Origin of the sequence: Sphaerotilus natans, assembly GCF_900156335.1 — a bacterium.
GTDB classification, from domain to species: domain Bacteria; phylum Pseudomonadota; class Gammaproteobacteria; order Burkholderiales; family Burkholderiaceae_C; genus Sphaerotilus; species Sphaerotilus natans.
The window spans coordinates 181,293-236,394 of record NZ_FTMZ01000003.1; the positions used below are offsets into that span (position 1 = coordinate 181,293).

A 55,102-nucleotide genomic window follows, 5' to 3' on the forward strand; every position below is an offset into this window, starting at 1 on the left:
GCTCGGCGACGCCGCGGCGATGCCGGTGCGCGGCATGCTCAAGCATTTCCGCGACGAGTTTGCCCACCACATCGAACACAAGACCTGCAAGGTCCCGTCGTACATCTGATCTGATCGGGGCAGACGAACATGGTTGAAATCCAACTCGACGGCAAGAAGGTGGAAGTGCCCGAAGGCAGCATGGTGATGCATGCGGCCGAGAAGGCGGGCACGATGATTCCGCACTTCTGCTATCACAAGAAGCTCTCGATCGCGGCCAACTGCCGCATGTGCCTGGTGGACGTGGAGAAGGCTCCGAAGCCGATGCCCGCCTGCGCCACCCCGGTGACGCAGGGCATGATCGTGCGCACCAAGAGCGACAAGGCGATCAAGGCCCAGCAGTCGGTGATGGAGTTCCTCCTCATCAACCACCCGCTGGACTGCCCGATCTGCGACCAGGGCGGCGAATGCCAGCTCCAGGACATGGCGGTCGGCTACGGCAAGGGCGCCTCGCGCTACGAGGAAGAAAAGCGCGTGGTCTTCCACAAGGAGGTCGGCCCGCTGATCTCCATGGAGGAAATGAGCCGCTGCATCCAGTGCACCCGCTGCGTGCGCTTCGGCCAGGAGATCGCCGGCCAGATGGAGCTGGGCATGGTCAACCGGGGCGAGCACTCGGAGATCACCACCTTCGTCAACGGCACGGTCGACTCCGAGCTGTCGGGCAACATGATCGACATCTGCCCGGTCGGCGCGCTCACCAGCAAGCCCTTCCGCTACTCGGCCCGCACCTGGGAGCTGTCGCGTCGCAAGAGCGTCAGCCCGCACGACTCGACCGGCGCGAACCTGATCGTGCAGGTCAAGAACCACAAGGTGCTGCGTGTCGTGCCGCTGGAGAACGACAGCGTCAACGAGTGCTGGATCGCCGATCGCGACCGCTTCAGCTACGAGGCCCTGAACAGCGATGCCCGCCTGACCCAGCCGATGGTCAAGCAGGGCGGTCAGTGGAAGACCGTCGACTGGACGGTCGCGCTGGAATATGTCGCCAACGGCCTGAAGAACATCAAGTCGCAGCACGGTGCCGCCTCGATCGGCGCGCTGGCCTCGGCCACCAGCACCAGCGAGGAGCTCTTCCTGCTGGGCCAGCTGGTGCGCGGCCTGGGCAGCCAGAACATCGATCACCGTCTGCGCCAGAGCGACTTCCGCCTGGAGGCCGGCGCGGTGCGCTGGCTGGGCCTGCCGATCGCCGAGCTGTCGTCGGTCGACCGCGCGCTGGTCATCGGCTCCTTCCTGCGCAAGGACCATCCGCTGTTCGCGCAGCGTCTGCGCCAGGCGGCGCGCCATGGCGCGCAGGTCCTGCGCGTCGGTGCGCAGGCCGAGGACTGGGCGATGCCGGTCGGCGCCGAGATCGTCGCCGCGCCGTCGCAGTGGCTCTCCGTGCTGATCGAGGTCGCCGCCGCGGTGGCCACCGCCAAGGGCGTGACCGCGCCGCTGGCGGTGCAGCCGGGCGCTCAGGCCCAGGCCATCGCCGATGCGCTGCTGTCGGGCTCGAAGAGCGCGGTGCTGCTGGGTCAGGCGGCGTCCGCCCACCCGCAAGCCGCCGAGCTGCTGGCCATCGCCAACTGGATCGCTGCGCAGACCGGTGCGTCCTGCGGCTTCCTGGGTGACGCGGGTAACCAGGTCGGTGCCCAGCTGGTCGGCGCGCTGCCGGGGCAGGGCGGCCTGAACGCCGCCGAAATGCTGGCCAAGCCGCTCAAGGCCTACCTGCTGTTCAACACCGAGCCGGTGCTGGACGCCGCCAACGCCGCCCAGGCCGCCAAGGCGCTGGCCGCGGCCGAGATGGTCGTCGCCTTCAGCCCCTTCCAGGCCAATGTCGAGTTCGCCGACGTGATCCTGCCGATCGCGCCGTTCACCGAGACCGGTGGCAGCTTCGTCAACGCCGAGGGCCGCGTGCAGTCCTTCCACGGCGTGGTGCGTCCGCTGGGTGAGACCCGTCCGGGCTGGAAGGTGCTGCGTGTGCTGGGCAACCTGCTGGGCCTGAACGCCTTCACGCAGGAATCGGTCGAGGACGTGCGCGCCGCCGCTGGCCTGAACGATGCCGCCAAGGTGTCGGCGCGCCTGTCCAACGCCAGCAGCGCCACCCCGCAGCTGGCGGCCTCCGCGCCCGCCGGTCTGCAGCGTCTGGCCAACGTGCCGCTCTACGCCACCGATTCGGTCGTGCGTCGTGCGCCTTCGCTGCAAGCCACCGCCGATGCCGCGGCGCCGCTGCTGGCCATCGGGTCCGCGCTGGCCGCCAAGCTGGGCGTGCAGGCCGGTGCCAAGGTCCGCGTCAAGCAGGGCGAGGCCGCCGTCGTGCTGCCGGTCGCCATCGACGCGACGCTGGCCGCCGACACCGTGCGTGTCAGCGCCGGTGTTCCTGAAACCGCCGCGCTCGGTGCCGTCTTCGGCACCGTGAGCCTCGAGCGCGCCTGAGTCGCCGTCGCAGAAAAGAGCTGATGATGCTGGATACCCTGCAAACCACCGGCGCCGCGACCCTGGGAGGTGCGTGGCCCGTCGTCTGGACCCTGCTGAAGATCGTCGCGGTGCTGCTGCCGCTGCTGGGCTGCGTGGCCTACCTGACGCTGTGGGAGCGCAAGGCCATCGGTCGCACCCAGGTGCGTCCGGGCCCGAACCGCGTCGGTCCGATGGGTCTGCTGACCCCGATCGCCGACGCGGTCAAGCTGATCTTCAAGGAGATCATCGCCCCGACCGCCGCGAACAAGGGCCTGTTCTTCCTCGGCCCGATCATGACCATCATGCCGGCGCTGGCCGCCTGGGCGGTCGTGCCCTTCGGTCCTGAGGTGGCGCTAGCCAATGTCAATGCCGGCCTGCTGTTCCTGATGGCGATCACCTCGCTCGAGGTCTACGGCGTCATCATCGCCGGCTGGGCCTCGAACTCGAAGTACGCCTTCCTGGGCGCGATGCGTGCGTCGGCGCAGATGGTCAGCTATGAAATCGCGATGGGCTTCTGCTTCGTCGTGGTGCTGATGGTCGCCGGAAGCCTGAACATGAGCGACATCGTCGTCAGCCAGACCCAGGGCCAGTTCGCCGACATGGGCCTGAACTTCCTGTCCTGGAACTGGCTGCCGCTGCTGCCGATCTTCGTCATCTACTTCATCTCGGGCTTGGCCGAGACCAACCGCCACCCGTTCGACGTGGTGGAAGGCGAGGCGGAAATCGTCGCCGGTCACATGATCGAGTACTCGGGCATGTCGTTCGCGATGTTCTTCCTGGCCGAGTACGCCAACATGATCCTGGTGTCGATGCTGGCCGTCCTGATGTTCCTGGGTGGCTGGGATGCTCCGCTGAGCTTCCTGTCGTTCATCCCGGGCTGGATCTGGCTGGGCATCAAGACCTTTGTGGTGGTCACGATGTTCCTGTGGGTGCGTGCGACTTTCCCGCGCTACCGCTACGACCAGATCATGCGTCTGGGCTGGAAGATCTTCATTCCGCTCACGCTGGTGTGGCTGGTGGTGGTGGGTCTGTGGATCCAGTCGCCCTGGAACATCTGGAAATAAATCGAGCCAGCAAGGAAGCACACCGTGTCTGCTGTCAAGGATTTCGTCTCCAGCTTCATGCTGCTGGAGCTGCTCAAGGGAATGAAGCTGACGGGCCGTCACTTCTTCCAGAAGACGGTCACCGTCCAGTTCCCGGAAGAGAAGACGCCGCTGAGCCCGCGCTTCCGCGGCCTGCACGCGCTGCGCCGCTACGAGAACGGCGAAGAGCGCTGCATCGCCTGCAAGCTGTGCGAGGCGGTCTGCCCGGCGATGGCCATCACGATCGAGGCCGGCGAGCGCAAGGACGACGGCAGCCGCCGCACCACGCGCTACGACATCGATCTGACCAAGTGCATCTTCTGTGGCTTCTGCGAGGAAAGCTGCCCGGTCGACTCGATCGTCGAGACGCACATCTTCGAATACCACGGCGAAAAGCGCGGCGACCTGTACTTCACGAAGGACATGCTGCTGGCCGTCGGTGATCGGTACGAGAAAGAGATTGCAGCCAACAAGGAGGCGGACGCCAAGTACCGGTAAGCCTTTCCACCCAGACTTCGCTGGTGCCGTCATGGTGACGGTGCCGGGCAAGGCTGGGCCTGCGCCATCGAGTACCCGACATCGACATGGACACGACCACCGCGCTCTTCTACGTCTTCTCCGCCGTGCTGCTGTTCTCGGGCTTCCGGGTCATCACGGCCCGCAGCCCCGTGCATGCGGCGCTCTTCCTCGTGCTGGCCTTCTTCAGCGCCTCGTGCGTCTGGATGCTGCTGCATGCCGAGTTCCTGGCCATCTCCCTGGTCCTGGTGTATGTCGGCGCCGTCATGGTGCTGTTCCTGTTCGTCGTGATGATGCTTGACATCAATCTCGACCTGCTGCGCCAGGGTTTCTGGAAACATTTCCCGGTCGCCGGTCTGGTCGGCGTGATCATCGCGCTGGAAATGGCCTGGGTGCTGCAGCGCGGCTTCAACGTGCCGGATCCGAAGCCGATGCCGGGCGCCGAGACCGTGCCCAACACCAAGCTGCTGGGCATCGAGATCTACACCGACTACCTCTACCCGGTCCAGCTCGCCGCGGTGCTGCTGCTGGTGGCGATGATCGCCGCGGTGGCCCTGACGCTGCGTCGTCGCAAGGACGTGCGCGGCCAGAACCCGTCGGAGCAGGTCAAGGCGAAGAAGGCCGACCGCCTGCGCATCGTCAAGATGGACGCCGTGCGCGAGCTGCCCTCCCAGCCCGCCGCCGAGACGACCGCACCGGCCGCTGACGCCGCGAAAGGAAAGGCATGATCACCCTCGGACACTACCTGACGCTGGGCGCGATCCTGTTCGCGCTGTCGGTGATCGGCATCTTCCTGAACCGCAAGAACCTGATCGTGCTGCTGATGGCCATCGAGCTGATGCTGCTGTCGGTCAACCTGAACTTCGTCGCCTTCTCCCACTACCTGGGTGACATGGCGGGCCAGGTCTTCGTGTTCTTCATCCTGACGGTCGCTGCGGCCGAATCCGCGATCGGTCTGGCCATCCTGGTCGTGCTGTTCCGCAACCGTTCGACCATCAACGTCGACGAGCTCGATTCGCTGAAGGGCTGACGCCAAGGGGAAAACCAGAAAATGTCTCAGCTCTCGCAATCGACACTGCTGGCGGTTCCGCTGGCGCCCCTGGCGGGCGCCATCATCGCCGGCTTCTTCGGCAAGGCCGTGGGTCGCACGGGCTCGCATGTGGCCACCATTCTTGGCGTGCTGGTCGCGCTGATCCTGTCGGTGATGACGCTCATCGACGTGATCGGCGGCGCACGCTTCAACCAGACCATCTATGAGTGGATGGTGCTGGGTGACCTGAAGATGGAAGTCGGCTTCATGGTCGACGGCCTGACGGCGATGATGATGTGCGTGGTGACCTTCGTGTCGCTGATGGTCCACATCTACACCATCGGCTACATGGAAGAGGATCCGGGCTACCAGCGCTTCTTCAGCTACATCTCGCTGTTCACCTTCTCGATGCTCATGCTGGTCATGAGCAACAACTTCCTGCAGCTGTTCTTCGGCTGGGAAGCGGTGGGCCTGGTCTCCTACCTGCTGATCGGCTTCTGGTACAAGAAGCCGACGGCGATCTTCGCCAACATGAAGGCCTTCCTGGTCAACCGGGTCGGCGACTTCGGCTTCATCCTGGGCATCGGCCTGATCGCCGCCTACGCCGGCACGCTGAACTACACCGAGGCCTTCGCGAAGGCCGACGAGTACGCCAAGCTGGGCTTCGCCAATCCTTTCGGCGGTGAGCCGTGGATGCTGATCACCGTGACCTGCATCTGCCTGTTCATCGGCGCGATGGGCAAGTCGGCGCAGTTCCCGCTGCACGTCTGGCTGCCGGACTCGATGGAAGGCCCGACCCCGATCTCGGCGCTGATCCACGCCGCCACCATGGTGACGGCCGGCATCTTCATGGTGACCCGGATGTCGCCGCTGTTCGAGCTGTCGGACACCGCGCTGAACTTCATCCTGGTCATCGGCTCGATCACCGCGCTGTTCATGGGCTTCCTGGGCATCATCCAGAACGACATCAAGCGGGTGGTCGCCTACTCGACGCTGTCGCAGCTGGGCTACATGACGATCGCGCTGGGCGCCTCGGCCTACTCGGTCGCGGTGTTCCACCTGATGACGCACGCGTTCTTCAAGGCGCTGCTGTTCCTCGGTGCCGGCTCGGTCATCATCGGCATGCACCATGACCAGGACATCCGCAACATGGGCGGCCTGCGCAAGTACATGCCCATCACCTGGATCACCTCGCTGCTGGGCAGCCTGGCGCTGATCGGCACGCCGTTCTTCTCGGGTTTCTACTCGAAGGACTCGATCATCCTGGCCCTGGGCGCGAGCAACCTCGCCGCTGCACCGATCGCGCTGACCGCGGCGGTGGCGGGCGTCTTCGTGACCGCCTTCTACTCCTTCCGGATGTACTTCCTGGTCTTCCACGGCAAGGAGCACTTCCATCACAAGCCCTTCCCGGGCGAGCACGACCATCATGACGACGACGGCCATGGTCACGCGCACACGCCGCATGAGTCGCCCTGGGTGGTGACGGTGCCGCTGCTGCTGCTGGCGATCCCGTCGGTGGTGATCGGCTACCTGACGATCGAGCCGCTGCTGTTCGGCGACTTCCTGAAGGATGCCGTCCATGTCGACGCGGCCCGCCATCCGGCGATGGCCAACCTGGCCGAGCATTTCCACGGCGCGGCCGCCATGGCTGCCCACTCGCTGCACACGCTGCCGCTGTGGCTGGCGGTCGGTGGCGTGGTGACCGCCTATGTCTTCTACATGCTGGTGCCGGCGGTTCCTGCCTTCTTCGCCCGTGCGCTTGCGCCGCTGGTGACGCTGATGGAAAACAAGTACTACATGGACTGGATCAACGAGCACATCTTCGCTGCGGGTGCACGCCTGCTGGGTCGCGGCTTGTGGAAGGTGGGTGACGTGACCCTGATCGACGGCGCAGCCGTCAACGGGTCCGCTCGCCTGGTCGGCTGGATCGGCTCGCTGGTGCGACTCCTCCAGACCGGTTACATCTACCACTATGCACTGGTCATGCTTGTCGGCGTCTTCGCGCTGATGACGTGGTTCGTGTGGCTGCATCGCTGAGCGGAGGCACCTGAACATGGCATACCTCTCTCTTGCGATCTGGATCCCGATCGTCTTCGGGATCATCCTGCTGGCCGTCGGCCGCGATGATCAACCCGGCACCGCGCGCTGGATCGCGCTGGTCGGCTCGCTGGTCAGCTTCCTGGTCACGATCCCGGTGATCACCGGCTTCGACAACTCGACGGCTGCGATGCAGTTCGTCGAGAAGATCAGCTGGATTCCGCGCTTCAACGTCAACTACCACCTGGGCGTCGACGGCATCTCGATGTGGTTCGTCCCGCTGACCGCCTTCATCACCGTGCTGGTGGTGGGCGCCGGCTGGGAGGTCATCACCGACCGCGCGCACCAGTACATGGGCGCCTTCCTGATCATGTCCGGCCTGACGGTCGGCGTGTTCTCGGCGGTCGACGGCCTGCTGTTCTACGTCTTCTTCGAGGCGACCCTGATCCCGATGTACATCCTCATCGGCATCTGGGGCGGTCCGCGCCGCGTCTACGCCGCGATCAAGTTCTTCCTGTACACGCTGGCCGGCTCGCTGCTGATGCTGATCGCGCTGATCTACCTGTACTACAAGTCGGGTGGCAGCTTCGACATCCTGACGTGGCACAAGCTGCCGCTGCCGATGGACGTGCAGACGCTGATCTTCTTCGCCTTCTTGGCCGCCTTCGCGGTGAAGGTGCCGATGTGGCCGGTGCACACCTGGCTGCCGGATGCCCACGTCGAGGCGCCCACCGGCGGCTCGATGGTGCTGGCCGCGATCATGCTGAAGCTCGGCGCCTATGGCTTCCTGCGCTTCTCGCTGCCGATCGCCCCGGACGCCTCGCACGAGTGGTCTTGGCTGCTGATCACCATGTCGCTGATCGCCGTCATCTACATCGGTCTGGTGGCGATGGTGCAGAACGACATGAAGAAGCTGGTCGCCTACTCGTCGATCGCTCACATGGGCTTCGTCACGCTGGGCTTCTTCTTCTTCAGCGAGCTGGGCATTTCCGGCGGTCTGGTGCAGATGGTCTCGCACGGCTTCGTGTCGGGCGCGATGTTCTTCTCGATCGGCGTGCTGTACGACCGCGTGCACTCCCGCGAGATCGCCAGCTACGGCGGCGTGGTCAACACGATGCCCAAGTTCGCTGCCTTCGCGGTCTTCTTCGGCATGGCCAATGCCGGTCTGCCGGGCACGGCGGGCTTCATCGGCGAATGGATGGTCATCCTGGGTGCGGTGAAGTACAACTTCTGGATCGGTCTGCTGGCCGCCACCGCGCTGATCTTCGGCGCCGCCTACACGCTGTGGATGGTCAAGCGCGTCTACTTCGGTGATGTCGCCAACGACCATGTCCGCGAGCTGACCGACATCAATGTCCGCGAATTCGCGATTCTGGCGATCCTGGCCCTGTGCACGCTGGGCATGGGCCTGTATCCCAAGCCCTTCACCGACGTGATGCATGTGTCGGTGACCGAGCTGATCCGCCACGTCGGCGTCTCGAAACTGTGATCACGGAGCGCTGCACCCCATGACTGCAATGAACTGGCTCGCGGTGTATCCCGAGATCTTCCTGCTGGTGATGACCTGCGTGGTCGCGCTGGCCGACCTTTTCGTCACCGACCCGAAGCGCACGCCCACCCATGTGCTGACGCTGCTGACGCTGGCCGGCGTCGGCGCGATGCACTGGACCTACATCCAGGACGGCGAGACCCTCTATGCGATGAACCGCATGGTGGTGTCCGATCCGATGGGGCATCTGCTGGCCCTGTTCGCGGTGATCGCGATCGCGGTCACGCTGATCTATGCGCGCCCCTACGCCGAGAGCCGCGAGATGCTCAAGGGCGAGCTGTACTCGCTCAGCCTGTTCTCGCTGCTGGGCATCTCGGTGATGGTGTCGGCCAACAACCTGCTGGTCACCTACATCGGCCTGGAGCTGATGAGCCTGTCGCTGTACGCGCTGGTGGCGCTGCGCCGCGACCACGCCCAGTCGACCGAAGCCGCGATGAAGTACTTCGTGCTCGGCGCGCTGGCCTCCGGTTTCCTGCTCTACGGCATGTCGATGCTGTACGGCGCGACCGGCTCGCTGGACATCGGCACCATCTTCGACGTCATCGCCAAGGGCGAGGCCAACCGTCAGGTGCTGACCTTCGGTCTGGTGTTCATCGTCTCCGGTCTGGCCTTCAAGCTCGGCGCCGTGCCCTTCCACATGTGGGTGCCTGACGTCTACCAGGGTGCGCCGACCGCGGCCACGCTGCTGATCGCCGGTGCGCCGAAGATCGCCTCCTTCGGCATGGCGATGCGCCTGCTGGTCGACGGCATGATGGGCCTGGCCGCCGACTGGCAGCAGATGCTGGGCGTGCTGGCGGTGTGCTCGCTGCTGATCGGCAACCTGGCGGCGATCGCGCAGACCAACCTCAAGCGCATGCTGGCCTACTCGACCATCGCGCAGATGGGCTTCCTGCTGCTGGGCATGATCGCCGGCGTGGTCAACGGCAACACCCTGTCGGCCGCCAACGCCTACAGCTCGTCGCTGTTCTACATCCTGACCTACGTGGTCACGACGCTGGGCACCTTCGGTCTGATCATGCTGCTGGCGCGTCAGGGCTTCGAGGCCGAGGACATCGCCGACCTGGCCGGCCTGCACAAGCGCAGCCCGGTGCTGGCCGCGGTGATGGCGATCTTCCTGTTCTCGCTGGCTGGCGTGCCGCCGATGGTGGGCTTCCATGCCAAGCTGGCGGTGCTGCAGGCGCTGATCTCCACCAACGATCCGGTGCTGATCCAGCTGGCCATCTTCGGTGTGGTGATGTCGCTGATCGGCGCCTTCTACTACATCCGCGTCGTCAAGGTCATGTACTTCGACGAGCCGAAGGACAGCTCGACGATCGTCATCGCCGGCGGTCCGCGCACTGTGCTGTCGCTCAACGGCGCCGCGGTGCTGCTGCTGGGCATCATCCCGGGCGGCCTGATGACGCTGTGCTCGCAGGCCATCGTCAAGTCGCTGGCCGGCTGATCGTCGCTCAGTGCTGACCTGATGGAGTCGCTGGGGTGAGTTCCTCTGCCTCGATCTGGCTGGTGCTGCTGCTTGCAGCAGTGCTGGCCAACCTGCCGTTCGTCACCGAACGGCTTTTTGCATTGGGCCCGCTGCGCGCGCCGAAGGCCTTGGCCTGGCGTCTGCTGGAGCTGCTGCTGCATACCGGGATCGTCATCCTGGTCGGGCGGCTGCTGGAGTCGCGCGCCGGCCAGATGGTGCCGCAGGGCTGGCAGTTCTATGCCGTGCTGCTGTGCCTGATGCTGACGCTGGCCTTTCCCGGCTTCGTCTGGCGCTACCTGCGCCGTCAGCGCTGACACTTCCATGCTCCCTGAATTCGCCGATCTGCCCGAGGGCGACGACCACCTGCGCGAGCAGCGCCTGGACTCGACGCAGGCCCACTCGGGCCGCTTCCTGCAGGTGATGCATGACACGGTGCGCCTGCCCGACGGCTCGGTCTCCTACCGCGAGTACATCGTCCACCCGGGCGCGGTCATGGTGGTGCCGATCCTCGACGACGGCCGCCTGCTGCTCGAGCGCCAGTATCGCTATCCGCACCACCGCGCCTTCATCGAGTTTCCCGCGGGCAAGATCGATGCCGGCGAGGCCGGCATCACCTGCGGCGTGCGCGAGCTGCATGAGGAGACCGGCTGCAGCGCTGCCGAGTGGGCGCTGGCCGGCGAGCTGCGCAACGCGATCGCCTATTCCGACGAGCGCATCGAGATCTGGTTCGCACGCGGCCTGACGGTCGGCGAGCGCCGCCTCGACGAGGGCGAGTTCCTCGATGTCTTTGCCGCCAGCGAGCAGCAGCTCTCCGACTGGGTGCGCGACGGCGAGGTGACCGACGCCAAGACGATGATTGCGCTGCTGTGGATCCAGCAATGGCGCGCCGGCCGCTGGGCCTTGGACTGGCGGCCTGCCGAGGCCTGGAGCCGCGGCCGATAATTCCGGTCCATGAAAGTATTCGATCTGCAGTGCGAGGCCGGGCACGGCTTCGAGGGCTGGTTCGGCTCCGAGGAGGACTACCAGTCCCAGTGCGCGCGCGGCCTGCTGACCTGTCCGCTGTGCGGCAGCGCCGAGGTGGTGCGTCTGCCCTCGGCGCCGCGGCTGAACCTGTCGGCTGCGCGGGCCTCGGCGCCGGCCACACGTTCCGCCGCGCCCGTGCAGGTGCCGGCAGCCCGACCGGTCTCCCATCCCGCGCCGGCGGCCACGCCCGAGCGCCAGCAGGCCGAGGCGATCTTCCTGCAGGCGGTGCGCCATGTGCTGGCGCACACCGAGGATGTCGGTCCGCGCTTCGCCGAGGAGGCCCGGCGCATCCATCACGGCGATGCCGAGGCCCGCGGCATTCGCGGCCAGGCTACGCCCGAGGAGCGCCGCGAGCTGCGCGAGGAGGGCATCGAGGTGCTTGCGCTGCCGGTGCCCGAAGGCCTGGACGGTCCGCTGCAGTAGCCGCCGGCCCGGGCCGCTCGGCGCCTCGCTTCAGTCGGCCGGCAGCATCCGGTCCGGGTTCATCCGGCCCTCGGGGTCGAGCGCCTGCTTGATCGAGCGCATCAGCGCCAGCGCCACCGGCGACTTGCGCCGCTGCAGCTCGTCGCGCTTGAGCCGGCCGATGCCGTGCTCGGCCGAGATCGTGCCGCGGTGCGCCTGCACCGCGTCGTGCACCAGCGTGTTGACGGCATCCTCCTGCTCGGCCAGGAAGCGCTTCGGATCCTCGCCCTCGGGCGCCTGCACGTTGTAGTGCAGGTTGCCGTCGCCGAGGTGGCCGAAGGTGACCGGCCGCACGCCCGGCCAGCGCGTGCGCAGTGCCGCGTCCGTGCGGGCGACGAACTCGGGGATCGCCGACACCGGCAGCCCGATGTCGTGCTTGATGTTGAGCCCCTCGGCCGACTGCGCCGCCGACACCGACTCGCGCAGCTGCCACATCGCGCGCGACTGCGCCAGCGACTGCGCCACCGCCGCATCCTGGATCGTGCCCGCCGACAGCGCCCGCGCCAGCAGCGCCTCGAGCAGGCCCTGCGCATGGGCCTCGCCCTCGCTGTCGGAGAGCTCCATCAGCACCGTCCAGGCACAGGCCGGCAGTGGCTGCGGGATCTGCGGGAAATGCCGCGCCACCAGCGACAGCGCATGCCGGCCGATCACCTCGAAGCCGGTCAGCGCGTCGCCCGCCTGGCCGCGCGCCAGGCGCAGCAGCGCCACGCAGGCTTCCAGCGAGTCGCAGGCCGCCAGCGCGGTGCGGGTGGCCGCCGGCTGCGGCTGCAGCTTCATGACCGCCGCGGTGATCACGCCCAGCGTGCCCTCGCTGCCGATGTAGAGGTGGCGCAGGTCGTAGCCGGTGTTGTCCTTGCGCAGGCCGGAGAGGCCGTCCCAGATCTCGCCGGCGGGCGTGACCACCTCCAGCCCCAGGCAGAGCTCGCGGGCGTTGCCGTGGCGCAGTACCTGGGTGCCGCCGGCATTGGTCGCCAGATTGCCGCCGACGGTGCAGCTGCCCTCCGAGGCCAGGCTCAGGGGCAGCCACAGCCCTGAAGCCTCGGCGGCCTGCTGCGCGGCCTGCAGCACGCAGCCGGCCTCGACCGTCATCGTCAGGTTGGCCGGGTCGATCGCGCGCACCCGATCGAGCCGGCGCAGGCTCAGCAGCAGCTGCGTGCCGCTGGCGTCGGGCACCGAGGCGCCGACCAGGCCGGTGTTGCCGCCCTGCGGCACGACCGCGACGCGGTGCTCGGCGCACAGGCGCATCACCGCGGCGACCTCCTCGGTCGTGCCGGGCCGGGCCACCGCCAGCGCGCGGCCGGGCCAGCGCCGGCGCCAGTCCACTGTCCAGGCCGAGAGATCGCCCTCGCGCAGCACCTGCGCCGCGCCGATCCGCGCGGCCAGGCCTTCGAGGAACTGCGCGGTGTCTGTGCTCATGCGGCAGTCTCTGCGGGTTCTTGCGCAGCCAGCAGGCGGCCGGCCGCCAGCCGGGCCCGCACATGCCAGGCGCAGGCGCCGAACAGCAGCACCGACAGCACGATCTCGGTCAGGGCCAGCGCCGGGCCCCAGCCGCGTTCGCCCAGCACCCGCACGCCGCCCTCGGCCGCGTAGAGCCAGACCGCCAGGCTCAGCCAGCGGTAGGTGTAGAGCCGCATGCGCCACAGGCCGGGCAGGGCCAGCACCAGCGGCAGCACCTTGATCGCCAGCGTGCCGCGCCCGGTCGGGGCCAGCACCAGCTCCCACAGCAGCCCGAGCACGACCAGCGCCAGGCACAGCCCGAAGGTCAGCCAGCGGCTGCGCTGCACCGCAGGCGTGGGCGGGCGCGGCTGGCCGTCGACCGGATCGATCGGGTCGACCGGATGGGCGGCATTCGGGTGGGTGGAGGGGGCGGGAGCGTCGTTCATGTTGGCGGGGATCGTGGTCGTTCCCGGGCGGGCCGGGGGCTTTGGCATGATATCCGTCATGAATATTTCCCGATCGTTCTCCCGATCGCACTGGCCCTGGCGCGAGACCCTGCAGACCCTGCGCCAGCGCTTTCGCGAGGACCGGCTGGGCGTGGCCGCCGGCAGCCTGACCTTCACCACCACCGTCTCGCTGGTGCCGCTGCTGACGGTGGCCTTCGCGATCTTCACCGTCTTCCCGATGTTCGGCAGCCTGCGCAAGGCGCTGGAGCTGTACTTCCTGCAGAACCTGGTGCCCGACGCGATCGCGCGGCCGGTGCTGCAGCAGCTCACGCTGTTCGCCACCAAGGCCAGCCGGGTCGGTGCGGTGGGCCTGGTGGTGCTCTTCTTCACCGCGATCGCGATGCTGCTGACCATCGACCGCTCGCTCAACGCGATCTGGCGGGTGCGCCAGCCCCGGTCGCTGACCCGGCGGGTGCTGGTGTACTGGACCACTGCCACGCTCGGGCCGCTGATGCTGGGCTTCAGCCTGTCGCTGACCTCCTGGGCCCTGACCGCGTCGCGCGATGTGGTCGAGAGCCTGCCGGGCGGAGTGGCGCTGCTGCTGGGGCTGGCCGAACTGCTGCTGATGGCCCTGGGCGCAGCGATGCTGTTCCGCTTCGTGCCCAACACCCAGGTGCGCTGGGCCCATGCCTTGGCCGGCGGGACCTTCGTCGCGGTGGCCTTCGAGATCGCCAAGAAGCTGCTGGCCTGGTACTTGAGCCTGGTGCCGACCTACACCACGATCTACGGCGCCTTCGCGACCCTGCCGATCCTGCTGATCTGGATCTATCTGGGCTGGGTCATCGTGCTGCTTGGCGCGGTGGTGGCGGCCTACATGCCCAGCCTAGACCTGCGGGTGCGTCGGCGCGAGTACCGGCCGGGCTGGCGTTTCGTGCTCGCGCTGGAACTGCTGGGCGAGCTGGCGCAGGCGCGCCAGACGCCTGCGCGCGGCATGGCGCTGGCCGCGCTGTGCGAGCGCCTGCGCCTGGATCCGCTGCAGGCCGAGCCGGTGCTGGAGGTGCTGCAGCGCCTCGACTGGATCGGCCTGCTGGCCGAGGACGGCCAGGCGCGCCATGTGCTGCTCACCGAGCCGGTGACCACGCCCCTGGCGCCGCTGGTCGAGCGGCTGCTGCTGGCCGACGATCCGCTGCTGCTGCCGCTGCAGCAGCGCACCGGTCTGGCCGCGCTCACCCTGGCCGATGCCCTGGTCCGACCCGGGGCGCCTGACCGCCTGGAGCCGGAACATTCCGTGAACTGAAGTCCGGCAGCGCGGACCCGGACATGAGCCGGAGCAGCACCCGGACCCGGCAGGTTTTTGTGGTTTCAGCCGGGGAACCAGCGCCCTAGGCTTGCGCAGTCCTCGCAGCATGCCTGCGAGCATGATTCCTGTTGTTCCCCATTCCAGGCAGTTCGAGGGAAGGAAACCTGCATGCGCACCAATCTGCCGATCACCCAGCGGGAGTATCCCTTCCCGGCCGGGCAGGCACTGGTCTCCACGACCGATCTCCAGGGGCGGATCCTCTATTGCAATCCGGCCTTCATCGAGGTCAGCGGCTACACCCGTGAGGAGCTGCTCGGTCAGCCCCACAATATGATCCGTCACCCCGACATGCCGGAGGAGGCCTTCCGCGACATGTGGCAGACGATCGAGTCAGGGCAGCCCTGGTCCGGACTGGTGAAGAACCGGCGCAAGAACGGCGATCACTACTGGGTCATGGCCAATGTGACGCCGCTGCTCGATGGCGATCGGCCGGTGGGCTACATGTCGGTGCGCACCCTGCCGGACCGTCAGCAGGTGAGCGAGGCCGAGACCTTGTATGCCCGCATGCGCGAGGCGGCGAGCCGCGGCGGTGGCGGCGGGCCGCGCCTGCAGGCGGGCCGTCTGGCACCTCAGGGGGTGCTGGCCCGCGGGATGGACCGCCTGCAGGGCGACGGGCACTGGCGCACCCAGGCGCTGTGCCTGCTTGGCGTGGCCGGTGGCTGGGGCTGCGCGCAGCTGATGTCGATCTGGCCGGGGCGGCTTTCCACCACCGCTGCGGCTGCACTGCTGGCTGCCGGCTTGTCGGTCGGCGTGGCCGCACTGATTCGCCGTCAGAACCAGGAGCCGCTCAAGGATCTGCTGCGCTTTGCCAACCGGCTGGCCGCCGGCGATCTGACCGGGCAGCTGCGGGCAGGTCAGGCCGGGCTGAGCGGTCGGCTGGCGTGCGCGCTCAACCAGCTTTCGGTCAATCTGATGGCCATCGTCGGCGACACCCGTGCTGGTGTCGATCGGCTGCGGCACACCTCGCAGGATCTGGCGGGTGGCAACCGCGATCTGGCCGAGCGCACCGAGTCCCAGGCCTCCAGCCTGGAGCAGACCTCCGCGTCGATGGCCGAGATCACCGAGACGGTGCGCCACAGCGCCGACACCGCCCGCGATGTCGCCGACGTGGCGCGCCAGGCGGCCGACGTGACCGCGCGCAGCACCGAGGCGGTCAGGGAAGTCACCGTCACGGTCGAGGCGATCGCCGACGCCTCGCGACGCATCCGCGAGATCACTCAGGTGATCGACGGCATCGCGCTGCAGACCAATCTGCTGGCGCTCAATGCCGCGGTGGAGGCCGCGCGTGCTGGCGAGCAGGGGCGCGGCTTCGGTGTCGTGGCCGGCGAGGTGCGCCAGCTCGCGCAGCGCACCTCGGTGGCAGCCCGCGAGATCAAGGATCTGATCGAGGACGCGGGTCTGAAGGTCGAGGCCGGCTCCGAGCAGACCCGTCGGGCCTGCGGCACGATGGAGGAGGCCCAGGCGGCGGTGCAGCGCATGAGCGAGCTGGTGGCAGGCATCAGCGCCGGTGCCTCCGAGCAGCTCAACGGCATCTCCCAGATCAACGAGGCGGTCTCGCACATGGATCAGCTGACGCAGAAGAATGCGGCGCTGGTCGACGAGCTGTCCTCGGCGTCCGAGACGGTCACCGTGCAGGCCCAGGCGGTGACCGAGGCGGTGGCGGTGTTCCGGCTCGATGCGGCGGCGCCGGCGCTGGCCCACGCCAGCGATGCGGTCAGCCTGCGTCGGGAGATGAAGGCGCGTCGGCTGGCGACGGCCTGACAGGACGGAGCATCGTCTCGGCCTGCAGCACGGCCTGCAGCGCCGCGGCGAAGCCCTCGGGGTCGTCTTCCATCATCGCGTGGCCGGCCTGCGCCAGTGTGTGCGACCTGGCCTGCAGCGCATCCCTCAGCGCGGCGGTGCGTCGCACCGGGGTCATCTGGTCGAGTTCGCCGCAGATCAGGTGACATCGGGGCGGACGATCGGCCTGGGCCAGCCGGTGTGCGGCCGCCAGGGCCGCGTCGTAGCGATCACAGGCGGCCAGGTCCAGCTCCAGCAAGGTGCGTCGGCCTTCGGGCAGCAGTCGTGCATCGCAGCCGGCCAGCACCTGCTGCATGCGTGCCCGGCTGGCGGCCTGGCGCTCGGCGCGGCCGTCCGACGGGCCCGCATGCGACAGCGAGGCGATCAGCTCGATCGCCTGGAGCGGGGCATCGGCGGCCTGCTGCAGCAGGACCGGTGCCACCCGCATCGGGAACGCGGTGCCGACCAGCACCAGATCGCTGATCTGCGGATCTTGCGGCGCCCCGTCCTGCCGTGCCAGACGTGCGGCCACCTCCAGAGCGATCAGCGAGCCCATGCTGTGGCCGACCAGCACGACCTGCCCGAGCCCGGCCGATCGCAGCAGGGCCAGCACGGTGTCGGCCATCGCGCCGATGTCCGCGTCAGGCGGGCCCTCGCTGAGGCCGTGGCCGGGCAGGTCCGGCACCAGCACGCCCAGGCCCTGCGTCTGGCACCAGCGCGCCGCATGCGTCCAGACGCTGCGGTCGTTGAGCGCGCCATGCACGAACACGACACATTGCGAATCGGGGGTGGCGCCAGGCGTCTGGTCGGCATGCAGCTGGCGTCCGGCCAGCGTGAATCGCATCGGCATCACACAGGTCTCCTCGGGGTGAACTCGGGCGGGATGTGGGCTATATTGGCGCAACACCCGCGTTTCTTGCGTCCCGAATCCGACAACTCCAAGGACCTCCCCATGAAAGTCAGCGACATCCTGCGTGTCAAGGGAAACACGCTCTTCACCGTCACCCCGAACCAGCCGCTGGCCGAAGCCGTGGCCGTGATGGCCGAGCATGACATCGGCTCGCTGGTGGTCATGGAGCACGGCGATCTGGTCGGCATGCTCACCTTCCGCGAGGTCATCCAGGCGACCGTGCGCAACCAGGGCTCCATCGGCGCGATGACGGTGCGCGGCGTGATGGACGACCACCCGCTGACCTGCACGCCCGGCACCGAGATGGACGAGGTGCGTCGCATGATGCTCGAGCGCCATGCTCGCTACATGCCGGTCATGAGCGCCCGCACGCTGATGGGCGTGATCTCCTTCTACGACGTGGCCAAGGCGGTGGTCGACAGCCAGGACTTCGAGAACCGCATGCTCAAGGCCTACATCCGCGACTGGCCGGCCGAGGCCGGCAGCGACGAGGCCGCCTCGCGCACCTGAGGCACCTGATCGGCCTCGTCGTCATCCTCCGACGGCAGCACGACCGTCAGGTAATCGCCCAGCTCGCGAATGCGGCGCAGCACCTCGCCGCTTTCGTCCAGGCAAGGCACGGGGACCGGGTGCTCATAGTCGCCGCGCTGCAGCGCATCCAGCGCCTGCTGCGCCAGCAGCAGCGGCTTGGTCAGGGCGCGTCCATGCGACTGCACCAGCGCCAGCGCCACGCCGAGTGCGCCCAGCAGCAGTGCGCCAGCGAGCGGGCTGCCTGCCGGACCGGGCCACTGATGCGACACCAGCAGCGCCAGTGTGGCCAGACCCAGCGGCAGCAGGGCACACAGCAGCAGCCGGGTCCGGATCGACAGGGCGGGGCGGCGACGTCCGCGGGCGATGCGGTGGCCGCTGCGAGAGCGTGGGGCGAGACGGGGGTGCTTGTGCATGGTTGTTTCAGCTTGTAACTGATCTGACCATGCCATAAAAAAAGCACGGCGCCCTTAACGCACCGTGCTGTCAACGAGTCAGGATGACTCGAGGCTGGAACCGAAAGCGGTCACCCGGTCACATGTCGAGCATCGAGCCGGTCAGGCCCATGTCGGAGCTGCCCATCAGGGCCTCGATGTCGAGCAGGATGAGCATGCGCTCCTGCAGGCTGGCGATGCCGGTGATGTAGTGGGTGTCGACGCTGGCATCCATGTCCGGGGTGGGGCGCACTGCCTCGCCCGGCAGCTCCAGCACGTCCGAGACCGAATCCACCACCGCGCCGACGACGCGACCGTTGATGTTCAGCACGATCACGACGGTGAAGCTGTTGTACTCGGCCGAGTCGCAGCCGAACTTCAGCCGCAGATCGACGATCGGCACGATGACGCCGCGCAGATTGACCACGCCCTTGAAGCAGGGAGCGGCGTTGGCGATGCGGGTCGGGGCTTCGTAGGAGCGGATTTCCTGGACCTTGAGGATGTCGATGCCGTATTCCTCGTTGCCCAGGCGGAAGGTGAGGTACTCGCCGCGCAGGTGGGCCATGCTGCCGCCCTCGGCGCCAGCCTGGCCGCGCTGCTGGGACTTGCTCGAGGCGCCGGAAGGGGAGCGGGTCGCGGTGGGGGTGTCGAAAGCCGTGCTCATGGGAGGTCCCTGGTGACGATGGATGGATTTTCGGTATCGACGCGGCCGGGCAAGTCCTGAGCAACGGGGCATTCGCCGGACAATTCGCGCCGTCGCGGCCTGCGGGGTGGGGCGCCTACAATCGCCGCCATTTCCTCGAACTCTGAGCGCGTCCTGTGCGCGTCTTCCCACCATGTCCGGCAGCACCTTCGGCCTCCTGTTCCGCGTCACCAACTTCGGCGAGAGCCACGGCCCGGCGATCGGCTGCGTCATCGACGGCTGCCCGCCGGGGCTGGAGCTGTCCGAAGCCGACATCCAGCCCGATCTGGACCGCCGCCGTCCCGGCACCAGCCGCCACGTCACCCAGCGCAACGAGCCCGATGCGGTCGAGATCCTCTCCGGCGTCTACGAGGGCCGGACCACCGGCACGCCGATCTGCCTGCTGATCCGCAACACCGACCAGCGCAGCAAGGACTACGGCAACATCCTCGACACCTTCCGTCCTGGCCACGCCGACTACACCTACTGGCGCCGCTACGGCCTGCGTGATCCGCGCGGCGGCGGGCGCTCGTCGGCGCGGCTGACCGCGCCGATGGTGGCTGCCGGCGCCGTGGCCAAGAAGTGGCTGCAGCAGCGCCACGGCACCACCTTCGCCGGCTGGATGACCCAGCTCGGCGACGTGACGATCCCGTTCGAGGACGCGGCGCAGATCCCGGTCAACCCCTTCTTCGCGCCGGCAGGCGAGGCGAAGGTGGCCGAGCTGGAGGCCTACATGGACGCGCTGCGCAAGTCGGGCGACTCGGTCGGGGCGCGCCTCAAGGTCGTGGCGCGCGGCGTGCCGGTGGGCCTGGGCGAGCCGCTGTTCGACAAGCTCGATGCCGACATCGCGCACGCGATGATGGGCATCAACGCGGTCAAGGGCGTGGAGATCGGCGACGGCTTCGGCGTGGTCACGCAGCGCGGCAGCGAGCACGGCGACGAGATGCTGCCGGCGGGCTTCGCCAGCAACCATGCCGGCGGCGTGCTGGGCGGCCTCTCGACCGGCCAGGACCTGGAGGTCTCGATCGCGATCAAGCCGACCAGCTCGATCCGCCTGCCGAAGGCCTCGGTCAACCGCGCCGGCGAGCCGACCTCGGTGGAGACCTTCGGCCGCCACGACCCGTGCGTGGGCATCCGTGCCACGCCGATCGCCGAGGCGATGCTGGCGCTGGTGGTGATGGACCACGTGCTGCGTTGGCGCGCGCAGTGCGCGGATGTCGCGCTGCCGGTGCCGCCGCTGGCCGGCCGGATCGCGCCGCAGGCCTGAGATCGGCCTCGGCCGCGTTCAGCGCGGCAGCATTCGCTGGATCGTCTGCCGCAACGAGCTGCCGCGTCGCACCGCGATGCGGCCCTCGTGCAGGTCCAGCACCACGGTGCGCGGCACGAAGTCGCCGACATCGACCGCCTGCAGGTCGAAGCCGTGGCGGTCGATCAGCTCGCAGCCGATGGCGATGTTGCGCTCGCCGATGTTGAAGTTCGGGCCGTCCCGGCCCGGCATGGTGTCGGCGCCGCCGTAGAGATGGGTCTGGAAGTCGGCCGGGCGCGTGCTGCTACGCCCGATGGCCTGCAGCAGCAGGCCGATCGCCTCGTCGCCGAAGCGGGCGTCGGGCATGCCGCCACCGCGCTGCCGGCAGGGCAGCAGGTAATGGCACATCGCACCGATGCGGCGCTGTGGGTGCCACAGCACCAGCGCGACGCAGGAGCCCAGCAGCGTCTTCACCGTGCCGGCCTGGGTGCCGAAGTAGAGCTGGCCGGCCAGCAGGTTCAGTGCATGGCCATGGCGGGGCTGGACAAAGCCGATGGCCGGCTCATGATCGGGTACAGCCGCTTCAGTGAGGTGGCTGCGCATGCTGGCGATGCTCGCCGATCAGTCCGACCAGGCGCTGCGGATCGAGGATCGCGGCCAGATCGAGCTCGGGCGTGGCTTTCTGGCGGTGGCGCACCATGCTGCGCAGATGCGCCGCGTCGATGCGCGTTCCCAGCCGCGGCACCGGCTCGAGATCGCTTTCGGCGATGTTGATGACCTCCTGCACCGCGTCGACCAGCACGCCCAGCGTCTGCGTGCCGCTGTCGTCGGGCAGGCAGACGTCGACGATGACGATGCAGGTGCGCCGGCCGATGACGGTGGCGGGCAGGCCGAGCCGGGCGCCGAGGTCGATCACCGGCACGACGACGCCGCGCAGGTTCATCACGCCGCGCACGAAGGCCGGCATCAGCGGCAGCGGCGTCATGTGGCCGACCTCGAGGATCTCTCGCACCAGGTCGATGCGCACCGCGCAGGGCTCCAGGCCGAGCGCGAAGCACAGGAACTGGTGCAGCGGCGATCCGTCGTCCTCCCGGACCAGCTGGCTGTGACCTCGGGAGGTGGACGCGAGCGATGAGGCGATCATGGCGGGCAGGCGCGCGGGCCGGGTTCAGAAATTCAGAAATGACCGAAGCCGGCCTCGACGGCCATGGCCGCGCGGCCGCGCGAGCTGCTGCCTGCCGGCAGGCTGCGGGCGCGGCGGCTGCCTTCGTCGAAGCCGCCCGACGACCGCGCCGCGCCGATGCGGGCCGGCGCGGCGTGGCCGAAGCCGCCGTCGTCCTGCGCCAGGCGGAAGAAGGCGATCATTTCCTGCAGCTGCGCGGCCTGGCCCGAGAGTTCCTCGGCGGTGGCCGACAGCTCCTCGGAGGCCGAGGCGTTCTGCTGCGTCGCGCCGTTGAGGTGGCTCATCGCGGTGGTGATCTGGTTGACGCCCGCGGCCTGTTCGCCCGAGGCGGCCGAGATCTCCTGCACCAGCTCGGAGGTCCGGTTGATCGTCGGCACCATCTGCGTCAGCACGTTGCCGGCCTGCTCGGCCATCTGCACGCTCGAGCCGGCGAGCTGGCCGATCTCCTGCGCAGCGACCTGGCTGCGCTCGGCGAGCTTGCGCACCTCGGCGGCGACCACCGCGAAGCCCTTGCCGTGTTCGCCGGCGCGTGCAGCCTCGATCGCGGCGTTCAGTGCAAGCAGATTGGTCTGATAGGCGATGTCGTCGATGATCGAGATCTTCGAGGCGATCGACTTCATCGCCTCGACGGTGCGGGTGACCGCCGAGCCGCCGGTCACCGCCTCGCTGGCGGCCTTGGAGGCCATGCCGTCGGTGATGTTGGCGTTCTCCGAGTTCTGCTTGACCGAGGCGGCCATTTCCTGCAGCGAGGCGGTCGTCTCCTCGACGCTGGCGGCCTGCTCCGAGGCCGACTGCGACAGCGTCTGCGAGGTGCTCGAGACCTGGCTGGCGGCGGCGGTCAGCGCGTCGGCGGCGGCCATCACGTCGCTGATCGTGCGCGAGAGCTTGGTCATCGTGTTGTTGACCGCGTCCTTCAGCTCGGCGAAGGAGCCGGCGTAGTGGCCCTGCACCGGCCGGGTCATGTCGCCGGCTTCCATGCAGGCCATGACCTGCTGGACCTCCTGGATCGGCTCGACGATGGAGTCCATCGTGTTGTTGATGCCCTCGATGATGCGGCGGAAGTCGCCGGCATGGCGCGTGGCGTCGGCCCGCACGTCGAGCCGGCCCTCGGCGGCCGCATCGGCCAGAGTTCGGGTGTCCTCGCCCAGCGCCTTCAGGTTGCTGCGCACCTGCTCGATGGTTCGGTTGATGAAGGCCTTCTTGCCGGGCAGCCGCACCATCGGCGCGTCGAAGTTGCCGTCGCCGAAGGCCTGGATGCAGGCCATGGCCTGCTTCTTGACCGTGATGTGCGCGCCGACCATCGCATTGATGCCTTCGGCCACCGAGCGGAAGTCGCCGTTGAAGCGGCTGGCATCGACCACCACGTCGATGTCGCCGCGTTCATGTTCGGCCGCCATGTGGTTCATCTGGGTGATCAGGCCCTTGAGATTGCGCCGGACCTGCTCGATGGTGTCGGTGATGAAGGCCTTCTTGCCAGGCAGCTGCGGCATCGGGGCGTCGAAGTTGCCCTGGCCGAACTCGTGGACCACGCTGATCGCCATCTTCTTGACCGCGATGTGGGCGGCCACCAGGTCGTTGATGCCCTGCGCCATCTGGCGCAGCTCGCCGCGGTAGCGGCTGGCATCGATGACGACATCGATGTCGCCCTTGTCATGCTCCGCATGCATGCGCACCAGATCAAGGCGCATCTGCGCGACGGTGTCGATCAGCTGATTGACGGCGGCGGCAGTGCCGTGCAGGTGTAGCGGCAGCGCCGTGGCGTCGACCCGCTGCGAGAAGTCACCCTGGGCGGCGGCCTGGACGGCGCGCGCGAGGTGACGCTCGATCGCGTCCTGTTCGCGCTGGGCCTGGTAGATGCTCTTGATCTGGAACATGGTGGACTTCTCCGGAGGGTCAGGCCCGCAGTGCGTCCAGACCGTAGCGTTGCAGAGACTCGACCACGGCGGTCGACGGCTGGAGGATCTGGAGGGCGCGGCCTGATTCGCGCAGGCTGCGCGCCAGCGCCAGCAGCAGCTGGATGCCGGCGCTGTCGCAGGCGCTCACGCCCGACAGGTCGAGCCGGCCGTCGGCCTGCGGCAGCCATTCGAGCAGCTGATCGCGCACCGCGGCGGCCTGCACGATCGTCAGCTCGCCATCGAGGACCAGCGCCTCGGCAGGAGCTTCGGGGCGGGTGATGTCGTTCACATGCACAGACGCGAGACCGCGTCGACCAGCTGCGAGGGCTGGAAAGGCTTGGTGATCCAGGCGCGCACGCCGGCAGCCTTGCCCTCGGCCTTCTTGGTCTCCTGCGATTCGGTCGTCAGCATGATGATCGGCGTGAACTTGAATGGCCCGGCCTTGACGAAGCGCGCGAAGCTCAACCCGTCCAAGCGTGGCATGTTGACGTCGCAGACGATCAGGTTGGGCTTGTGCGCCTCGAGCTTGCCCTTGGCGTCCTCGCCGTCGACGGCCTCGACGACCGCGTAGCCGGCCTTCTGCAAGGCCAGCTTCACCACGGTCCGGAAACTGCTCGAATCGTCGACGACCAGAATGGTCTTGCTCATGAAATCACCTCGGTCGGGGCTGTTGTTCAGGGGTGTCGTGCCGGTGCTGCTGGCTGTGCCGCATCAGAAGAACTCGATGCCGGAAGGGGCGGGTGTGCTGCCCCTGCCACTGCTGCCGTCGTGCAGGAGCTGCTGCTCGCGCATCGTGTAGGAGTGTTCGAGCTGAGCGAGCCAGCGCATCGCGTCGGCATGGGTGGCGTGCTCGTTGCTGGCCATCCACTCGATGAAGCGCTGCATGTCGGCGGCCACGCCGTGCAGCATCTGGCTCATGCGGTCCTGGAACTGCAGGCCGACGAGCACCTGCTCGAGGTCCCGCTCGATGCGTGCGCTCATGCCTCGGATGGTGTCGGCCATCACGGCTGCATGGCCGGGCGCGGTGTCCGTCAGCAGACGATCGAGGGCTTGCGCGGCGCGACTGCGCGCCCGGTCCTGCTGCTCGTGGTCGACACGCAGATCGGCTGCGACCTGCCGCGCCAGCTGCGCCAGCGTCTGACGTGTGCCGTCGAGGCGCTGCAGTCCGCCGGTCAGCACCGGATCGGCTCCGACCAGCATGCTGGCCTCGCGCAGCGAGCACTCGATGTCCTCGATCTGCAGCAGGCCGTCGGAGAGCTGGGCGAGCAGCTGCTCGCGGCGCTGGCTGGCGAGGTCCGACTGATCGACCAGCTCGCCCAGAATCTCGTCGCGGCGTTGAATCCAGTGGCGCGAGACCAGCGGCGTGACGGTCTCGTCGGCCTGGCGGCTGACCTGTGTGACGCCGTCGCACAGCTGCGAGAAGGTCTCCAGCAGCCGGCAGACGCCGTCCTCGACCGCGACGCGCGAGGCATCGACATGGCGCTTCCACACCGGGACGACCTCGGCGACCATCAGGCGCGGGCCGTCGCTGACAGGGGCGTCATCCGCACGATCGGTGACCGGGGGGACGGTCGGTGCGGCGTCTTCGTGCTCAGGCTGCATGGGGCATGTCGGGTCGGGTGGGAGGGCGCATTCGTGCCCCCGCACTGTGACCCGCCGGCGCGATGCCCGATCGGCCGAATTCGGGACCGAATCGTCCTCAGTTGTCCCCGGTGGGGCCTGGGGTGGAGGAGGCTGCCGAGCTTCCCGCGCCCATGGCTTCCTTCCAGATCCGCACCGGCACATGGTGCGTCAGCCGGAACAGCGCCCGGTCGACCAGGGCCTCGTGCACCTCGTGGCCGACGCCCTCGGCGATGTCGAGCGTGGCGTCGCCGCCCTCCAGGCTGGAGAGATGCTCGAAGGCGGCGCGCGAGTTCGACGCGGCGATCACCGCATCGTCGGCGCCGTGCAGGAAGTGGTAGCTGGTCAGCGGCGAGACGGCCTCTGGCAGGCGCGCGTAGCGGCCGGAGAAGGCCAGCACCCGCCCGGCCAGGCCGGGCACCGCCGCGCAGGCCTCCAGCGCCATGATCGAGCCCTGCGAGAAGCCGATCAGCGCGGTGGCCGCCTCGCCGATGCCGAAGTGGCGCTGGCAGGCGCGTATCAGCTCGACGAAGGCCGGCAGCGCCGCGCGCACCCGCGCCGGGCGGTCTTCCTCGGTCACGCCCTGGATCGAGAACCACTGGCGCCCGGCCAGCGTCGGACTGGCGTCGAAGGGCTCGACGCCGTCGGGCAGCACGAAGGCCGCCTGGGGGAAGGACTCGCGCAGCGCATGCGCCAGCGGCACGAGGTCCTGCGCGCTGGCGCCGACGCCGTGCAGCAGGATCATCAGCTGCTGCGGGGATTCGCCCGATTCGGGCAGGATCTGGATCAGTCGGATGTTCATGGCGCCCGACTGTACTTCAGCCCCTGGCGGGCCCGCTGTTCAGGGGGTGCAGGCCTGGCGGATGTCGGCGGCGAAGGCGTCGACCGACTCCGGCCGGGTGTCCCAGCTGCACATGAAGCGGCAGCCCCCGCCGGCGATGAACTGGTAGAAGCGCCAGCCCTTGGCATGCAGCGCGTTCACCGCCGGCTGCGGCAGCCGCGCGAAGACCGCGTTGGCCTGCGGCGCATGCAGCAGTTCGACGCCGGGCACCTCGCGGATGGCGGCATGCAGCCGCGCGGCCATCGCGTTGGCGTGGCGGGCGTTGGCCAGCCAGGTGTCGTTCTCCAGCAGCCCCAGCCACGGCGCCGAGATGAAGCGCATCTTCGAGGCCAGCTGGCCGGCCTGCTTGACCCGCCAGGCGAAGTCTTCCGACAGGGCGCGGTCGAAGAACACCACCGCCTCGCCCACCGGCAGGCCATTCTTGGTGCCGCCGAAGCAGAGCACGTCCACGCCGGCGCGCCAGGTGATGTCGCTGGGGTGGCAGCCCAGCGTGGCCACCGCGTTGGCAAAGCGCGCGCCGTCCATGTGCACCTTGAGGTGGCGGCGCTTGGCGATCGCCGCGATCGCGCGCACCTCCTCGACGCTGTAGACCGTGCCCAGCTCGGTGGCCTGGGTCAGGCTCACCACCTTCGGCTTGGGGTAGTGGATGTCGTGGCGCTTGGTCACCAGCGTCTCCACCGCATCCGGCGTGAGCTTGCCGAGCCGCGCCGAGGCGCTCTCGGACTCGCCCACCAGCAGCTTCGAGCCGTTGGAGAAGAACTCCGGCCCGCCGCACTCGTCGGTCTCGATGTGCGCCACCGGGCTGCAGATCACCGAGTGGTAGCTCTGGCAGAGCGAGGCCAGCGCCAGCGAGTTGGCCGCCGTGCCGTTGAAGACGAAATAGACGTCGCAGTCGGTCTGGAAGAGCTCGCGAAGGCCCTCCGAGACCTGCTGCGTCCAGCGGTCCTCGCCGTAGGCCGGCTCGTGGCCGCTGGTCTGCGCCTCCATGAACCAGCGCGCGGCGTTCGGGCACATGCCGGCGTAGTTGTCGCTGGCGAAGTGCTGCAGGGGCAGGGCGGGGCTCGAAGGCGTCATCGTCGGTCTCTCGTCAGGGCAGGTTCAGTTCGACTCGAACGCGCTCATCGGCACGCAGGAGCAGAACAGGTTGCGGTCGCCGTGCACATTGTCGACGCGGCCGACCGGGCTCCAGTACTTCGCGCGGCGCAGGCTGGCCACCGGGTAGGCGGCGGTCTCGCGGCTGTAGCCGTGCGTCCACTCGCCCGACAGCAGGCTGGCGGCGGTGTGCGGCGCGTTCTTCAGCGGATTGTCCTCGCGTGGCCAGGCGCCGGACTCGACCTGCGCGATCTCGGCGCGGATGGCGATCATGGCGTCGCAGAATCGGTCCAGCTCGGCCAGCGATTCGCTCTCGGTGGGCTCGACCATCAGCGTGCCGGCGACGGGGAAGCTCAGCGTCGGTGCGTGGAAGCCGTAGTCGATCAGGCGCTTGGCGACGTCCTCGGCGCTGATGCCCGAGGTCTCCTTCAGCGGGCGCAGATCCAGGATGCACTCGTGCGCCACGCCGCCGCCCTGGATGCCGTCGATGCCGCCGCTGAAGTGGATGTCGTAGTGCGCGGCCAGACGCGCGGCCACATAGTTGGCGTTCAGGATCGCGGTCTCGGTGGCGTCCTTCAGGCCCTCGGCGCCCATCATGCGGATGTACATCCACGAGATCGGCAGCACGGCCGCGTTGCCCAGCGGCGCGGCCGAGACGGCGCCGACGCCGCCCGCGCGCGCTTCACCGGCGGTCGCGTGGCCGGGCAGGAAGGGCACCAGGTCCTCGACGACGCAGACCGGGCCGACGCCGGGGCCGCCACCGCCGTGCGGGATGCAGAAGGTCTTGTGCAGGTTCAGGTGCGACACGTCGCCGCCGAACTCGCCCGGCGCGGCCAGGCCGACCAGCGCGTTCATGTTCGCGCCGTCGACGTAGACGCGGCCGCCGAAGTCATGCACCAGCTGGCACAGCTCGCGCACGCGCGGCTCGAACACGCCGTAGGTGGACGGGTAGGTGATCATGATCGCAGCCAGGTTGGCGGCGTGCTTTTCGCACTTGGCGCGCAGGTCGTCGAGGTCGACGCTGCCGTTGGCGTCGCACTTCACCACCACCACCTGCAGGCCCACCATCTGCGCCGAGGCCGGGTTGGTGCCGTGCGCGCTCTCCGGGATCAGGCAGATGGTGCGGTGGCTCTCGCCGCGCGAGGCGTGCCAGCCCTGGATGGCCAACAGGCCCGCGTACTCGCCCTGCGAGCCGGCGTTGGGCTGCAGGCTGATGCCCTTGTAGCCGGTGGCCTGGGCCAGCCAGGCAGTGAGCTGGGCGTTCAGCTCGGCGTAGCCGGCGAGCTGCTCGGCCGGCGCGAAGGGGTGCACCTGGGCAAATTCCGGCCAGGTGATCGGGATCATCTCGGCCGTTGCGTTGAGCTTCATCGTGCACGAGCCCAGCGGGATCATGCTGCGGTCCAGCGCCAGGTCCTTGTCCGAGAGCGCACGGATGTAGCGCAGCATCTCGGTCTCGCTGTGGTGCGTGTTGAAGACCGGGTGGGTCAGGAAGGCGCTGCTGCGCGCCAGCGCGGCCGGGATCATCGGCGCGACCGTGTCGGCATAGGCGTCCAGGCTCGGCAGCGGCTGGCCGTTGGCGAAGAGCGCCCACAGCGCTTCCACGTCGGCGCGGGTCGAGGTCTCGTCGAGCGAGATGGCCAGCGTGTCGGCGCTGGCGGCGCGCAGGTTGCGGCCCGAGGCCACCGCGGCGGCCATCAGCGCGTCGCGCTGCTCGCCCACGGCGACCTGCAGCGTGTCGAAGGCGCTGTCGTGCAGCAGCGTCCAGCCCAGGGCCTTCAGGCCTTCGGCCAGGATGGCGGTCAGGCGGGCCACGCGCTGGGCGATGCGGGTCAGGCCCTGCGGGCCGTGGTAGACCGCGTACATGCTGGCGACCACCGCCGGCAGCACCTGCGCGGTGCAGATGTTCGAGGTGGCCTTCTCGCGGCGGATGTGCTGCTCGCGGGTCTGCAGCGACAGGCGGTAGGCGGGCGCGCCGTGGCTGTCGATGCTCACGCCCACCAGGCGGCCGGGCAGCGAGCGCTTGAAGGCGTCCTGGGTCGCCAGGTAGGCGGCGTGCGGGCCGCCGGCGCCCATCGGCATGCCGAAGCGCTGCGTCGTGCCCAGCGCGATGTCGGCGCCCAGCTCGCCCGGCGAGGTCAGCAGCGTCAGCGCCAGCAGGTCGGCGGCGACGATGGCCAGGGCGCCGGCGGCGTGTGCGGCGTCGATGATCGGGCGCAGGTCGCGGATCTGGCCGTTGACGCCCGGGTACTGCAGCAGCACCGCGAAGGCCGGCGCGGCCGCCAGCGAGGCGGCGATCTCGGTGGCGTGCACCTGATCGACGGTGATGCCCAGCGGCTTCGCCCGCGTCAGGATGACTTCGAGCGACTGCGGCAGCACGTCATGCGCGACGACGAAGCGGGTCGACTTCGACTTGCCCACCCGCGCGGCCAGCGTCATCGCCTCGGCGGCGGCGGTGGCCTCGTCGAGCATCGACGCGTTGGCGATCGCCATGCCGGTCAGGTCGGTGACCATGGTCTGGAAGTTCACCAGCGCCTCCATGCGGCCCTGGCTGATCTCGGCCTGGTAGGGCGTGTAGGCGGTGTACCAGGCCGGGTTCTCGAGAATGTTGCGCAGGATGACGCCGGGGGTGTGCGTGCCGAAGTAGCCGCAGCCCAGGTGCGAGGTCAGCACGCGGTTCTTGGCCGCCAGTGCCTTCAGCTCGGCCAGCGCGGCCGCCTCGGTCAGCGGCGCGGGCAGGTCCATCGGCGCCGGGCGCGCGATCGAGGGCGGCACGATGGCGTCGATCAGCGCGCGGCGGCTGGCCGGACCGATCGCCGCCAGCATGCGGGCTTCGTCGGTCGAGTCCGGGCCGATGTGGCGCGCGGTGAACTCGCGCGGGTTCTCGAGGTCGCTCAGGCGGGGCAGGGCGGAGGTCGTCATGGCGGTGGCGTCGTCGTCGGGCAAAGGCGCGGCCCGGGCCGGGGCCTGCGGGCAGGCCGGCCGCAGGGCGGTCAGGCGGGAGGCGAGGGGTGGCGGGCAGGAGCGCATCACACGAGGCTCCTGCGCGGCGGGCATCAGCCCTGGGTCAGGGCGTCGTAGGCGGTGGCGTCCATCAGCGCGTCGAGCTGCGACGGGTCGGACAGCTTGATCTTGAAGAACCAGCCGGCCTGCAGCGGATCGGTGTTGGCCAGCGACGGGTCGTCGCGCAGCGCCTCGTTGACCTCGACGACCTCGCCCGATAGCGGGGCGTAGACATCGGCGGCAGCCTTGACCGACTCGACCACGCCGGCGACATCGCCCTGGGCGAAGGTGGCGCCGACGGCCGGCAGATCGACGAACACCACGTCACCGAGCGCGTCCTGCGCATGCACGGTGATGCCGACGATCGCGGCGGCGGTGTCGGTGGCGTCGATCCACTCGTGGTCGGCGGTGTACTTGATGCTCATGAGGGGCTCCTGGAGCGCATCCCGCAGGATGCGGATGGTTGGTGCGATCGGTGAAATGATGGGCTGAGGACGGCCGACGCGGCAGCCGACGCGTGTTTCAGCCGCGGAAGTATCGGTGAGGCGCGAAGGGCATCGCGGCGACCCGCATCGGCACGCGCTTGCCGCGCACCTCGGCGAACAGTGCGGTGCCGACGGCGGCCAGCGTGGCCTCGACGTAGCCCATGGCGATCGGCTGGCCGACCGTGGGGCCCACGGTGCCGCTGGTCACCTGGCCGACGCGGCGGCCCTCGGCGTCGAGCAGCGGCGCGCCCTCGCGCACCGGCAGGCGCTCCAGGCCCACCAGGCCGACGCGCCGGCGCGGCGCGCCCCCGGTCAGCTGCGCGCCGATCAGCTCGGCGCCGGGGTAGCCGCCGGCACGCTCGCCGCCCGGGCGGCGCAGCTTCTGGATCGCCCAGACCAGACCCGCCTCGACCGGCGTGGTCGCGGTGTCGATGTCGTGGCCGTAGAGGCACAGGCCTGCTTCCAGGCGCAGCGTGTCGCGCGCGCCGAGACCCGCGGGAGCCACCTCGGGCTGCGCCAGCAGCGCGCGCGCCAGCTCGACCGCCAGCGCCGCCGGCACCGAGATCTCGTAGCCGTCCTCGCCGGTGTAGCCCGAGCGGGTGACGAAGCAGTCGGCGCCGGCCAAGCGGAAGTGGCCACCGGTCATGAAGGTGAGCGCCGCCACGCCGGCGTCCAGGCGCGAGAGCGCCTCGGCCGCCTTCGGGCCCTGCAGCGCCAAGAGCGCACGATCCGGCTCGGGGATGACCTGGCAGCGCGTGCCGATGCAGGCCTGCAGGTGGGCGATGTCGGCGTCCTTGCAGCCGGCGTTGACCACCAGGAAGAGGTCGCCCTCGCGGCGCGTGACCATCAGGTCGTCGCGCAGGCCGCCGGCGTCGTGGGTGAAGAAGGCGTAGCGCTGCTTGAGCAGCCCGAGGCCGGCGATGTCCTGCGGCACCAGGCTTTCCAGCGCGGCGGCGGCATCCTCGCCCACCAGGCGCACCTGGCCCATGTGCGAGACGTCGAACAGCGCGGCCGACTCGCGGCACTGGCGGTGCTCGGCGATGATGCCGGCCGGGTACTGCACCGGCATCGCGTAGCCGGCGAAGGGCACCATGCGGGCGCCGAGTTCGAGGTGCAGCGCGTGCAGCGGGGTCTGCAGCAGCGGGGTGGCGGCGGAGGTGTCGGACATCGGGCGGCTCGCTTTCGTCGAGGTCGAGGGCAATCGGGTCATCGATCCTGAACGGACCGGTCCATCCGTGATCGATGGTGCTGCCCTCGCTGTCCGCTTTACCTGAGAGATTGACGCCGAGCGGATCCGGTTGGATCGCGCAGCGCTTGCCCCTTCGGTGGACCGCGTCGCGTCGCTTGAGGGTGACGCCCACGGCCTCTCTCCAGTGAGGTGTCGTCGGTGCGTTGCTTCGTTCTTCGCACCGACGCTTGCCAGTCCTTCTGCCTGAGCGTTCGAGATCGGGGTTCCAGACCCGCCTCTGCGCCTTCGGCGGCCGCGCTCGGGGGTGCGGCTCTCTCCTGGCGGCGCGCAGTTTAACCGGGGTGGCGGCAGGCGCCAAGCTGGTCATGGTCTGGGGGCTTGCCCTTGGCCCGGGCCAGCAGAAAATCGATGCAGGTGCGCACGGCGCGGGTCTGGTGGCGGTTGGGCAGGGTCAGCAGGTACATGCGGGTGCCGAAGATGCTGAGGCGGTAGTCGTCCAGCGCGGTGACCACCTCGCCGGTAGCGATCACGTCCTGCACCACATAGTCAGGCAGCAGGCCCAGCCCCAGACCCGCCAGCACGCACTGGCGCAGGAAGGGGTAGTGGTCGGAAATCAGCGAGGGGGCCAGCTGGATCTCTTCGCGTTCGGTGCCGCGGTAGCCGCGCAGCGAGAGCTGTCGGCCCACCACATTGGCGGTGACCAGCGGCAGCGTGCCCAGCTGGGCCAGCTGAGTGGGCAGGCCGTGGGCATCGGCATAGGTCCTGGCGGCGCAGGCCAGGTAGCGCACCGTGCCCATGTCGCGGGCCACCAGCTGCTGCGGCGGCTCGGGCAGGATGCGCACCGCGATGTCCACGTCGTCGCGCAGGTTGTCCACCCGGTTCTCGAACACCACGTCCAGCACGATGCCGGGGTACTGGGTCTTGAAGTCGATCAGCCAGTGCGACATCACCATCTGTCCGTAGCCGCTGGGCACGCTGATGCCCACGCGCCCCTGCAGGCCCTGGCCCAGGCTGGTGATGGTCTCCTGCGCCGCCCGCATCTCGTTCTGGATGTTGCGGCCGTGCTCATACAGGCGCAGCCCCACCTCGGTGGGCTCCACCCGCCGGGTGGTGCGGCGCACCAGCTGCACGCCGGTCTGCTTTTCCAGTTGAGCCAGGTGATAGCTGACGTTGGCGCGGGTCATCTTGAACTTGCGCGCCACCTGGCTCAGGTTGCCGCAGTCGATGATCTCCACCAGCAGGTTCAGAGCTTGGATGTCCATGTTGTTGTCAAACTGGATTTGACAGTTTGTCAGATGGTTTTGAGATTGTAAAAAGATGGCGCCATGAAAAGAATAGGCTCCAAGGCGGTCCGCTGAGAAGTCCGCCTCAGAACAAGCCTGGAGACAACGACATGGTGCCCCCCGCTCCCACTTCCGAAGTCACCACCGCCCTGCACGGCCCGGTGCTGGTGGTCTCGATCCACAACCCGCCCGTCAATGCTCTGAGTGCCGCCGTGCGCCGCGGCCTGGCCGACGCCATGGCCCAGGCCGATGCCACGCCGGAGGTCCAGGGCGTGCTGATCGTCAGCGAGGGCAGGACCTTCATTGCCGGGGCCGACATCCGCGAGTTCGGCAAGCCCCCCGTGCCCCCGGCGCTGCCGGACGTATGCCAGCGCATCGAGTCCTGCACCAAGCCGGTGGTGGCCTGCCTGCAGGGCGCCGCCCTGGGCGGTGGGCTGGAAGTGGCGCTGGCCTCGCACCACCGCCTGGCCTTTGCCGCTGCCAAGCTGGGTCTGCCGGAAGTTGAGCTGGGCCTGATGCCCGGCGCCGGCGGCACCCAACGTGCCCCGCGCCTGATGGGGGCGAAGGCGGCGGCAGAGCTGATGCTCAGCGGCAAGCCCATCAGCGCCCAGGCCGGCGTGCAGGCCGGCTTGATCGACCGGCTGGAAGAAGACACCCGCCTCAGCCCGCTGGCCGCCGGCCTGGCCTACACCCAGGCCCTGCTGGCCCAGGGTGCTCCGGTGCGCCGGGTGCGCGACCGAGCCGTGGCCGAGCCCGCCGCCGCGCTGGTCGCCCTCCAGGCCCTGGCGGACGACACCGCCAAGAAGTCGCGCGGCCTGTTCTCGCCGCTCAAGATCATCGAGGCGGTGCGCGCCGCGGTGGAACTGCCCTTTGACGAAGGCATGGCGCTGGAGCGCCGCCTGTTCCTGGCCTGCATCGACAGCCCGCAGCGCGCCGGCCTGATCCATGCCTTCTTTGCCGAGCGCGAAGTGGCCAAGGTGCCCGAGGCCCGTGGCGCCGCCCCGCGCCCGGTGGCCAGCCTGGCCGTCATCGGCGGGGGCACCATGGGCGCCGGCATCGCCGCGGCCGCACTCGACGCGGGCCTGCCCGTGGTGATGGTGGAGCGTGACGACGAGGCCATCGCCCGCGGCGTGGCCAACGTCGCCAAGGTCTATGACGGCCTGGTGGCCAAGGGCCGCCTGACCGAGGGCCAGAAGGCTGCCACGCTGGCCCGCTTCACGCCCACCACCCGCTACGCTGATGTGGTCACGGTGGACCTGGTGATCGAGGCGGTGTTTGAAGACCTGGAGGTCAAGAAGGCCGTCTTTCGCCAGCTGGACGCGGTGTGCAAGCCCGGCGCGGTGCTGGCCACCAACACCTCGTACCTGGACATTGATGCCATCGCCGCTGCCACGCGCCGCCCGCAGGATGTGATCGGGCTACATTTCTTCAGCCCCGCCAATATCATGAAGCTGCTGGAGATCGTGGTGCCGGCGCAGGTGAGCCCCGATGTGGTGGCCACCGCCTTTGAGCTGGCCAAGCGCATGAAGAAGGTGCCGGTGCGCGCCGGCGTGTGCGACGGCTTCATCGGCAACCGCATCCTGGCCGTCTACAAGCAGGCCGCTGACTACCTGATGGAAGACGGCGCCAGCCCCTACGAGATCGACGCCGCCGTGCGCAGCTTCGGCTACCCGATGGGCCCCTTCCAGGTGACCGACCTGGCCGGGGGCGACATCGGCTGGGCCACCCGCAAGCGCCGCGCCGCCACTCGCGATCCCTGGGCCCGCTACGTGGAAGTGGCCGACCGCATTTGCGAGCGCGGCTGGTTCGGCCAGAAGACCGGACGGGGCTTCTACCGCTACCCGCCCGGCGCTCGCAGCGGCCAGCCGGACCCCGAGGTGCTGGCCATCGTGGATGCCGAGCGCGCCCGCAAAGGCGTGCGGCCCCGCACGTTCACGGCCGAGGAGATCCTGCGCCGCTACTTGGCTGCCATGGTCAATGAAGGGGCCCGGGTGCTGGCCGACGGCATCGCGCTGCGCCCGCTGGACATCGACGTCACCTTCCTCCACGGCTACGGTTTTCCGCGCCACCGCGGTGGCCCCATGAAGTACGCCGACACGGTGGGCCTGCCCCAGATCCTGGCCGATATCCGCCGCTTCGCCGAGGACGACCCGCTGTTCTGGCAGCCCGCCCCGCTGCTGGAGCAACTGGTGGCCGAGGGCCGCAATTTCGACAGCCTCAACCAGCCGGCTGACTGAATCAGCTTCCCTCAGGAGACCCCCATGCGCCAGGCTGTCATTGTCTCGACCGCACGCACGCCGCTTGCCAAGTCGCACCGCGGCGAGTTCAACATCACCCCCGGCCCCACGCTGGCCAGCTTTGCCGTGAAGGCGGCGGTGGAGCGCGCCGGCATCGACCCCGCGCTGATCGAAGACGCCGTGCTCGGCTGCGGCTACCCCGAGGGCATCACCGGTCGCAACGTCGCCCGCCAGACGGTGGTGCGCGCCGGGCTGCCGCTCACCATCGGCGGCACCACGGTCAACCGCTTCTGCGCCTCGGGCCTGCAGGCCATCGCCATCGCGGCCGGTCGCATCGTGGTGGACGGGGCGCCGGCCATGATCGCCGGCGGGGTGGAAAGCATCTCGGGCATCCGCTCGCGCCAGGACGGCCAGAGCGGCCTGGACCCGTGGATCGTGGCCCACAAGCCCGCGCTTTACATGGAGATGATCGACACCGCCGATGTGGTGGCCCGCCGCTACGGCATCTCCCGCGAGGCGCAGGACCGCTTCTCGGTGGAAAGCCAGCGCAAGGTGGCCGAGGCCCAGGCCAGCGGCCGCTATGCCGAGGAGATCGTGTCCGTCACCACCACCATGGCCGTGACCGACAAGGACACCGGCACCGTCACCCAGCGCGAAGCCACGCTGGACCGCGACACCTGCAACCGCGTGGGCACCACCTACGAATCGCTGGCCAGGCTGGCCCCGGTGAAGGGCCCTGAGCAGTTCATCACCGCCGGCAATGCCTCGCAGCTGTCAGACGGCGCCAGCGCCTGCGTGCTGATGGAAGCCGGCGAGGCCGAGCGCCTGGGCCTGCAGCCGCTGGGCGCCTTCCGGGGCATGGCGGTGGCCGGCTGCGAGCCCGATGAGATGGGCATCGGCCCGGTCTATGCCGTGCCCAAGCTGCTGCAGCGCCACGGCCTGACGGTGCAGGACATCGACCTCTGGGAGCTGAACGAAGCCTTCGCCTCCCAGGCCATCTACTGTCAGCAGACCCTGGGCATCCCCGAGGAGCGCCTGAACGTGGATGGTGGCGCCATCGCGATTGGCCACCCCTTTGGCATGACCGGTGCCCGCCTGGCCGGCCACCTGCTGCTGGAAGGCCGCCGCCGCAAGGCCCAGGGCCAGCGCGTGAAGTGGGGCGTGGTGACCATGTGCATCGCCGGCGGCATGGGCGCTGCCGGCCTGTTTGAAATCTTCTGACCCCCGGCGCAGGAAGCACCTCCCATGGACCTTCAATTCACCCCGCAGGAACTGGCCTTCCGCGACACCGTGCGCGCTTTCCTGAAAGACAGGCTGCCGGCGCGCATCGCCCAGCAGGTCAAGGCCGGGCAGCGCCTGTCCAAGGCCGACCAGGAGGAGTGGCACGCCATCCTCAACGCCCAGGGCTGGCTGGCCAACCACTGGCCGCAGGCCCATGGCGGCCCCGGCTGGGGCGCGGTGGAGAAATTCATCTTCGACACCGAGTGCGCCCTGGCTGGCGGCCCGCGCATCGTGCCCTTTGGCCTCAGCATGCTGGGCCCGGTGCTCATCAAGTACGGCAATGCCCAGCAGAAGGCCTATTGGCTGCCGCGCATCCTCAGCGGTGCGGACTGGTGGTGCCAGGGCTACTCCGAGCCCGGCGCGGGCTCGGACCTGGCCTCGGTGAAGACCACCGCCGTGCGGCAAGGCGACCACTACGTCGTCAATGGCCAGAAGACCTGGACCACCCAGGGCCAGCACGCCAACATGATCTTCTGCCTGGTGCGCACCAACCGCGAAGCCAAGGCGCAGTCCGGCATCAGCTTCCTGCTGGTGGACATGAACTCGCCCGGTGTGGAGCTGCGCCCCATCCGTACACTGGACGGCGACCGCGAGGTCAACGAAGTCTTCTTCACCGATGTGAAGGTGCCCGTCGAGAACCTGGTGGGCGAAGAGAACGCCGGCTGGACCTACGCCAAGTACCTGCTCACCTACGAGCGCACCGGCATTGCCGGCGTGGGCTTCTGCATCGCGGCCCTGGCCAAGCTCAAGGTGATCGCGGCCCGCGTGCACCTGAACGGCCGCCCGCTGGACCAGGACCCGCTGTTTGCCGCCCGCATGGCGCGGGTGGAGATCGACTTGGAGAACATGAAGACCACCAACCTGCGCGTGATCGCCGCCGTGGCCGGCGGCGGCGTGCCGGGGGCGGAAAGCTCCATGCTCAAGATCCGCGGCACCGAGATCCGGCAGGAAATCCTCTCGCTGATCCGCCGCGCCATGGGGCCGCAGGCCGTGCCCTTCATCGAGGCCGCGCAGTACGAAGGCTTTGACGAGCCCCTGCTGGGCGATACCGAACTGGCCACGGTGGCCGCCACGGCTGCCGCCAGCTACTTCAACTACCGCAAGCTGTCGATCTTCGGCGGCTCCAATGAAATCCAGAAAAACATCATCTCCAAGATGATTCTGGGTCTGTGAGGAAGGGACGCTGACATGAACTTCCAGCACACCGACGACCGCCGCATGCTGGCGGACTCGCTCAACCGCTTCCTGGCCGAGCAAAACGGCATCGAAGCCCGCCACCTCCACGCCCACGGCCCGCTGGGCTATGGCCGCACGCTCTACGCCGGCCTGGCCGAGCTGGGTGCCATCAGCGCGCTGTTTCCCGAAAGCCACGGCGGCTTCGGTGGCGCCGGCTTTGATGTGAGCGTGGTGTTTGAATGCCTGGGCCGCAATCTGGCGGTGGAGCCCCTGCTGGGCGCTCTGGTGGTGGGTCGTGCCCTCATCCAGGCCGGCAGCCCGGCGCAGCAGGATCAACTGGCCGGCCTCATCAGCGGTGAGGTGACGGCCGCGCTGGCGCATGACGAGCCGGGCAGCCACTATGAGCTGCACCGCATCACCACCACCGCCACCCGCCACGCCGGGGGCTGGTGGCTGCAGGGCGTGAAGAACGTGGTGCCGCTGGGCGACTCGGCCGACCTGTTGCTGGTCTCGGCCCGCACGGCGGGCCAGACGCTGGACGCCGAAGGCATCAGCCTGTTCCTGGTGCCGGGCACGGCTGCCGGCCTGGACAAGTGCGGCCACGGCCGCATCGACGGCGGCCGCGCCGCGCAGCTCAGCTTCAACGCCGTGCAGCTGGGCGCCGAGGCGCTGCTGGGCACCGAAGGCCAGGGCCTGGCCGTGCTGGAGCACCTGAGCGGCTACGCGCTGTTGGCGCTGGCCTCTGAAAGCCTGGGCGCCATGGACGTGGCCAAGGACCAGACGCTGGAGTACCTGCGCACCCGCAAGCAGTTCGGCGTGCCCATCGGCAGCTTCCAGGCCCTGCAGCACCGCATGGCCGACCTGCTGCTGGAGGTGGAACAGGCCCGCTCGGCCGTCATCAACGCCGCGGCGGCGGTGGACGAGCCCGAAGGCCTGGCCCGCGAGAAGGCCCTGTCGGCCGCCAAGTTCACCGTGGGCCGCATCGGCACCCTGGTGGCCGAAGAAAGCATCCAGATGCACGGCGGCATCGGCATGACCTGGGAACTGCCGCTGTCGCACTACGCCAAGCGCCTGGTGATGATCGACCACCAGTTTGGCGATGAAGACCACCACCTAGCCCGCTTCATCGCGCTGTCCCAGGCCGAGGGTGCGGCCTCCGGCCACGCTGAGGCCTGACGCCATGGACCACGATGCCCTGCTGACCCGCCGCGACGGGGCCGTGCTGGTCCTGTTCAACAACAACGTCGCTGCCCGCAATGCCTTGACGGTGGAGTTCTACCAAGGAGTCAAGGCCGGCTTGCAGGCCGCTGCGGCTGACCCCAGCGTGGGGGCGGTGGTGCTCACCGGCGAAGGCGGGCACTTTTGTGCCGGCGGTGACCTGCGCCAGCTCATCCTGCGCCGCGAGCTGCCGGCGAGCGAGCGCCGTGAGCGTCTGGAAGGCCTGCACGACCTGATCCGCACGGTGCGCGACTGCCCCAAGCCGGTGATCGCGGCGGTGGAAGGTGCTGCCGCCGGGGCCGGGCTGTCGCTGGCCCTGGCCTGCGACCTGCTGGTGGCCGCGCGCAACGCCGTGTTCTCGGTGGCCTATGTGAAGGTGGGCCTCACGCCCGACGGCGGCGCCACCGCCTTCCTGGCCGAGTTCGTATCTCGCCAGGTGCTCACCGAGCTGTGCCTGACCGGCGAGCGCCTCAGTGGCGAGCGCCTGCACGCGCTGGGCGCCGTCAACCGTCTGGCCGAGTCCGGCCAGGCCCTGCCCGCCGCCCTGGCCCTGGCCCAGCAGGTGGCCAGCGGCCCCGCCCAGGCCATGGCCCGCATCAAGGACCTGTGCCGCCACGCCCACCAGCACACGCTGGAAGAGCTGCTGGAGCGCGAGGCCCACCACATGGTGCTGGCCCAGGAAAGCGCCGAATCGCTCGAAGGCATCGGCGCCTTTCTGGACAAGCGCCCGGCCGACTTCGTCAAGCTGCGCCGCCCGGCCTGAAGCCGCTGCCACCGGCCACCCTGCGACCCCCACAAGCACAACGAGACCCCCATGTTCCCTCCGAACCTCGACGCCCCTGCCGCCACCCGCGTCTTGCCCCTGCAGGGTGTGCGTGTGCTGGACCTCTCCCGCGTGTTCGCCGGGCCGCTGTGCGGCCAGGTGCTGGCCGACTTCGGTGCCGAGGTCATCAAGGCAGAGCACCCCGGCCGGGGCGACGACACTCGCGACTGGGGCATGCGCATCGGCCACACCGAAACCACCTACTTCAACGCGATGAACCGCAACAAGCGGTCCATCACGCTGGACCTGCAAAGCCCCGAGGGCCTGCGCATCGTCCACCAGCTGTTGCCGCAGGTGGACGTGGTGATCCACAACTTCAAGACCGGCGGCGCCGAGAAGCTGGGGCTGGGCTACGCGCAGCTCAAGGCCCTCAAGCCCGACCTGATCTACTGCGCCATTGCCGGCTACGACAGCAGCGGCCCCGAGGCCAGCCGCCCCGGCTATGACCTGGTGATCCAGGGCGAGACCGGCCTGATGGCGCTCAATGGCGCCGCCGACATGCCACCGCTGAAATTCGGCGTGGCCGTGGTGGACATGATGACCGGCATGTACGCCGCCCAGGCCGTGCTGGCCGCGCTGTTCCGCCGCGACCGCACCGCCGACCCGGCACAGAAGGGCCAGCTCATCGAGCTGGCGCTGTACGACTGCGGCCTGACGGTCACCGGCTACTACGGCCTGGACGCCCTGCAGTTGGGCCACGACCCCCATCGCTACGGCAACGCCCACCCCTCCATCGTGCCCTACGGCATGTTCGAGTCGGCGGACGGCCCGCTCATCATTGCCGTGGGCACCAACAGCCAGTTCGACAAGTTCTGCCGCCATGTGGTGCTGCGGCCCGACATCGTGGAAGACCCGCGCTACGCCACCAATGTGGAGCGCGCCAAGAACCGCCTGAGCTTGCTGCCGCTGATCACCGACCTGATCCGCACCTTCCCCCGCGCGCTGCTGCTGGAGCGCCTGAATGCCCAGGGCATTCCCTGCGGCCAGGTGGCCGGTCTGCATGAAGCCCTGACCAGCGAGCGCACCCAGCGCAGCCGTCTGGTGCAGCCCATGCCGCACCCGGTGGTGGGCCACACGCCCGTGTTCGCGCCCCCCTACCGGCTGGACGGGGAGCGCCTGCCCATCCGCAACGCCCCGCCCACGCTGGGCGAGGGCACCCGCGAACTGCTCAGTCGCCTGCTGGCGCTGAGCGACGAGCAACTGGAAGACCTGCGCGTCCAGGGCGTGCTGACCTTGCCTGACTGAGCATGCCCCACCAGCCCCCACCAGCCCCCGGCGCCGCCGGCCCCTGCTTCCCTCCAGACGACAACCCGGAGACAAACACCATGAGCTTGAACCTGCAACGCCGCACTGTGGCTGGCGCCCTGGCCAGCTTGGCCGCCCTGTGCACCCTGGGCCTGGCCGGCACCGCCCAGGCCCAGGCCTGGCCCGCCAAGCCCATCAAGTTCATCGTGCCCTACGCTGCCGGGGGGGCCACGGACATCACCGCCCGCACCCTGGGCGAAAAGCTCGCAGCCCGCCTGGGCCAGCCAGTGATCGTGGACAACCGTGGCGGTGCCGGTGGTGTCGTGGGTACCGACCAGGCCCTGAAATCCCCGGCCGACGGCTACACGGTGCTGGTGTCGCTGGGCACGACCATGTTGATCAACCAGTTCCTCTACGAGAAGCTGCCCTACAACCCGCAGAAGGACCAGGCCCTGATCACCCAGATCGCCCTGGCCCCCGTGGTGCTGCTGGTGAACCCCAAGATGCCCTTCAACACCGCGCCCGAGCTGCTGGCCTACATCGAGCAGAACAAGGGCAAGGTGACCTACGGCTCCTGGGGCATGGGCTCGTATGCCCACCTGGCTAGTGCCTGGCTGTCGGACAAGCTCAAGGCCGACATGAGCCATGTGCCCTACAAGGGCGAGTCGCCGATGTTGCAGGATCTGGTGGGCGGGCAGCTGCAGATGGCCTTCGCCAGCCTGCAGTCGGCGCGTTCCTTCATCGAGTCGGGCCGTCTGAAGGCCTTGGCGGTCACCGGTACCCAGCGCATGGAGGCGCTGCCCAAGGTGCCCACGATGATGGAGCAGGGCATCAAGGACGAGGTGTTTCAGGTCTCCGGCTGGCTGGGCATGAGCGCACCGGCCCGGACGCCACCCGAGGTGGTCAGCCGCCTGGCCACGGAGATGCAGGGCATCCTGGCTCAGCCTGACATGCGCGAGCGCATCGTCCAGATGGGCTTCATCCCGGTGGGCAGCACGCCCGAGCGGTTCAGTACTCAGTTCAGGCAGGACGCTGCGGTGTGGGAGCGGGTGGTCAAGGTGTCGGGCGCCAAGCTGGACTGAGCGACGCCGGCCCTTGCCGGCGACATAGAGCGCGTCGAGCCCGAGCAGTTCCCAGGCCGCCTCAGCCGCGTGGGGCCAACCTGTGCAGAAGGATGGTCAGCATGCTTTCCGTCGGCTGATTCGATGGACGCCAGTTCAGAAGAACCGGTCGAAATGAATCTGCCCGTAGGGCACGGCGCGCCGCACCATCAACAGCTCGGTCACGGCCTGCACCATCGCCGGCGGGCCGGCGAAATAGACCTCGTGTTCGGCCAGACGCTCCCCCAGCCGGGCATCGACCACCTCATGTACCAGCCCAGTGGCGCCGGTCCAACCGCCTTGCCTCGCGTCGTCTGCTGAGGGTTGCGACACCACCTCCTCGCACCGCAGTCGATCGCCATAGCCGGGTAGACCGGCCAGCAGGGCCTGCGCCGCGCGGTCGGCCGGCGTCCGCACGCCAAAGTAGAAGTGCAACCGCCGGCCAGTCTCCTGCAGCAGCGGCGCCGCGGCCCGGGCAACCGAGAGCATCGGCGCCAGCCCGGAGCCTCCGGCGATGCACAGCAGGTCACGCTCCGGTGGCCGCAGCCAGGCCATGCCGTAGGGGCCGTCGATCTCCAGCACGTCACCGGGCTGCAACTGGTCGAACAGATGGCCGGTACCCGCACCCTGCGGCACCCTGCGCACGATGAATTGCCACTCTCCTTGCGGATTGGGCAGGTTGCTCATCGAATACGCACGCTGGAGACCCAGGGCCGGAAACTGCAGCAGCGCGTATTGGCCGGCCAGAAATTCCGCCGGCCCCGGCGTGCGGAAGCTGAACTGGCGCATGTCATGCGTCACTTGCTCCACCCGCGTCAATGTGGCGCTCTGGCGCAGCGGCCGAATCCGGGGCTCGCAAGCCGGGTCCAGCCGCAGCTTGGCCGTCACCGGCCCCAAGGGGACGGACTGGCAGGCCAGCCGCTTGCCCTTGTGCCGGTCGCGCGGGCTCAGACCTGGGGCTTCGGCCCACAGGGTGTGCACCTCACCTTCGACCAGGTCGAACTTGCAGCTGCCGCAGCCGCCCACGCTGCATTCATAGGGGAAGCCGATGCCCGCGCGCAGTGCGCCCTTCAGCAGCGTGTCCTGCCCCTGGACCTGGAAGCTGGGGCCACTCACCAGCGTCACAGGCAAGCCGGTCGTGTCAGCCGACATGTGTGCTCCCGCCTGACCAGATCACTGCGCCGACCGCAACGGTGCGGTGCTCGAAGACGATGGCGCGTGGTCGCCTGAGGTGCTGCGCACGCCCTGCCAGCCGATGATGGCCAGCACCCCCATGGCGATGACACCGAACAGGTAGGCCGGGGCCAGCGCGATGACCGCATAGACCGAGGACTCACCGAAGACGTTGGGGCCAAAGCTCAGGCCGCGGTTGACCGCCAGGTTTCCGAAGAAGTAGAAGACCACGTTGGCCCAGCCGTCAGCCACCACCAGCCAGCCCAGCCAGCGCCCCTTGTTCGGGCTGAAGCCCAGCACGGGCAGCACCGCAGCCACCGCGATCACCATCAGGCCGTTCATCGCGGGACCGGTGTGGGCACGGCGCCAGCCATCGGCCGTGCCCGGCAGCGAGATTTCCAGGATGTAGCCGGGCACGATCTCGAACCCGCCCAGCAGAAAGATCCAGTAACCCAGGCCGCCCACCAGGGTGGCCAGGATCATCAGCACGCCGTGGCCGAACCACTTCCTCTGCAACTCGTTGATCATCATCATCTCCTCAAAGACCCATCACACGGTGGTGACTGGCGACCACTTTCAGTGCTCTGTCCGCAGCGGCTTCGCCGTCCGGCAAGGTGGCGCAATAGCTGCGCACGGCCCGATCGGCCAGCGGCTGCCAGCGCGCCAGCCAACCCTGCAGCACCTCCCGGTTGCCCTCCTGCTCCATGGCCATGGCCACCCAGGCGGTGGACCAGCGGCGGTGGCGGCGAGCGTCATGGAGCTGCGAGTCGACCACCAGCGGCAGCACGCTGTCGCCGTTCTGGCGTGCCGCATCGGCCAGGGTCAGCATCACCCCCTCTTCGACCGCCGGCTTGACCACCACGTTCAGCACGAAGCAGGCCTCGGCCCAGTCCCAGGTGACGAGGGCGCGCTCCATCAGCTCGCGCAGACCCTGCCAGGCGACGTCGTCTTCCCAGTAGCCACGCTCGCTCTGGCCGAATCCCAGGTCCGGGAAGGTGCGCGCCAGCTCCGCGGTGCGATAGGCGGTGTGGCTGAGCCAGCGGAAGTGGTCGCCCGTCTGGTAGGAGGCGCAATTCGACAACGTGGACGCCGGCGCCATCAGCGTGACGTAGGCCGACATCATCTGCAGGGTATGGAACAGATAACGCATGGGCGCATACCGCCGCGCCAGCGAGCCCGCCCAGGTGGACTCCAGCATGCTGTCGTGACCGCGCTCGGACATCTGGTCGAGGAGGCCGCAGACGAAGGATTCCTGTCCGTCCTGCACGATGTTGTAGACGCGATAGGTCATCTCCGCCGGATCGCGGAACTGGTTCCAGTCCGGGTGGCGCAGCGGCGAGCCGCTACGGTACTGGCGGAACCACATCGACATCGGCATGTTGGCGTCCAGCTCGAAGGGCGCCTCGGGGTGATCGGTGGTGGTGTGCAGGTCGACCGACACCACCTCGTACTCGGTGGGCTTCTTGCGACGGCCGGACAGGTGGCTCCAGGTCTTCAAGGGCTTCGGGACAGCCGGTGCAGCTTGGGGGGTGCTCATGGGGCGGATCTCCAGGCGATGGGGCGAGAGGGTCAGAGCGTCTTGGTCAGGAAGAACCGGACCTGATCCTGGGTGGTCTCGATCCGGCCGGCAAAGGTCGCCAGGTTCAGCTCCAGCTCGGCCATCTGGAACGGTCGCCCGAGAGCTTCCTCCAACGTGGCGCGGCGGATGATCAGTTCGCCGTCGGTGGAGATGCGGACATAGGCCATCTGGTCATCGACGACGATCTCGCGCCCGGGGTTGTCCTCATGGGCGGCGTCGATCACCGCACGCGAGATCTCGCAGGCGCGGATCACCGGGCCAACCCGGTTGTTCTTGTAGCCTTGGCCAATGGCCGCGGCCGTGGCCGTGGCCGTGGCCGTGGCGGTGGTGCTGCTCATGTCGTCTCCTGAGAAAAGGGGGGGCGCGGGTCAGGTGTGGGTGAAGCGAGCGACCTCGACGTCCAGATCCACCAGGATCTGGCCGTCTTCGATGCGCAGCGGGAACTTCGTCAATGCACAGTCGCTGGGGTTGATGCCCTTGCCGCTGCAGGCGTCGAAGACCCAGTTGTGGGCGCGGCAGATCAAGGTCTTGCCGTCGAACTTGCCCTCGATCAAGGCCACCTCCTGGTGCGGGCACATGGGCTGGTAGGCGATGAGTTCGCCGCCGTCGGGCCAGACCAGCAAGACCTCCTGGCCATCGACCTCGCGGCTCTCCATCTCGCCTTCCCAGAGTTCATCCAGGCTGCAGACCGTCTTGAACGTCATGGCTCAGACCTCCTCGGCTTCGAACATGAACTGCAGGCACTGCATGGGCGCGATGCCCGCATCGGCCAGCTTCATGTCGCGTGGCAGGAAGGCCTGCTCGCCCTGCTTGCGCACGCGCACCCGGTGCCCCGGGCGCGCCGCGACGCTGCGGTTGATGGAGTGGTGGGCAGCCGCCGCGCACACCTCGTCCATGGTGTGCTCGGTGTCCACGGCGACCAGCTTCAAGCAGAAGTCGCCTTCAAAGGCAGAGGAAATGGGGAACAGCGCCATCAGTGTCTCCGTGTGGGTTGGGGGATGGGCGATGCCACTTCAGGCGGCGGCCGGCAGGTCACCCGCGGCTTGTGCCGCGGCACGCTGGGCGTACTCGGCCACCCAGGCGTAGGCATGGGCGTCGTCGCCGGCCTCGCCCGGGCCCAGGCCCATGTACTGCAGCGCGCCCATCAGGTTCATCGGCTGGATCTGTCCGGCCAGGAAGCGGTCCACCAGGCTCATGTGGTCGCGGTAGCGCGCGGGTTCCTGCTGGAAGATCCAGCGGTCGATCTCGGAGCCGAAGTGGTAGGTGCGGCCTTCGTGCTCCAGCGGGTAGTCCTGCAGCGACCATTTGTCGCCAGGGATGCCGCAGATCGGGATGCCGGACATGTTGCAGATCACCGGCAGCGTCTCGGGATAGGTCAGCTCGCGCCGTCCGGCCACCAGGTTGTCGATGATCACGTCCCAGCAGCGGCCGAAGGTGGCGTTCCAGCCGGGGTATTTCTGTTCCAGCCAGTCGCGGTCTGCCAGGCTCACGCCGGCCGCCGGGTTCCACCACACCGTCGGGCGCCAGGTCCAGATGCCGATGTGGTAGGCATGGTGCATGTACTCGGTCTCCTTCATCAGGATGTCCCAGTACCAGGGCAGGTCCAGCCCCAGGTCGATCAGCGTGCGCTGGAACTGGCCGACGATGAACTCGTTGGCGAACTCCTGGAACGAGTGCTTGCGGTTCTCGCGCGGCGTGTAGTAGTCCATCGACAGGCCGCTGACCACCGCGAAGATGCGCCAGGCGCGGGCGATGGCAATGTCGATGCGGCGCTGGGCTTCGGCCTTCTTGCCATTGGCGATCAGGATCTGCAGCGTCGGGCCGCCGATCTGGGCATGCCGGGCCTCGTCGGTCTGGATGCTGGAGATCAGGTGCGAGAACGAGTAGTCACCGGTCTGGCAGGCGTCCGCCGAGAGGCCCACGAACTGCATGTTGGTGAAACCGGTCTCGAAGGCGAAGGTCAGCATGATGGCGGAGGAGACCGCGTCGCGCGCCAGATGCAGGTCGTCGCCCATGGCGCGGATGGCGATGGCGCCCCACTCGTTGCTGTGCAGGGCCTTGTGCGCCCAGTCGAACTGGCGATCCTGGCCGACCAGTTCATGCGGGAAGTACAGCTGCAACTGCGCGTGGCGGTTCTCGTCGAGCATGCCGAAGGTGGCCATGTTGCGCATGCCCGGCGCCATGCCGAAGCGGGCCATGCGAGCCTCGCCCTGCTGCGCCGCGTACTCGGCCAGGGCCACGCCGCCGTAGTGCAGCTTCAGGATCGAGCGCCAGCCGGCATCGGCCTCGGTGAACAGGCGATTGCGCTCCAGCGCAGCCTTCACCGAGTAGACGCCGGAGTCCTTTTCGCGCTGCACGCGCACGTACTCGGGGTATGAGGTCTTGTAGGGCTCGTCATAGACCTCCCAGGCTTCCATCGGGATGCCCAGTGCGCCCGCCTGCACTTCCGGGAACAGCTCATCCTCGGTCACATACCGAGGGGTCCAGTTGGTCTGGCGAGCGATGTCGTACCAGTCGCTGCGATTCAGCAATGCCATGTCTGACTCCTTCTTGGGGGTGATCGGTCAGGGGGCCTGGCTCACGCTGGGCCTCCTGTTTCCCAGGCCTGTTGCGCCGCACGGGCCGGCAGGAACACTGCGGGCCTCCTGGCGAAGGGGGTGGATGCGATTGTTCGGGCCCGACGGTACGGGCTGATCCCATGCGTGCAGGGCCTGTCCCTGGTGCGCAGCCACCGGCTCAGGACTTTCCCGCTCTAGGGTTTTCAAGCAGGTGATCGACTGGATGGCCCTGGTGCAAACCCTCTTGCTCCAGTTCAAGTGGCCTGTGAAAACTTGGCCGCCACACGTCGCCGCCGTGTTCCCGTGCCAGCCGAAGCCCGCCATGCCCCTGCAGTGCCTCTCCCAGCGCCCCCAGAAGCGCTCATGCCGATGAGCAGCCTGCTTCCAGCCGAGCAACTGAGCCGTCACCTGTCGGCCCACGCGTTATTTCGAGGTGCCGACGATGCGCAAGAGACCTGTGCCCGCGTGGGCGAGGTCTTTCGCCCGCACCATATGGGTGTGCTGGGCAGTTCACAGCGGCTGGCGGCGCAGATGGACCATCTGCGCCTGGCCAGGCTGTCCTTCAACCGGCTGAGCTACGGTGCCAGCGTGTCGATCAACTCGGAGCCGATGAACGACTTCGTCATGGTCTTCATGCCGCTGTCGGGTGTGGTCGACATCCGATCGGGCGCGCAGCGTGTGGCGGCCACGCCCGCGCAAGCTGCCGTGGTCAGTTCCACCCAGCCCTTGCACATGGATTGGCGTGCCGATGCGGATGTCTTCATCCTCCGACTGGAGCGCCGGGCCATCGAGGACGCCTGTCTGGCCCAGGTGGGCCACCTGCCGAATCGGCCGATCGAGTTCGATCTGGCGGTCGATCCCCAGGCGCCTCATTTCGGCAGCTGGCGGTCCCTGCTGGCCTTCTTGCTCGGATGCGCAGAATTCACCCGCCTGGCCGCTGTCCAGCCCCAGATGGCAGACCAGGTGGAGCGCCTGGTGACCAGCACCTTGCTGTTCGGCCACCGCCATAGCTACAGCGAAGCCCTGGTCGGGACCGGGGCTGACATCGCGCCTGCCTTCGTTCGGCGTGCCGAGGACGTGATGATTGCTCATCTGCACGAACCCCTGGACATCGAGACTCTGGCGCGGCTGGCGGGCGTCAGTGTGCGCAATCTGCACGAGGGCTTCCGGCGCTACCGGAACAGCACACCCATGGCCACCTGGAAAGGCTTGCGGCTGGACCATGTGCGATCCGAGCTGCTGCAGGCTTCCCGGAACGGCATGCCTGTGACCGTGGCCGAGATTGCTCGTGTCCACGGTTTCCTGCATCTCGGCCATTTTGCGCAGTCCTACCTGGCGCGTTTCAATGAGCTGCCCTCCGCGACGCTGAGCCCGGGCCGGCGGTAAATGACCTCTCTTGCAGCGCCCAGCCTGAGGAGTGGGCGGTGCGCCCGCTACCTCCGCCCGGTCTTCCTGATCTGCGGCGCCACCACCCGGTGGTCGGCGGTGGCGTTCTCGCGCACCCGGCGCGGCGTGGCGCTCTTCGAAAGCGAGGCCAGCGCGACGAACCAGGCCTTGGGCATGTCGGTGGGCAGGCCCACCGGGATGCCGGCGATCTTCGGTGTCTCGGCGAAGGCGTGGCCGGGGTCCTGGAAGCCGGGCTCGGTGCAGGAGATGCAGGCGTGGCCGCCGCGGGTGCAGCTGCCTTCGCCGTTCCACAGCCGGGTGTTGCAGTCGGCATGGGCCTGCGTGCCCTTGCAGCCCATGTGCTCCATCATGCAGCCGAGGTCGGAGGGCTTTTCGGCGCTGGCCTTGAACTCGTAGAACTCGTTGCGGGTGCAGCCGTGGTGCACCAGCTGGTCAGCGTAGAAGCGCGGCCGGCCGAGCGCGTCGAGGTCGGCGGGGCCGAGCAGGTCGGCCGCCAGCGCCATCAGCGTCTCCAGCACCCAGCCCGGATGCGTCGGGCAGCCGGCGATGTTGACCACCGGCAGGCCGGAGCGGCTGCGGAAGTCGGGCCCGAGCAGACCGCCCGGGCGCTCGTCGTCATGCTGCAGTCCGGTGGCCTCGGTCGGGTTGCTGCCGGCCGCGGTCACGCCGCCCCAGGCCGCGCAGGCGCCGACCGCCACCACATGGCGTGCCACGCCGGCCAGCCGCCGCACCCAGTCGATCATCGCCACGCCGGTGCCGGCCAGCACATGGAAGCGCCCGGTGCCGTTCGGACCGCGCAGCAGCGCGCCCTCGACGCACAGCGCGTCCAGCGCGATCCGGCCGGCCAGCAGGTTGTCGAGCAGCGCCACCACATCCGCCCCGCTGGCCAGCGACAGCGACGGATGCCACAGCAGCCGGATGCCCGCGCCCTCGAGCTGGCCGGCGAAGTCGGCGGTGTCGGCGCACAGCAGCGACATCGAGCAGCCGCCGCAGCCGCCCGACTGCAGCCACAGCAGGTTCATGGCGTCTCCCCGGCCGACGCCGGGGTGTCCTCGAGCTGGAAGCGCCGCAGCTTGGCGCGCAGGCCGACACGCGACAGGCCGAGCTCGACGGCCGCGCGGGTCTTGTTCCAGCGGTGGCGCAGCAGCGTCTCGCGCAGCACCATCGCCTCGATCGCATCCAGGCGCTCCTGCAGCGTGCCGCTTTGCGGCAGGCCGGGCAGGTTCAGGCCGGCCGCGCCGGCCGCGCCGACCGGTGCATGGCGGCCGGTCTGGCCGTGCAGCACGGTGGCCGAGAAGTCGTGCGGCGCGATCCGGCGGCCATCGCCCAGCACGATCGCGCGGGAAATCTCGTTGCGCAGCTCGCGGATGTTGCCCGGCCAGGGATAGGCCATCAGCACCGCGATCGCCTCCGGCCCGATCTCCACGCCGGACAGGCCCAGCTCGGCGCCGACCTCGCCGGCCAGCCGGCGCGCCAGCGGCGCGATGTCGCCGGCGCGCTCGCGCAGCGCCGGCATCTGCAGCGTCATGCCGGCCAGGCGGTAGTAGAGATCCTCGCGGAAGCGCCCGGCGCGCACCTCGTCGTCGAGCCGGCGGTGCGTCGCGGCGATCACCCGCACGTCGACCGGCACCGAGCGGGTCGAGCCCACCGGGCGCAGCTCGCCCTCCTGCAGCACCCGCAGCAGCTTGACCTGGAAGGCCGGCGAGGTCTCGCCGATCTCGTCGAGGAAGACGGTGCCGCCGTGGGCGCGCTGGAACAGGCCGACATGGTCCTCGAAGGCGCCGGTGAAGGCGCCGCGCTTGTGGCCGAACAGCTCCGACTCGAGCAGAGTGTCGGGAATGGCGGCGCAGTTCTCCAGCACGAAGGGGCCGTCGGCGCGTGGGCTGGCGTAGTGGATCGCGCGGCCGAGCAGTTCCTTGCCGGTGCCCGACTCGCCCAGCACCAGCACCGGCAGGTCGAAGCGCGCCACCCGTGCCGCCATCGCGCAGACCGCGTCGAGCGGGCTGCCCGGCGCGCGCTCGATGCGCTCGAAGTCGAAGGTCGCGCGCGCCTGCGCCAGCCGGTCGCCGCGGCGGGTGCGCAGCGCGGTGGTGCCGGCGCGCAGGTCGAGCTCGAGCCGGCTGACGCCGCGCTGCAGCGTGCGCGCCTCCACCGCCTGGCGCACCGTCTGCAGCAGGTGGTCGGGCACCCAGGGCTTGAGGATGTACTGGTAGATCCCGGCCTCGTTGATGCCACGGATGATGTCCTCGCTGTCGGTGTAGCCGGAAATGACGATGCGCACCGTCTCCGGCCAGCGCTCGCGCACCTCGCGCAGGAATTCCACGCCGGTCAGCCCCGGCATGCGCTGGTCGCACAGGATGACCGCGGCCTCGTGGCGCTCGAGCAGCGCGCGCGCCTCCTCGGCCGAGCTGGCGCACAGGATGCGGAAGTCCTCGTCGAGCGTGCGGCGCATCGCGTCCTGCGAGCGCACCTCGTCGTCGACCAGCAGCACCAGCGGCAGGTCGGCCTCGTCGAGGCCGTCGGGATCGGTGTCGTCGAAGGGCAGGGAATCGGGGGCGTTCATGGCGGGTCTGATTGTGTCCCGGCCGGGTACCGCCCGCATCCGCAGATGCGCGAGCCGGGACGGGTCGCACGGGCCAGGGCCAGCACCCAGATCGTCGCCATCAGCGCGCCGCCGATCAGATCGGTCGGCCAGTGCACTTGCAGGTGCAGCCGGGTGGCCGCGACCGCGCCAGCCAGCGCCAGGCCGGCGGCCAGCCAGATCGCGCCCGGGCGTGGCCGGCCCGGCTGCAGCCACAGCGCCAGCACGACGGCCAGCACCTGCGCGGTGTGGGCGCTCGGAAAGCTCAGGTCGGGCGGCAGCGGCAAACCGGTGGGAAAGAGGTCCGGGCGCGGGCGCATCACCAGCAGCTTGACCGCATGCACCAGCAGCGTCGTGCCCAGCAGCGCTGCCGTCACGAAGGCCGCTTCCGGCCAGGGCTGCTGCTGGCGGCGCAGCCAGGCCATCCGGGCCAGCGCCAGCGGCAGCAGCAGTGCCAGCGAGCCGGCCCAGGTCAGCGCGGCGGCCAGCCGGTCGGTGCGGTCCGAGCGCAGCGCGTGGAACAGCGCCAGCCCGGCGTGATCGAGCGGGGCGATGCGGCAGACGCCGTCCGGGCAGAGCAGCAGGCCGCCGGCCAGGCCTGTCAGCAGGGCCAGCAGCGCGCCGGCCGGCAGTGCGCGAGGGATTTTCATGCTGGTGCGGTCAGCGTGCGCCGGCCAGCATCTGCGCGACGCGCTGCTTCGGCAGCGACTGCACCCGCATCAGCCAGTCGTGATCGCAGCGGCCCTCGCTGCCCGGACCCATGCTGGCCTGACGCAGATCGGACTGGATGCGGCCGAGCAGATGCGCGGCCATCTCGGCATCGGCCAGCGCCCGGTGCGCCTGGCCGGTGCTCGGCAGGCGGTGGTAGCTGGCCAGATCGCCCAGGCGGTGGCTGGGCGCCGCGGGATAGAGCCTGCGCGACAGCATCACGGTGCAGATGAAGGGATGCGGCGCCGCCAGCCCGGCCAGCGCCAGCTCGGCCTGCCAGAAGCGGCGGTCGAAGGCGGCGTTGTGCGCGGCCATCGGCAGCTCGCCGACGAAGCGCGCCGCTTCGCGCATCACCTGCTCGGCGGGCGGCGCGGCGGCGATCATCGCGTTGCTGATGCCGGTCAGCTGCGAGATGAAGGCCGGGATCGGCCGGCCGGCGTTCATCAGGCTCTGGAAGCGCTCGACCGGTCGGCCGTCCTCGAGCAGGACGATCGCCACCTCGGTGGCACGGTCGCCCAGCGCGGGCGATCCGCCGGTGGTCTCGAAGTCGATGACGGCGATGCAGGACATGAGGGGCAGCAGCGGGACAGCCGCGGGCAGCGGAAGAAGGCCGCGATCATGGCAGATCAGGCCCGGCGCCGGGCCTGTCGGGTCAGAGCGACGGCAGCGGCCCGCCGACCTGCAGCAGCATCGATCGACGTTCGCCGCCGCGCAGGTCGCTGCCCAGCTGCAGCGACCAGCCACCGCGCTCGATGCCGATGCCGATGCGGCGCTCGTGCGGCCGCCATTGCGCCGACAGGCCCCAGCCGCCGGCCTGGCCCTGCCAGCCCAGGCGTGGCAGCACGCCCCAGCCCGGCAGCCAGACCAGGCCGGCCTGCAGCCGGCCGATCCCCTCGCCGCGCCAGCCGATCTCCAGTGTGCTGACCGGCGCGATCGTGTGTCGCCAGGACGGCTGACGGTTGCGGCCCTCGATCAGCGGGCGGTAGCTGACGAAACCGTCGGCGTCCAGCCCGGCCTGGTCAGTGGAGAGCTGAGCCTGCTGCTGCGGCAGGCCGCGCCAGCGCAGCCAGCCCGCGTCCTGCCAGCGCAGCGCGCCGTCCCAGGCGCCGTCGCGCAGCGCCAGGCGCCCGCCCAGCAGCAGTGCCCAGCCGCGCGCGGCCATCGGCTGGCGGAACGGGAAGTCGAGCCGGTCGTCGATCTGCAGCGAGCGCAGCTCGGCCTGATAGCGGTCCTCGGTCTGGCGCCAGCCGGCGTGGCCGTCGATCTGGCGCGCGCTCAACCGCTGCAGCGCCAGCGCCTGCGCCGACAGCGCCAGCGTCATGCCCGGGGCCAGCGTCAGATCGCGCGTGCCCAGCTCGAGGCCGGCGCCGGCAAAGCCGAGATGGTCCAGGTCGACGCGCCAGTCGCGGTCGCGTCCTGGCGTACCGCCGGTCTCGACCTGGCGGGCCAGGTCGAGCGCGCCCTCGCTGGCGATGGCGATCGCGCGCTGGCGCGCCAGCAGCGCTAGGCGTGTGCCGTCGCCGCCGCCGCGCTCGAGCCGCAGCTCGTCGAACAGATAGCCCAGATTGCGCCCGGCACGTGGATCGAGCGCGCGAGCGGCCTCGTCGTCGCCGAGCCGGTTCAGCGCCAGCGCGTCGACATGCCGGTCCGAGGCCAGCGAGAGCCGCCAGCCCGGCGCGGCCGGCTGCGCGTGGGCCGCTGCGACGGTCGCCAGCAACAGCGCTGCGAGGCGCGGCGGCATCCGGCTCACAGGCCGATGTCCAGCGAGACGAAGCTGCCGTCGGTGAAGGTCAGCATCCGGGTGGAGGCGTCGATGCGGCCGATCAGCGTGTCGCCGGCTTTCAGCTCGGCCGAGCTCGGCTGGCCGGTCCAGCCCAGCGAGAGCTTGCTGGTGGCCTCGCGCAGCATGAAGCGTGCGCCGCTGCCGTCGCTGCCGGGGGTCGCGGTGCCGGAGACCACCATGCGCGGCGTGCCGCCCACCAGCGTGCGGTACTGGAAGCTGACCGCATCGGGCTTGTCCTGATCGCTGTGCATCGTCGTGCCGAGTGTGAACTCGAGCACCGGGCGCTGCGGCGCGGTGACGGTGCCGGTCAGCGTCAGGTCGACGCCGAAGCGGTTGCTGGCGCTGTCGGCCTCGCGCTCGTCGTAGCTGCCCGCGCCGCTGATGCGCGCCTCCAGCGTGGCCTTCAGGAACTCGGTGCTCACCCCGTCGCGGGTGGTGCGCAGCGCGCCGCTGAGCTGGCCGAAGGTCGGCACCCAGGACTCGCCCGAGCGGGTCAGCGCCACGTCCTTGAGCTTGAGCGTGCCCTCGAACTCGGCACCCGGCGTGGTCCACAGCAGGTCCAGGTCGGCCAGCGTGCCCACCGGTGCGCCGCCGACCGTCAGCGTCGACATCGCGAGCTGGCCGCTGCGCAGCGTCAGCGTGCCGATCTCGGTGCTGGCGTCCGAGTAGGCCTTCAGCGTGCCGCTGACCGCGTAGGTGTCGCTCTGGCTGGTGGCCGACAGGCCGTCGGCGGCGGTGGCGATGCTGCCGGTCAGCGCGATCGTGTGATGGTGGCTGCCGAGCGTGTCCGAGCCCTTGGCGAAGCCGCCGGGCAGGTCGCCGGCGAGCGTGAAGCCGCGGATCGTGCCCAGCGCGGTGTCCAGCGTCGGCACGAGCCGGCCGGTCGAGGCCTCGAGCTGCGGCTGCAGCACGGTGTTGGCGGTCACGGTGCAGGCACCGCTGCTGTAGTCGCAGCTGCTGACGCGCTGGCGGGCCCGGCTGGCATAGGTGAAGCTGCCGTCGGCCTGCGGCTCCAGCGTGAAGCCGTGCACCCACTCGGTGGTCACGATCGTGTTCTGCGTGAAGCTGCGCGAGCTGCGGTAGACCGCGCGGCAGCCGATGACCCGGGCGTCGGCGCTGCTGGTGGCGCGGGTGCTCAGGTCGGTGGCGGTGAACAGGCCGCAGGCGCCGGCGACCTGGCCGCCCTGGTTGTC

Annotated in this window: 54 protein-coding genes and 2 riboswitches (2 of these 56 only partly in view); of the genes, 24 read left to right on the forward strand and 30 right to left on the reverse strand. The window is 69.2% G+C overall.

The genetic code is table 11. The features are described 5' to 3' along the window. From nuoF to BW996_RS04110, 12 genes are all read left to right on the forward strand, one after another. Nucleotides 1–109, forward strand: the 3' portion of a protein-coding gene (gene nuoF / locus BW996_RS04055; protein WP_037482731.1) for an NADH-quinone oxidoreductase subunit NuoF. It extends 1,244 nt beyond the left edge of the window; only the last 109 of its 1,353 coding nucleotides appear in the window; its start codon lies beyond the left edge, outside the window; the stop codon is at nt 107–109. A 20-nt stretch (nt 110–129) separates the two neighbouring features. Next, on the forward strand, nt 130–2,448 hold the full coding sequence (nuoG, locus tag BW996_RS04060; RefSeq protein WP_037482728.1) for an NADH-quinone oxidoreductase subunit NuoG: 2,319 nt from the start codon (nt 130–132) through the stop codon (nt 2,446–2,448). Nucleotides 2,449–2,474: 26 nt separating this feature from the next. Next, entirely contained in the window at nt 2,475–3,533 is a 1,059-nt protein-coding gene (nuoH, locus tag BW996_RS04065; protein ID WP_139330746.1) for an NADH-quinone oxidoreductase subunit NuoH, read from the forward strand. 24 nt (nt 3,534–3,557) lie between these two features. Then, nucleotides 3,558–4,049 (forward strand): NADH-quinone oxidoreductase subunit NuoI, encoded by a 492-nt coding sequence (gene nuoI, locus BW996_RS04070; protein ID WP_256365849.1) that lies wholly within the window; start codon nt 3,558–3,560, stop codon nt 4,047–4,049. Nucleotides 4,050–4,135: 86 nt separating this feature from the next. Further along, nucleotides 4,136–4,795, forward strand: a complete 660-nt coding sequence (locus BW996_RS04075; protein ID WP_037482721.1) for an NADH-quinone oxidoreductase subunit J — start codon at nt 4,136–4,138, stop codon at nt 4,793–4,795. After that, the gene (gene nuoK, locus BW996_RS04080) at nt 4,792–5,097 is read left to right on the forward strand and encodes an NADH-quinone oxidoreductase subunit NuoK (protein WP_037482719.1); all 306 of its coding nucleotides are present in this window, start codon (nt 4,792–4,794) and stop codon (nt 5,095–5,097) included. Before BW996_RS04075 ends, nuoK begins: the two co-directional genes overlap by 4 nt. 21 nt (nt 5,098–5,118) lie before the next feature. Continuing rightward, nucleotides 5,119–7,134, forward strand: coding sequence for an NADH-quinone oxidoreductase subunit L (gene nuoL / locus BW996_RS04085; protein ID WP_037482717.1), 2,016 nt, complete (start codon nt 5,119–5,121; stop codon nt 7,132–7,134). A 16-nt stretch (nt 7,135–7,150) separates the two neighbouring features. Then, nucleotides 7,151–8,623 carry an NADH-quinone oxidoreductase subunit M gene (locus BW996_RS04090; RefSeq protein WP_037482715.1) on the forward strand — a complete coding sequence of 491 codons (1,473 nt, stop codon included), beginning with the start codon at nt 7,151–7,153 and terminating at the stop codon, nt 8,621–8,623. Between the two features lie 19 nt (nt 8,624–8,642). After that, complete coding sequence (nuoN, locus tag BW996_RS04095; RefSeq protein ID WP_037482711.1) at nt 8,643–10,124, forward strand: NADH-quinone oxidoreductase subunit NuoN; 1,482 nt, start codon at nt 8,643–8,645, stop codon at nt 10,122–10,124. Nucleotides 10,125–10,159: 35 nt separating this feature from the next. After that, entirely contained in the window at nt 10,160–10,459 is a 300-nt protein-coding gene (locus tag BW996_RS04100; protein WP_037482710.1) for a DUF2818 family protein, read from the forward strand. Nucleotides 10,460–10,466: 7 nt separating this feature from the next. Then, nucleotides 10,467–11,087 carry an NUDIX domain-containing protein gene (locus BW996_RS04105; protein ID WP_037482708.1) on the forward strand — a complete coding sequence of 207 codons (621 nt, stop codon included), beginning with the start codon at nt 10,467–10,469 and terminating at the stop codon, nt 11,085–11,087. 9 nt (nt 11,088–11,096) lie between these two features. Further along, entirely contained in the window at nt 11,097–11,591 is a 495-nt protein-coding gene (locus tag BW996_RS04110; RefSeq protein ID WP_037482706.1) for a DUF1178 family protein, read from the forward strand. A 30-nt stretch (nt 11,592–11,621) separates the two neighbouring features. Here BW996_RS04110 and BW996_RS04115 read toward each other — a convergent pair whose 3' ends face one another. Beyond that, nucleotides 11,622–13,046, reverse strand: coding sequence for an FAD-binding oxidoreductase (locus BW996_RS04115; RefSeq protein ID WP_037482704.1), 1,425 nt, complete (start codon nt 13,044–13,046; stop codon nt 11,622–11,624). Continuing rightward, on the reverse strand, nt 13,043–13,513 hold the full coding sequence (locus tag BW996_RS04120; RefSeq protein ID WP_081838151.1) for a DUF2069 domain-containing protein: 471 nt from the start codon (nt 13,511–13,513) through the stop codon (nt 13,043–13,045). Before BW996_RS04120 ends, BW996_RS04115 begins: the two co-directional genes overlap by 4 nt. Nucleotides 13,514–13,571: 58 nt before the next feature. Between BW996_RS04120 and BW996_RS04125 the strand changes: the two genes are divergently transcribed. Both BW996_RS04125 and BW996_RS04130 read left to right on the forward strand, forming a co-directional pair. Further along, nucleotides 13,572–14,810: a YihY family inner membrane protein gene (locus tag BW996_RS04125; protein WP_037482702.1), complete on the forward strand. Its 1,239-nt coding sequence runs from the start codon at nt 13,572–13,574 to the stop codon at nt 14,808–14,810. Between the two features lie 171 nt (nt 14,811–14,981). Beyond that, nucleotides 14,982–16,634, forward strand: a complete 1,653-nt coding sequence (locus BW996_RS04130; protein WP_037482700.1) for a methyl-accepting chemotaxis protein — start codon at nt 14,982–14,984, stop codon at nt 16,632–16,634. Here the strand turns inward: BW996_RS04130 and BW996_RS04135 are convergent. Further along, nucleotides 16,588–17,502 (reverse strand): alpha/beta fold hydrolase, encoded by a 915-nt coding sequence (locus BW996_RS04135; protein ID WP_051632000.1) that lies wholly within the window; start codon nt 17,500–17,502, stop codon nt 16,588–16,590. The two genes, BW996_RS04130 and BW996_RS04135, sit on opposite strands and share 47 nt — an antisense overlap. Before the next feature lie 102 nt (nt 17,503–17,604). On the opposite strand from BW996_RS04135, the gene BW996_RS04140 reads away from it, so the two are divergent. Continuing rightward, entirely contained in the window at nt 17,605–18,072 is a 468-nt protein-coding gene (locus BW996_RS04140; protein ID WP_037482698.1) for a CBS domain-containing protein, read from the forward strand. Here the strand turns inward: BW996_RS04140 and BW996_RS04145 are convergent. Together BW996_RS04145 and BW996_RS04150 are read right to left on the reverse strand one after the other, a co-directional pair. After that, entirely contained in the window at nt 18,015–18,506 is a 492-nt protein-coding gene (locus BW996_RS04145; RefSeq protein ID WP_037482694.1) for a hypothetical protein, read from the reverse strand. The two genes, BW996_RS04140 and BW996_RS04145, sit on opposite strands and share 58 nt — an antisense overlap. A 118-nt stretch (nt 18,507–18,624) precedes the next feature. After that, nucleotides 18,625–19,089: a chemotaxis protein CheW gene (locus BW996_RS04150; protein ID WP_037482786.1), complete on the reverse strand. Its 465-nt coding sequence runs from the start codon at nt 19,087–19,089 to the stop codon at nt 18,625–18,627. 271 nt (nt 19,090–19,360) lie between these two features. Here BW996_RS04150 and aroC point away from each other — a divergent pair, with 271 nt between their 5' ends. Further along, nucleotides 19,361–20,473, forward strand: coding sequence for a chorismate synthase (gene aroC / locus BW996_RS04155; RefSeq protein WP_037482692.1), 1,113 nt, complete (start codon nt 19,361–19,363; stop codon nt 20,471–20,473). A gap of 18 nt (nt 20,474–20,491) precedes the next feature. On the opposite strand, the gene BW996_RS04160 is transcribed toward aroC, so the two are convergent. The 12 genes from BW996_RS04160 to BW996_RS04215 all read right to left on the reverse strand — a co-directional run bounded on the left by BW996_RS04160 (nt 20,492) and on the right by BW996_RS04215 (nt 33,019). Continuing rightward, on the reverse strand, nt 20,492–21,055 hold the full coding sequence (locus tag BW996_RS04160) for a chemotaxis protein CheD (protein WP_081838147.1): 564 nt from the start codon (nt 21,053–21,055) through the stop codon (nt 20,492–20,494). Next, nucleotides 21,036–21,596 (reverse strand): chemotaxis protein CheW, encoded by a 561-nt coding sequence (locus BW996_RS04165; protein ID WP_037482689.1) that lies wholly within the window; start codon nt 21,594–21,596, stop codon nt 21,036–21,038. The genes BW996_RS04160 and BW996_RS04165 overlap by 20 nt, the downstream gene beginning before the upstream one ends. Nucleotides 21,597–21,628: 32 nt before the next feature. Then, nucleotides 21,629–23,509 (reverse strand): methyl-accepting chemotaxis protein, encoded by a 1,881-nt coding sequence (locus tag BW996_RS04170; protein WP_051631999.1) that lies wholly within the window; start codon nt 23,507–23,509, stop codon nt 21,629–21,631. Between the two features lie 19 nt (nt 23,510–23,528). Further along, a complete protein-coding gene (locus tag BW996_RS04175) occupies nt 23,529–23,819 on the reverse strand; it encodes an STAS domain-containing protein (protein ID WP_081838146.1) in 291 nt (96 codons plus the stop codon). Further along, a complete protein-coding gene (locus BW996_RS04180; protein WP_037482687.1) occupies nt 23,816–24,178 on the reverse strand; it encodes a response regulator in 363 nt (120 codons plus the stop codon). The genes BW996_RS04175 and BW996_RS04180 overlap by 4 nt, the downstream gene beginning before the upstream one ends. A gap of 63 nt (nt 24,179–24,241) precedes the next feature. Next, nucleotides 24,242–25,132: a hypothetical protein gene (locus BW996_RS04185; RefSeq protein WP_037482685.1), complete on the reverse strand. Its 891-nt coding sequence runs from the start codon at nt 25,130–25,132 to the stop codon at nt 24,242–24,244. A gap of 97 nt (nt 25,133–25,229) precedes the next feature. Further along, complete coding sequence (gene ypfH, locus BW996_RS04190; RefSeq protein ID WP_037482683.1) at nt 25,230–25,952, reverse strand: esterase; 723 nt, start codon at nt 25,950–25,952, stop codon at nt 25,230–25,232. A 39-nt stretch (nt 25,953–25,991) separates the two neighbouring features. Further along, entirely contained in the window at nt 25,992–27,065 is a 1,074-nt protein-coding gene (locus BW996_RS04195; protein ID WP_037482681.1) for a threonine aldolase family protein, read from the reverse strand. A gap of 24 nt (nt 27,066–27,089) precedes the next feature. Continuing rightward, complete coding sequence (gene gcvP, locus BW996_RS04200) at nt 27,090–30,002, reverse strand: aminomethyl-transferring glycine dehydrogenase (RefSeq protein ID WP_076458687.1); 2,913 nt, start codon at nt 30,000–30,002, stop codon at nt 27,090–27,092. Nucleotides 30,003–30,136: 134 nt separating this feature from the next. After that, nucleotides 30,137–30,508 carry a glycine cleavage system protein GcvH gene (gene gcvH / locus BW996_RS04205; RefSeq protein ID WP_037480761.1) on the reverse strand — a complete coding sequence of 124 codons (372 nt, stop codon included), beginning with the start codon at nt 30,506–30,508 and terminating at the stop codon, nt 30,137–30,139. Nucleotides 30,509–30,605: 97 nt separating this feature from the next. Then, complete coding sequence (gene gcvT / locus BW996_RS04210; protein ID WP_037480758.1) at nt 30,606–31,736, reverse strand: glycine cleavage system aminomethyltransferase GcvT; 1,131 nt, start codon at nt 31,734–31,736, stop codon at nt 30,606–30,608. A 79-nt stretch (nt 31,737–31,815) separates the two neighbouring features. Beyond that, nucleotides 31,816–31,952, reverse strand: a riboswitch (glycine riboswitch). A 26-nt stretch (nt 31,953–31,978) separates the two neighbouring features. Continuing rightward, a riboswitch (glycine riboswitch) is annotated at nt 31,979–32,087 on the reverse strand. 2 nt (nt 32,088–32,089) lie between these two features. Beyond that, entirely contained in the window at nt 32,090–33,019 is a 930-nt protein-coding gene (locus tag BW996_RS04215; protein ID WP_037480757.1) for a LysR family transcriptional regulator, read from the reverse strand. Nucleotides 33,020–33,150: 131 nt separating this feature from the next. Here BW996_RS04215 and BW996_RS04220 point away from each other — a divergent pair, with 131 nt between their 5' ends. From BW996_RS04220 to BW996_RS04250, 7 genes are all read left to right on the forward strand, one after another. Beyond that, nucleotides 33,151–35,277 carry a 3-hydroxyacyl-CoA dehydrogenase NAD-binding domain-containing protein gene (locus tag BW996_RS04220; RefSeq protein ID WP_037480754.1) on the forward strand — a complete coding sequence of 709 codons (2,127 nt, stop codon included), beginning with the start codon at nt 33,151–33,153 and terminating at the stop codon, nt 35,275–35,277. Nucleotides 35,278–35,301: 24 nt separating this feature from the next. Next, nucleotides 35,302–36,498 (forward strand): acetyl-CoA C-acyltransferase, encoded by a 1,197-nt coding sequence (locus tag BW996_RS04225; RefSeq protein WP_037480751.1) that lies wholly within the window; start codon nt 35,302–35,304, stop codon nt 36,496–36,498. 24 nt (nt 36,499–36,522) lie between these two features. Beyond that, entirely contained in the window at nt 36,523–37,731 is a 1,209-nt protein-coding gene (locus BW996_RS04230; RefSeq protein ID WP_037480748.1) for an acyl-CoA dehydrogenase family protein, read from the forward strand. A gap of 15 nt (nt 37,732–37,746) precedes the next feature. Next, a complete protein-coding gene (locus BW996_RS04235; RefSeq protein WP_037480746.1) occupies nt 37,747–38,910 on the forward strand; it encodes an acyl-CoA dehydrogenase family protein in 1,164 nt (387 codons plus the stop codon). A 4-nt stretch (nt 38,911–38,914) separates the two neighbouring features. Then, nucleotides 38,915–39,715 (forward strand): oxepin-CoA hydrolase, alternative type, encoded by an 801-nt coding sequence (locus BW996_RS04240; RefSeq protein WP_037480743.1) that lies wholly within the window; start codon nt 38,915–38,917, stop codon nt 39,713–39,715. Nucleotides 39,716–39,766: 51 nt separating this feature from the next. Beyond that, nucleotides 39,767–41,020 (forward strand): CaiB/BaiF CoA transferase family protein, encoded by a 1,254-nt coding sequence (locus BW996_RS04245; RefSeq protein WP_051631817.1) that lies wholly within the window; start codon nt 39,767–39,769, stop codon nt 41,018–41,020. Nucleotides 41,021–41,100: 80 nt separating this feature from the next. Further along, nucleotides 41,101–42,102, forward strand: coding sequence for a Bug family tripartite tricarboxylate transporter substrate binding protein (locus tag BW996_RS04250; RefSeq protein ID WP_037480741.1), 1,002 nt, complete (start codon nt 41,101–41,103; stop codon nt 42,100–42,102). Nucleotides 42,103–42,237: 135 nt separating this feature from the next. Here BW996_RS04250 and BW996_RS04255 read toward each other — a convergent pair whose 3' ends face one another. Genes BW996_RS04255 through BW996_RS04285 form a run of 7 tightly spaced genes read right to left on the reverse strand, consistent with a single transcriptional unit; the run spans nt 42,238 to nt 47,409 of the window. Then, nucleotides 42,238–43,272: an FAD-binding oxidoreductase gene (locus BW996_RS04255; RefSeq protein ID WP_051631816.1), complete on the reverse strand. Its 1,035-nt coding sequence runs from the start codon at nt 43,270–43,272 to the stop codon at nt 42,238–42,240. 21 nt (nt 43,273–43,293) lie between these two features. Beyond that, nucleotides 43,294–43,821: a styrene-oxide isomerase StyC gene (gene styC / locus BW996_RS04260; protein ID WP_051631815.1), complete on the reverse strand. Its 528-nt coding sequence runs from the start codon at nt 43,819–43,821 to the stop codon at nt 43,294–43,296. A gap of 10 nt (nt 43,822–43,831) precedes the next feature. Beyond that, complete coding sequence (locus BW996_RS04265) at nt 43,832–44,830, reverse strand: aromatic/alkene monooxygenase hydroxylase subunit beta (RefSeq protein ID WP_051631814.1); 999 nt, start codon at nt 44,828–44,830, stop codon at nt 43,832–43,834. Between the two features lie 32 nt (nt 44,831–44,862). After that, nucleotides 44,863–45,210: an MmoB/DmpM family protein gene (locus tag BW996_RS04270; RefSeq protein WP_051631813.1), complete on the reverse strand. Its 348-nt coding sequence runs from the start codon at nt 45,208–45,210 to the stop codon at nt 44,863–44,865. A gap of 30 nt (nt 45,211–45,240) precedes the next feature. Then, a complete protein-coding gene (locus BW996_RS04275) occupies nt 45,241–45,576 on the reverse strand; it encodes a monooxygenase system ferredoxin subunit (protein WP_037480739.1) in 336 nt (111 codons plus the stop codon). Nucleotides 45,577–45,579: 3 nt separating this feature from the next. Continuing rightward, nucleotides 45,580–45,846 carry a toluene-4-monooxygenase system B family protein gene (locus BW996_RS04280; RefSeq protein WP_037480736.1) on the reverse strand — a complete coding sequence of 89 codons (267 nt, stop codon included), beginning with the start codon at nt 45,844–45,846 and terminating at the stop codon, nt 45,580–45,582. A gap of 39 nt (nt 45,847–45,885) precedes the next feature. Continuing rightward, nucleotides 45,886–47,409: a ferritin family protein gene (locus BW996_RS04285; RefSeq protein WP_037480733.1), complete on the reverse strand. Its 1,524-nt coding sequence runs from the start codon at nt 47,407–47,409 to the stop codon at nt 45,886–45,888. 390 nt (nt 47,410–47,799) lie between these two features. Here BW996_RS04285 and BW996_RS04290 point away from each other — a divergent pair, with 390 nt between their 5' ends. Further along, on the forward strand, nt 47,800–48,816 hold the full coding sequence (locus tag BW996_RS04290; protein ID WP_162177970.1) for an AraC-like ligand-binding domain-containing protein: 1,017 nt from the start codon (nt 47,800–47,802) through the stop codon (nt 48,814–48,816). A 47-nt stretch (nt 48,817–48,863) separates the two neighbouring features. Here the strand turns inward: BW996_RS04290 and BW996_RS04295 are convergent, their stop codons facing one another. From BW996_RS04295 to BW996_RS04320, 6 genes are all read right to left on the reverse strand, one after another. Then, entirely contained in the window at nt 48,864–49,859 is a 996-nt protein-coding gene (locus tag BW996_RS04295; RefSeq protein ID WP_037480730.1) for an NADH-quinone oxidoreductase subunit B family protein, read from the reverse strand. Further along, the gene (locus tag BW996_RS04300; protein ID WP_081838056.1) at nt 49,856–51,400 is read right to left on the reverse strand and encodes a sigma-54-dependent transcriptional regulator; all 1,545 of its coding nucleotides are present in this window, start codon (nt 51,398–51,400) and stop codon (nt 49,856–49,858) included. The genes BW996_RS04295 and BW996_RS04300 overlap by 4 nt, the downstream gene beginning before the upstream one ends. Then, entirely contained in the window at nt 51,397–52,068 is a 672-nt protein-coding gene (locus BW996_RS04305; RefSeq protein WP_051631811.1) for a phosphatase PAP2 family protein, read from the reverse strand. The genes BW996_RS04300 and BW996_RS04305 overlap by 4 nt, the downstream gene beginning before the upstream one ends. A gap of 10 nt (nt 52,069–52,078) precedes the next feature. Further along, nucleotides 52,079–52,696, reverse strand: coding sequence for a 3'-5' exonuclease (locus BW996_RS04310; RefSeq protein WP_037480727.1), 618 nt, complete (start codon nt 52,694–52,696; stop codon nt 52,079–52,081). Between the two features lie 82 nt (nt 52,697–52,778). Beyond that, nucleotides 52,779–53,867 (reverse strand): hypothetical protein, encoded by a 1,089-nt coding sequence (locus BW996_RS04315; RefSeq protein WP_037480725.1) that lies wholly within the window; start codon nt 53,865–53,867, stop codon nt 52,779–52,781. 5 nt (nt 53,868–53,872) lie between these two features. Beyond that, nucleotides 53,873–55,102: the 3' portion of a hypothetical protein gene (locus BW996_RS04320; protein ID WP_051631810.1), read on the reverse strand. 1,224 nt of this gene lie beyond the right edge of the window; only the last 1,230 of its 2,454 coding nucleotides appear in the window; its start codon lies off the right edge, out of view; the stop codon is at nt 53,873–53,875.

Excerpts from the sequence above, each read along its gene's own strand:
- ypfH (WP_037482683.1), bottom strand. The coding sequence starts at position 25,952 with ATGAACATCCGACTGATCCAGATCCTGCCCGAATCGGGCGAATCCCCG.
- BW996_RS04165 (WP_037482689.1), bottom strand. The coding sequence starts at position 21,596 with ATGATCGCCTCATCGCTCGCGTCCACCTCCCGAGGTCACAGCCAGCTG.
- BW996_RS04160 (WP_081838147.1), bottom strand. The coding sequence starts at position 21,055 with ATGCGCAGCCACCTCACTGAAGCGGCTGTACCCGATCATGAGCCGGCC.
- nuoL (WP_037482717.1), top strand. The coding sequence starts at position 5,119 with ATGTCTCAGCTCTCGCAATCGACACTGCTGGCGGTTCCGCTGGCGCCC.
- BW996_RS04240 (WP_037480743.1), top strand. The coding sequence starts at position 38,915 with ATGGACCACGATGCCCTGCTGACCCGCCGCGACGGGGCCGTGCTGGTC.
- BW996_RS04180 (WP_037482687.1), bottom strand. The coding sequence starts at position 24,178 with ATGAGCAAGACCATTCTGGTCGTCGACGATTCGAGCAGTTTCCGGACC.
- BW996_RS04075 (WP_037482721.1), top strand. The coding sequence starts at position 4,136 with ATGGACACGACCACCGCGCTCTTCTACGTCTTCTCCGCCGTGCTGCTG.
- BW996_RS04110 (WP_037482706.1), top strand. The coding sequence starts at position 11,097 with ATGAAAGTATTCGATCTGCAGTGCGAGGCCGGGCACGGCTTCGAGGGC.
- BW996_RS04105 (WP_037482708.1), top strand. The coding sequence starts at position 10,467 with ATGCTCCCTGAATTCGCCGATCTGCCCGAGGGCGACGACCACCTGCGC.
- BW996_RS04185 (WP_037482685.1), bottom strand. The coding sequence starts at position 25,132 with ATGCAGCCTGAGCACGAAGACGCCGCACCGACCGTCCCCCCGGTCACC.
- BW996_RS04225 (WP_037480751.1), top strand. The coding sequence starts at position 35,302 with ATGCGCCAGGCTGTCATTGTCTCGACCGCACGCACGCCGCTTGCCAAG.
- nuoK (WP_037482719.1), top strand. The coding sequence starts at position 4,792 with ATGATCACCCTCGGACACTACCTGACGCTGGGCGCGATCCTGTTCGCG.
- BW996_RS04120 (WP_081838151.1), bottom strand. The coding sequence starts at position 13,513 with ATGAACGACGCTCCCGCCCCCTCCACCCACCCGAATGCCGCCCATCCG.
- BW996_RS04140 (WP_037482698.1), top strand. The coding sequence starts at position 17,605 with ATGAAAGTCAGCGACATCCTGCGTGTCAAGGGAAACACGCTCTTCACC.
- BW996_RS04315 (WP_037480725.1), bottom strand. The coding sequence starts at position 53,867 with ATGCCGCCGCGCCTCGCAGCGCTGTTGCTGGCGACCGTCGCAGCGGCC.
- gcvH (WP_037480761.1), bottom strand. The coding sequence starts at position 30,508 with ATGAGCATCAAGTACACCGCCGACCACGAGTGGATCGACGCCACCGAC.
- BW996_RS04125 (WP_037482702.1), top strand. The coding sequence starts at position 13,572 with ATGAATATTTCCCGATCGTTCTCCCGATCGCACTGGCCCTGGCGCGAG.
- BW996_RS04230 (WP_037480748.1), top strand. The coding sequence starts at position 36,523 with ATGGACCTTCAATTCACCCCGCAGGAACTGGCCTTCCGCGACACCGTG.
- BW996_RS04235 (WP_037480746.1), top strand. The coding sequence starts at position 37,747 with ATGAACTTCCAGCACACCGACGACCGCCGCATGCTGGCGGACTCGCTC.
- BW996_RS04270 (WP_051631813.1), bottom strand. The coding sequence starts at position 45,210 with ATGAGCAGCACCACCGCCACGGCCACGGCCACGGCCACGGCCGCGGCC.
- BW996_RS04275 (WP_037480739.1), bottom strand. The coding sequence starts at position 45,576 with ATGACGTTCAAGACGGTCTGCAGCCTGGATGAACTCTGGGAAGGCGAG.
- BW996_RS04220 (WP_037480754.1), top strand. The coding sequence starts at position 33,151 with ATGGTGCCCCCCGCTCCCACTTCCGAAGTCACCACCGCCCTGCACGGC.
- BW996_RS04280 (WP_037480736.1), bottom strand. The coding sequence starts at position 45,846 with ATGGCGCTGTTCCCCATTTCCTCTGCCTTTGAAGGCGACTTCTGCTTG.
- BW996_RS04170 (WP_051631999.1), bottom strand. The coding sequence starts at position 23,509 with ATGTTCCAGATCAAGAGCATCTACCAGGCCCAGCGCGAACAGGACGCG.
- BW996_RS04295 (WP_037480730.1), bottom strand. The coding sequence starts at position 49,859 with ATGAACCTGCTGTGGCTGCAGTCGGGCGGCTGCGGCGGCTGCTCGATG.
- BW996_RS04300 (WP_081838056.1), bottom strand. The coding sequence starts at position 51,400 with ATGAACGCCCCCGATTCCCTGCCCTTCGACGACACCGATCCCGACGGC.
- BW996_RS04290 (WP_162177970.1), top strand. The coding sequence starts at position 47,800 with ATGAGCAGCCTGCTTCCAGCCGAGCAACTGAGCCGTCACCTGTCGGCC.
- BW996_RS04255 (WP_051631816.1), bottom strand. The coding sequence starts at position 43,272 with ATGTCGGCTGACACGACCGGCTTGCCTGTGACGCTGGTGAGTGGCCCC.
- gcvP (WP_076458687.1), bottom strand. The coding sequence starts at position 30,002 with ATGACGACCTCCGCCCTGCCCCGCCTGAGCGACCTCGAGAACCCGCGC.
- nuoH (WP_139330746.1), top strand. The coding sequence starts at position 2,475 with ATGCTGGATACCCTGCAAACCACCGGCGCCGCGACCCTGGGAGGTGCG.
- aroC (WP_037482692.1), top strand. The coding sequence starts at position 19,361 with ATGTCCGGCAGCACCTTCGGCCTCCTGTTCCGCGTCACCAACTTCGGC.
- BW996_RS04135 (WP_051632000.1), bottom strand. The coding sequence starts at position 17,502 with ATGCCGATGCGATTCACGCTGGCCGGACGCCAGCTGCATGCCGACCAG.
- BW996_RS04215 (WP_037480757.1), bottom strand. The coding sequence starts at position 33,019 with ATGGACATCCAAGCTCTGAACCTGCTGGTGGAGATCATCGACTGCGGC.
- styC (WP_051631815.1), bottom strand. The coding sequence starts at position 43,821 with ATGATCAACGAGTTGCAGAGGAAGTGGTTCGGCCACGGCGTGCTGATG.
- gcvT (WP_037480758.1), bottom strand. The coding sequence starts at position 31,736 with ATGTCCGACACCTCCGCCGCCACCCCGCTGCTGCAGACCCCGCTGCAC.
- BW996_RS04245 (WP_051631817.1), top strand. The coding sequence starts at position 39,767 with ATGTTCCCTCCGAACCTCGACGCCCCTGCCGCCACCCGCGTCTTGCCC.
- BW996_RS04305 (WP_051631811.1), bottom strand. The coding sequence starts at position 52,068 with ATGAAAATCCCTCGCGCACTGCCGGCCGGCGCGCTGCTGGCCCTGCTG.
- nuoN (WP_037482711.1), top strand. The coding sequence starts at position 8,643 with ATGACTGCAATGAACTGGCTCGCGGTGTATCCCGAGATCTTCCTGCTG.
- BW996_RS04250 (WP_037480741.1), top strand. The coding sequence starts at position 41,101 with ATGAGCTTGAACCTGCAACGCCGCACTGTGGCTGGCGCCCTGGCCAGC.
- BW996_RS04130 (WP_037482700.1), top strand. The coding sequence starts at position 14,982 with ATGCGCACCAATCTGCCGATCACCCAGCGGGAGTATCCCTTCCCGGCC.
- BW996_RS04115 (WP_037482704.1), bottom strand. The coding sequence starts at position 13,046 with ATGAGCACAGACACCGCGCAGTTCCTCGAAGGCCTGGCCGCGCGGATC.
- BW996_RS04310 (WP_037480727.1), bottom strand. The coding sequence starts at position 52,696 with ATGTCCTGCATCGCCGTCATCGACTTCGAGACCACCGGCGGATCGCCC.
- nuoG (WP_037482728.1), top strand. The coding sequence starts at position 130 with ATGGTTGAAATCCAACTCGACGGCAAGAAGGTGGAAGTGCCCGAAGGC.
- BW996_RS04145 (WP_037482694.1), bottom strand. The coding sequence starts at position 18,506 with ATGCACAAGCACCCCCGTCTCGCCCCACGCTCTCGCAGCGGCCACCGC.
- BW996_RS04195 (WP_037482681.1), bottom strand. The coding sequence starts at position 27,065 with ATGACGCCTTCGAGCCCCGCCCTGCCCCTGCAGCACTTCGCCAGCGAC.
- BW996_RS04265 (WP_051631814.1), bottom strand. The coding sequence starts at position 44,830 with ATGAGCACCCCCCAAGCTGCACCGGCTGTCCCGAAGCCCTTGAAGACC.
- BW996_RS04285 (WP_037480733.1), bottom strand. The coding sequence starts at position 47,409 with ATGGCATTGCTGAATCGCAGCGACTGGTACGACATCGCTCGCCAGACC.
- BW996_RS04150 (WP_037482786.1), bottom strand. The coding sequence starts at position 19,089 with ATGGCCCACCTGCGCGGCGAGTACCTCACCTTCCGCCTGGGCAACGAG.
- BW996_RS04090 (WP_037482715.1), top strand. The coding sequence starts at position 7,151 with ATGGCATACCTCTCTCTTGCGATCTGGATCCCGATCGTCTTCGGGATC.